The sequence below is a fragment of the Streptomyces sp. 7-21 genome, from assembly GCF_016741785.1.
Taxonomy (GTDB): Bacteria; Actinomycetota; Actinomycetes; order Streptomycetales; family Streptomycetaceae; genus Streptomyces.
Window position 1 is genome coordinate 110874 of the sequence record NZ_JAERRL010000010.1, and the last position, 56769, is coordinate 167642.

A 56769-nucleotide genomic window follows, 5' to 3' on the forward strand; every position below is an offset into this window, starting at 1 on the left:
CGCGGCGTCCGCCTGCCCAGGCAGGGCTGGAAGATCCACGTCAGCGCCACGCTCGACCGCGCGGCCGAGGTCGTGCGCGACGTCTTCAGCGTCTGCGTCGCCCACCGGGCGCCGTTCAAGGTGGTGCCGGGCCCTCGGGAGTACCACCGCCGCAACGGCAAGTACGGGGAACGGGCGGGCAGCGGCAAGCTGGTCACCGTCTACCCGCTGGACAACAACCACCTGCGCGGCCTGGTCCTCGCCCTCGACGAGCGGCTGCACGGCGTGCCCGGGCCCTACGTGCTCAGCGACCTGCGCTGGCAGGACGGCCCGGTCTACGTCCGCTACGGGGCGTTCGTGCCGCGGATGGTGCGGGGCGCCGACGGCCAGGAGGTCGTCGCCATCGAGGACCCCGGCGGCAACCTGGTGCCCGACCCCCGCGGCCCGGTCTTCTCGCCGCCGGACTGGGTGGAGCTGCCCGCGTTCCTCCGTCCCGCGCTTGAGCGCCGGGACGCCGACCGCGTCGACAGCCTGCCGTTCGAAGTGGTCCGGGCGCTGCACTACTCCAACGGCGGCGGCGTGTACGAGGGCCGCCTGCGGGACACCGGCGCCCGGGTCGCCGTCAAGGAGGCCCGGCCGCACGCCGGTCTCGACGGCGCGGGACGCGACGCGGTCACCCGGCTGCGGCGGGAACGGGACCTGCTGGAACGGCTGCGCGGGCTGCCGGGCGTGCCGCGGCTGCTGGGCTACCACGCCCTGGCCGGGCACGAGTTCCTCGTCGAGGAGTTCGTCACCGGCGAGCCGCTGTACTCGGCCTGTGCCCGCCGCAACCCGCTCCTGCGGAGCCGGGCGCCGCAGGAAACGGAGCTGGCCGGGTTCCGCGACTGGGCCATGGGGCTGTGGCAGCGGGTCGCCGGCACGGTACGGGCGATGCACGCCCGCGGCGTCGTCTTCGGCGACCTCCACCTGCACAACATCCTGTACCCCAGCCCGGACGACGAGGCCGCCGGGGACACCTCGGTGTGGCTCATCGACTTCGAGGGCGGGTGGCTGGCCGGCGAGGACGGCCGGCAGCTGGTCGCCAACCCGGGGTTCGCCGCCCCGCGCGGCCGCGAGGGAACCGAGGTCGACGAGTACGCCCTGGCCGCCCTCAAGATCGCGCTGTTCGCACCACTGACGGCGCTCGTCCCGCTGAACCCGGACAAGGCCGACCACCTGGCGGAGATCATCGCGGACCGGTACGGCGTGCCCCTGGCGTGGTTCGACGACGCCCTCACGCGGCTGCGGCCACGCCCGGCCGCGGCCCGCCCGGCGCCCGTCCGCACTACCGGCGACGCCTGGCCGGCGCTGCGGGACTCCCTCGCCGCCGCGATCCGGGCCAGCGCCAGCCCGGACCGCGCCGACCGCGTCTTCCCCGGCGACATCGAGCAGTTCTCCTCCCCCGCCGGCGGTCTCGGCCTGGCGTACGGAGCGGCCGGCGTGCTGTGGGCCCTGAAGACCGCCGGCGCACCGGGCGTGCCCGAGGCCGAACGGTGGCTGCTGGACCGCATCACACACCACCGCTCCGACCTGCCCGACGGCTTCTACACCGGGCGGCACGGCATCGCGTACGCCCTGTGGGACCTGGGGCGGCAAGACGAGGCGGCCGGCCTCCTCGACGGGCCGCCCGGCGCCGCGCCCCCCGGCGACAACCTCAGCCTCTTCGACGGCCTCTCCGGCATCGGCCTGAACTGGCTGCGCTTCGCCGGGGAATGCGGCGACGACCGGTACCTGGCGCACGCCCTGGACACCGCCGCGGCCGTGCGGGACCGCCTGGGAACGGTCGAGGACGTGCCCGAGCGAAGCGGCGGGCCGCACCCGCGGGCCGGGCTGCTGCACGGCTCGTCCGGGCCCGCGCTGTTCCTGACCGCCGTGTACGAGGCGACCGGCGACCCGTCGTGGCTGGACGCGGCCCGGACCGCCCTGCGGCAGGACCTGCGCCGCTGCACGACGGACGAGGACGGCGCGCTGCACGTCAACGAAGGCTTCCGGCTGATGCCGTACCTGGAGCACGGCAGCGCGGGCATCGGGTTCGCGCTCGCACGGTACCTGGCCGCCCGGCCGGACCCGGAGCTGGCGGACTCGCTCGCCGCGGTCGAACGCGGCGCCGCACCCGGCCTGTGCGTGTACCCCGGCCTGTTCACCGGCTACGCGGGACTGCTGCTGTTCCACGCCCGGAAGCGGTCCGGCGACCCGGCCGCCGACCAGCGGCGGCTCGCCGGCCTCGACTGGCACGCCATGGACTGGCAGGGCCACGCCGCCTTCCCCGGCACGCAGTTGCTGCGGCTGTCGATGGACCTGGCCACCGGCGGCGCCGGCGTGCTGCTCGCGCTGGCCGCGACCCGCGCCGCCGGCACCCGGCAGGAACCGCTGCTGTCCCTGCCGTTCCTGCTGCCGCCCGCCCACGCCCGGCGCCCCGCGCCCGGACCCACGCGGCGCGCAGCGCTGGCCACCCCCTGACCGGGCCCTACCGGCCCGCAGGCGGGCCCAGCCGACGGGCGCACCGCACCGCCGCACGCCCGGACCGCCCGTCGTGCCCGCCCACCAGACCTCGGACCGGCCCCGTGCCGGATCCGGGCCACCGTTCCCCGGCGATCTGGAAAGGAGGTGAAACCGGCATGGCCATCCTCGATCTGCAGGGTCTTCAGGCCCCGGAGACCAACGCGGTCGACGTTGCTCAGATCTCCAGCTACGCGAGCACCGGCGGCTGCTGTGTGCCGTCCCCCATCCACAGCGGTCTGTCGATCCTCTGCTACGACAGCTACACCGAGTGACCAGGGGCCGCCGCAGCGGCACCTGCCGGGGGGCCGCTCCAGGTCGACGCTGGAGCGGCCGCCCCGGCCATCTTCCCCCGCAGACCTCCTGGAGGCGAGTACGCATGGCACCGCCCGCACCGGTACGGCTCCGCGGCCTCCTCGCCGCCTACCGAGGGCGCCTGGCGCTGCTGACGCTGCTGATCAGCGCGCAGTCGGCGACCGCGGTCGGGCCGGCGCTGGCGGGACAGCGGCTGATCGACGACGGCGTGCTCGGCGGCGACTCCCGCCTCGTCTGGCTGCTGTCCGGCGCGCTGGTGGCCCTGGGCCTGGCCCAGGCCGGGCTGACCCTGCTCGAACACCGCCTCGCCACCCGGCTGGCCGAGGACATGGTGCTGTGGCTGCGGACCGAGCTGTTCGCCCATCTCCAGCGGCAGTCCGCCGGGTTCTTCACCGCCGCCCGGACCGGCGCCCTCGTCTCCCGCGTGCAGAGCGACCTCGCGGGCGTGCAGCAGCTGATCGCCACGACCCTGCCGGCCGGCGCCGGGGCGGCGGTGCTGCTGGTCGTGGCCGGCGGCGCCATGGTCGTGCTCGAATGGCGGCTGGCGGTGGCCGCCGTCGTCCTCGTCCCGCTGCTGTACGGGCTCACCGCGTATTTCACCGGGACGCTGCGCCGGGCGAACGAGGAGCAGCTCGGCGCCCAGGCCCGGCTCGACGCGCTGGTCGGCGAGCGGCTCAGCCCCGGCGGCGCCGAGGTGATCCGCCACTACGGCCTGGCCGAGCGGGAGGTGGCGGGCTTCAGCCGGCGGGCGTCGCGCATCCGGGACGCCTCGGTGCGCCGGGCGGTGCTGGCCGCGGGGCTGGCGGGCTCCGTCACGCTGCTGATGAGCGTGGTGACCGCCGTCCTCTACCTCGTCGCCGGGCACCTGGTGATCTCCGGGTCGCTCAGCGTGGGCGCCATGGTGGCGATAGTGACGCTGATGGCGCGGCTGTACTCGCCGCTCGCCGCGTTCCCCAGCGTGCGCGCCGACCTGATCGCGGGACGCGTGGCGCTCGGACGGGTCCGGGAGGTGCTGGAGTTCACGCCCCGGGTGACCGACCCGGCCAGGCCGCGTCCGCTGCCGCCCTGCCCGCCCGGCAGCGGACGCGCCGTCACCTTCCGCAACGTGCACTTCCGTTACCCTCCGGCGGCCGAACTCGTGGTGCCCTCGCTCAGCGAGGAAGACCCGGCGACGCCGCAGCGGGCGGGCAGGGCGGCGCTGTCCGGCGTCGACTTCACGGCCGAACCGGGCGCCACCGTCGGGATCGTCGGCCTCTCCGGCGCGGGCAAGTCCACCCTGGTGCGGCTGCTGACCCGCTCCTGGGACGTGACGGCCGGCCAGATCCTGGTGGACGGCGTCGACATCCGCGAGCTGCGGCAGGCGGAGCTGCGGGCGTCGGTCGGGGTCGTCGCCCAGGAGACGTTCCTCTTCCACGACACCGTGCGCGCCAACCTGCTGCTGGCGCGCCCCGATGCCGGCGCCGATGAGCTGGAGGCCGCCTGCCGCCAGGCGTGCCTGTGGCCCGTCATCGAACGCCTCCCCCAGGGGCTGGACACGGTCATCGGCGACCAGGGACTGCGGCTGTCCGGCGGCGAACGGCAGCGCCTGGCGCTGGCCCGCGTGCTGCTGAAGGCGCCCCCCATCGTCGTGCTCGACGAGGCGACGTCGCACTCGGACAGCCTGACGGAACGCGACCTCCTGCGGTCGCTGGAGCCGTTCCTGGCCACCCGGACCTGCTTCGTCATCGCGCACCGGCTGAGCACGGTGCGGGACAGCGACGTGCTGCTGGTGCTGCGGGACGGCCGGATCGCCGAACGCGGCACCCACGACGAGCTGCTGGCCGCCGGCGGCTGGTACGCCCGCCTCCACCGGGCCCAGCACGCGGGCACCGCACCGCAGCCGGCGGCCGGCTGAGCCTCCGCCTGCGGGACCGGGCCCGTCAGCCGCCGGGCGGCCTGCGCGGTGGCGGCGGCCACGAAGTACGGCACGGCCAGCAGGAGCCGGCCGGTTCCGGCGCGCCGCCGCTGGCCGGCGAGCCACTCCTCGGCCCGCTCGCCGGTGACGGCGCCGCTGGCACGGGCCGCCGCGGCGAGCCGGGTCAGCAGCGACAGCGTCCCTGCGCCAGCCGGCACCGCGTGCTGCGTCGCGAGGCCGGGCGGCTGCGGGCGGAGATCGCGGCGGCCCAGGCGGCGCTGGAGCTTGTCGAGGGCGGCCTGGCCTGCCCGCACGAGGACGTCGCCCAGTGCCCGCACTACCAGCGGCTCGTCACCAAAGCCGTCCCCCCGCAGCGGGAGGGCGGCGGTCAGGCGGGCCCGAGGCGGTGCAGGTCGACGTGGGCGTTGAGGTTGGCACGCTGGTTCCCGGCGTCCTCGGGCGCCACGGGGGCGATGTCGTCGACCCGCCACAGCTGCCCGGCGATCTGCACGGTGTCGCCCACCTGCACGTCCCGGTAGAACGCGTCCTCGCTGCCGCTGACGGAGATGTCGGCGCGCGGCGGCTCGTCGCGGATCTCGTTCACCACCACGGTCAGGCCGTTCTCGCCCTGGCGGCGGTCGGGCACGTGCCAGCGCATGCGCCAGCGGCCGTCGACGGTGTGGGGCCAGTCCATGTTCTCGTCGTCTCCCTCGGGGTCGGGCGCCGGCTGCTCCGCGTCGTCCGCGGACGCGAGCACCACACGGTAGGTGCAGATCTGGCTCACCCGGTACTCGTGCCCGGCGAGCGTCACCGTGTCGCCGGGCGAAACCGTCCAGGCGGAGCCGTCGCCCGGCTCGTCGCCGGCGCCCTCGGCGAGCACGGCCTGCCGGCTGTGCCCGTCGGCGGCCGCCTCGTCGTAGGTCACGGCGCCGCCGCCCGGCAGCGTCACCGAGCCGCCGCGCAGCACGTGGGTGCCGGCGGCGTCCTCGTCGCCGTCGCACTCCGGTCCGGGGTCGGGCGGCGGCGCCTCGGAGGCCGGGGTGGAGCTGTCCCCGTTCTCGGCTCCCCCGGTGTTCTCCGTGCTTTCGGAGCTGCCGCAGCCGCTGGCCAGCAGCAGCGCGGCGGCAGCCGCGGCGGTCGCGGAACGGGTCATCCTCATGGCCGGCCTCACTGCGGAATCGTGATCATCTGGGGGTTCTCAAAGTACTCGTTGAACTGCTCCGGGGTGACGACGAGCCCCGAGTCCGGGCCCCAGGGGTTGCCCACGATCACGTTGCCGTTCTCGTCGAAGCCCTTCACGTAGTAGGCGTGGCTGGTCGCGTAGCTGCCGTTCCACGACTCGGGATAGCCGTCCGCCTCCGACGGGGTGGAGATGGTCACGGGGTGGCCGTTCTCCCATGCCTCGCGGGCGGCGTCGTAGTCGCTCATGTAGAACGCGCCGGCGTCCTGCGCGTCGTTGCCGGTGAGGTAGGACGGCGACTTCTCCGTGAAGTCGCCCTCGATCGCCCCGTAGGTCCCGGCCGGCAGGTCGTCGTTGTCCTCGCTGTACACCTGGGCGAACGCCTTCTCGTAGTAGGCGGGCCAGGTCTCGCCCTGGCCGTAAGCGGAGGCGGGGGTGCCGTCCGGCTTCACCGGCAGCTCCGGGGTGACGGTCACCCACTGGACCTCGCCGCTCTGGTCCCAGATCCGCACGCTGACGGTCCCGTTCGGGTTCTGCCGGATGCCCTCCTGGATGAACTCGGGGTCGCGCTGCGCGATCGCCGCCAGGGACGACAGGTACCAGCAGTCACCGAAGCGGCCCTGCATCAGGTCGTCGTTGGAGACCAGCTGGCCGGACCCGTCGGGCGCGAACAGCGGATCGGACGGCACCTCCCAGCCGGCGATCTCGCCGTTCTCGAACGGCACGCTGTTGTCGGCGGAGGTCCGCACCCACGGGAACGCGTCGGTCAGCTTGCTGAGACTGGTGTGGCCCACCCGGGACATCATGTCGCTGAGCAGCGACTGGCGCTGGCCGCGGGGCAGGCCGTCGTTGATCCACAGCACGTCCCGCTTGTCGGTCATCAGGTCGTTCAGGCGGCGCAGGTCCTCGGCCGGGATCCTGATGAGGAGCGCGTCGAGCTCGGCGTCGCTCAGGTCCCGCAGCTGCTCGGCGATCTCCTGGAGGTCGTCCCGGTTGCCGTTGACGCCGAAGTCCTTGCCGTCCAGGGCCTGTATCGCCTCCAGCGCCGCGGTGATGTCCTCGGCGGAGGGCGGCGGCTCGTCGGCGAACAGCAGCGCCCGGTCGACGGAGTAGCCCTGCTCCTCCAGCTCGATGCATCCCTCCAGCTGCTGCCGGCGCCGGTCCATCTCGTCGGCGATGTCGGGCAGTTCGGAGTGCAGGCTGCCGGGCAGGCAGCTGGGGCCGAAAAGGTCGAAGGCCGCTCCGAAGCCCACGAGCGGCAGCAGGCTGGGGTCGGTGGTGACGGGTGTGCCGTCGAGCAGGTCCTGCGCTTCCCTGAGCACCGCACGCAGTTCGCTGTGGAGGCCGGTGGCGGCCTCGCCGCGCCCCCGCAGGTCGCTGGCCAGGATGCGTATCTGCTCCGCGTCGAAGCCGCGGAACGCCATCAGGTGTCTCCCCCGTCCTGCCGGGCGCGCTCCTCCAGGGCGGTCGCCTCGGCGGCCCAGCGGTCCGCGTCGGCCACCAGCGCTTCGGCCATATCGTTCAGCGTGCGCTTGCGCTCGGAGAGGGTGGCGGTGGTGCTGTCGGCGTAGGGGCCCTGCCAGATGGCGGGATCCCGCTGTTCGGCGCGCTCGACCTCGGAGTCGAGGTAGGGCCCGAGCGTCTGGGCGATCCACCGGGCGCGCCGGGCGCAGTCCCGTAGCCCGTCCGCGCGCCGTTGCAGCTCGATCTGGCTGTCCTCGCCCACCGTCTTCCCCGTTCTTCCGGCGAGTCACGTGCTTTGCAGCATGCACGCTAGCAACGCTGTTCGCGGTTGCACCCGGTCCGTCACGCCCGAACCTGCGGGCCGCCCGGGCCGCGCTTCCGCAAAGCGAACACTCGTCGCAACACAGCGAGTTGGGCCGATACGCTCCCGAACCCCGTCATCCTGCGCCAGGATGGTGGCCATGCGTGGGGCGGCACGGACCATGGTGCTGGTGGGCTCGGGAGCCTGCCTGGTCGCGATCGCGGTCGCGGCTCTGGCGGCGGGCCTTGAGGAGGCCAGCTGGGTGGCGGGAGTCGTCGGCGCCGTCACGGGCGTCGCCGGTCTCGTCCACGCGGTGTGGGGCAGCGGCGGCAGCGGGTCATCCCGGCTGCGCGTGACGCGGACGGGGGCCGCGACAGCGCGCAACGGCGGAACGGCGAACACGGGCATCACCGGTGCCAGCGACGCGGCCACGGACGCCACCGTCTCCGAGACGGGAGACGCGCGAGCCGACGGCGATGGCAGCGGCGCGAACACCGGCATCCACCTGACCTAGCCACCCCCCGGGCCTGACCACGACGGGAACACGACGAAGGGGACGGCAGCCAACCGTGGCGCTTGGAAACAAGGACGGCGCACGCGCCTCTTGGACAGGCGAAGCCTCGGTGCAGAACGGCGGAATCGCCAACAGCGGCGTGCTGCACGTGACAAGCTGGTGGTGCAGGTCGCGTCAGCGCCGCGGTCCGAGGTCTCCGAGGCGGAAGCCGCCGCAGCCCTGGACGCCTACACTGGATACCCCGGCCGTGCTCCGTCCCGCGCTCGACGCCCTCAAGCTCAAGCTGGACGGCAAGCCCGCCGCCGCGGACACCGTTCGCCGCAAGCTCCCCGTCTTCACCAACTGCCTTCGGTACGCGGTGGAGCGCGAACGCCTTCCCGCCCTCCCGCTCCACAAGGTGGACTGGAAGCCCCCGCAGACGGACGACGAAGTGGACTTCCGCTTCGTCCCCGGCCCGGCGCTGGCTCGCAAGCTCATCGCTGCCGCTGGCGCCGAGAGCAAGCGCGGACGGCACCTGCACGCCTTCTACGGCTGCATGTACTACGCCGCCATGCGCCCAGCCGAGGTGACCGACCTGCGCCTGTCGGCCTGCACCCTCCCAGAATCCGGCTGGGGCGAACTCGTGCTGTCCGGCACCACTCCCCGGGTCGGCTCCGCCTGGACGGACTCCGGCGAATCCTTCGACTCCCGGGGCCTGAAGAAGCGCGCCCGCAAGGCCACCCGCTCCGTACCCATCCCGCCCGTACTGGTCCGCATGCTCCGCGATCACATCAAGGAGTACGGCACGTCCGAGGATGGCCGTCTCTTTCGTGCCGCTCGTGGCGGCCATCTTGTGTCCGACGATTACGGCGAGATCTGGCAGGCGGCCCGTCTCGCGGTGCTCTCCGAGTCCGAAGCGGCCACGCCGCTCGCTGAGGTTCCGTACTCACTGCGGCACGCGTGCGTCTCGTTCTGGCTCGTGTCGGGCGTTGCTCCTGCCGAAGTAGCCCGCCGCGCGGGCCACAGCATCGCCGTGCTGTACCGCTTCTACGCCAAGGTCATCCACGGCAGCCAGGACAAGACGAACCGGCGGATCGAAGACGCCCTGAACGAAGCGGAGAGCGACGACACGGACGCAGCCTGACCCGCCCGCGAAACGGCTCCGGCCGCTGGCACCCTCACTGGGGTGTCAGCGGCCCTTCTGCGTTTGGCCCACACATGGCCCACAGCGGCCCGATGACCAGCGCATACGCTCCGGATTCTGGTCCACGGCTGGTCCACACAGCCTGATCAACAGGTGGGATGCGAGCGTTCAGGGTGAGACACCACCCTATGCAGAAGGGGCGCCCGTGGTGGGACGCCCCTTCTTGACCAGCTACTTCGCTGACCTGGGCGGAGGCGGTGGGATTTGAACCCACGGTGGCATCGCTGCCACGACGGTTTTCAAGATCGCTGCGGTATTCGTCCAGAAGACGCGCTGGCCTGGACTAACTCCGGCCCAAGCCCGGTGGCAGCCTCTCTTGGCCCACATATGGCCCACGATGACGCCAACATGCCCTTCCAGAACGCCGAACCAGTGAGGGCGCGTAGAACCTCTTCCTCCCGAACTACCGGCAGGACGGTCGCTGAGGTCTGCTCGGCCGGTCAGTCGGCCGCTTAGAACCGCCAGCGGTCAACTGCGGTCACGCTGGTTGCTGTACTCCGCTGCTGTACAGCAATGACTCCGGAGGCCGCTCCTCTGACCGAAGAACCTGCAGGTCATAGGTGCGCCCGACTCAAGCTCGCTGATCCCTGTCCACGGATAGTCCACAGACTCGTGATCATTGCCTTGTAAGCCTTCGGTACCCCCTGGCCGTTGACGTAACGCGCCGCTGACCTGCGGTGGAATCGTGATTTCGCCGTATCTCCCCACGAGTCCCTGCCAGATCCCGTCCGGACTGACACACGTGTTGCACGCGCCGACGCGTAGGGCCAACTGACGCTACCGTCCGGGCTAGAGGTGTCCCTCACCAGTAGCCTCCAACCCGCTTTCCAGCCGGTCCCGGGACCGTACATAGACGCTCGCGGATATTCCCATGGAGGACGGAGCGGGCGGCGCGTACCGCAGGGTACCGCTCTGTTCCTCAGCGAAGTGGACAATAAGCAGGACAAAGTGGTCCGCGAAATGGCTGGTGCGCCAGCCGCCCCCGAGCCGTATGATCCGTATGGGACTCCCAAGACTCACCGCCCAGTAGGATGTTGACCTTTCTGAAGTTGACTTGGGTGGAGGCGCTGGGGCATGAGCAAACTGCACGTGGGATACGTCCGCAAGGCGATCGAGGAGCGGTTCGACGGCCTGATCGACATGTCGGACCAAGCGCGGCTGTCGCAGGAGAGCCGGCACCAGGCGTTCCTCAGTCGAGGATTGGCCGCACTGGCGACGCAGATCGAGCACCCGTGCAGTGACCGCGTCGCTGCGTCGAGGGTCTTTGATGGCCAGGACGACCAGGGCCTGGACGCGATCGCAGTGGAAGTCAGCACCGTTCGCTCACGAATCCGCTTGGTGCAGGCCAAGTGGAGTGACCAGAACAAGGGGGCATTTGGCGAAGCCGAAGTCCACAAGATGTTTCACGGTCTTGAACTAATGCTCGACCGCAACTTCGGCAAGTTCAATCGTCGCTTCCAGCCTTTCGTCCCGGACATCGAGCGTGCCTACGAGACCGGCACCCCGAAGATCACGCTTGTTCTCGCCCTGATGCGCGAAGCGCCGCTCAGCGACGGTGTCCGCGAACTGATCAAGATAAAGCAAGGCGAACAGAACCAGGTCGAGCAGATGGTCGAGGTCAAGATCCTCGACTTGCGCGACTTCCATCGAGCCATCCTGGGCGACGCCGCCGCGCCGAAGATCAACGCTAAGGTCCAACTGGAGTGCTTCGGCCAGGAGTCGACGCCGTACAAGGCCATGTACGGAACGATGACGGTGCCCGATCTCGCGGACCTGTACGAGGAGCACCCGCGCGGCCTCTTCGCGCGGAATATCCGGGACTCCCTCGACGAGAGCGACGTCAACCTCAAGATCAGGCGAACGCTACGGGAGGAACCGGAGCACTTCTGGTACTTCAGCAACGGCATCACCATGCTGTGCGAGACCATCACGCCGCTCGGTCGGGCTCTCCCCGGCAAGGTGGGACACTTTCAGCTCACCGGCGTCAGCGTGGTCAACGGCGCGCAGACGGTGAGCGCCATCCACCGGGCGTTCAAGGAAGACCCGGATGCGGCCCAGGACGGCAGAGTCTTGGTTCGTCTGATCTCCCTGGAGCACTGTCCGCCAGGATTCGGCGATCAGGTCACCACCACGACCAACACCCAAAACCCGATCGAGGAGCGCGACTTCAAGTCCCTCGACCAGGGTCAGTTGAACCTTCGGGACGCTTTCGCCCTGAAGCTGAACCGTATCTACGTCATCAAGCGCGGCGAGGCGATTCCGACCTCTGAGCACGGCTGCTCCATCACCGAGGCTGCCGAGGCACTCGCCGCTACCAGCTCAAACGCCCAGCTCGCCGCAATTGCAAAACGTGACCAGAATCTTCTCGCTGAGCTCTGGGAGGACCACAATTATCAGGAGGTTTTCGGTGCCGAGCCGAACGTCTACCGAGTCTGGCGCTGCGTCGAGCTGCTGCGTGCGGTCCGGACTCAGCTCCATGCCCTGCGTGAGGGCCTGGTCTGGCGCGCAGACGCAGCCGCATTCTACGGCGACCTGCTGGTCACCCATATCGTCTACCGCCGTCTGAGCACCCGCTCCATCGAGGACCCGGGGTTCGACTGGTCGGCGGAGCTCGCCAAGGTCCCCGATCTGGTCCGCGACACCTTGTTCTGGGTGCTGCACGCTATCGACGAGGAGTACGGCACCAGCAGCCATATCATCGCGGCCGTCCGGAACACCGAGCGGATCGAGCGGGTGGTGCGGGCGACCCTGCGTGGCCTGGACTCGGAGAAGCAGGCACCACCGCTCAACGCGGACTACCAGGTTGCCCAGGCAGAGACTCGAGGCCGGAGAATCAGCGCGGTTAGCACCCTGGTCGCGGCCCGCCGTATCCCGAACGGCACCGTCCTGGAGTACCGCCCATACAGCAAGCCTGAGCGCCGCGAGATGGTGGCGTGGCTCGCGGAGGATCCCCGGAGGACGCAGGCAACCTGGAGCAACGAAGGAGGTCGCTACCCACTGCAGTGGCACGTGGACAAGGAATGGTACTCGCCGAGCGGCCTGGCCAGGAAGATGCGCCACGAGGCTGCCGGAGTGGACAGCGCGGTGCAGGGCACCCTCAGGTGGTTCGTGCCGGGCGAGGGTTCGCTGGACGAACTCGCGCTGGCAGTCCGGTTGGCGGAGGGGAACGAGCCAACGGAGGGTTGAGGACACCCGAACTGAGGGAAGCGTCGGAGGCCAGTCCAAGCTGCAATCCTGTTGCTCCCGCCTTCCCGCCGTAACGGGTACGGACGGAGCATCGGCGAACTGGAAGAGTGCAGTATGTCAGTCATACGTCCCGGAAGTAATCACTACCCGGAGCAAGATCAGGTTTGCTTCCTCTGTTCCGAGCCATTCGACGGCAGTGGGGATGTAGTCATGTGGGTCGGAGCTGGTTACTTCATGTATCCCCATGGTCAGCGATGCGCTGGTTCCTTCGTTCTCCGGATCGCACGGGACGCCTGGCAAGTGGAGCATGAGCAGGGGCACGTATCGCAGGATGCGTCTCACTGAGGCCGGCAGAACTGCTGTCCCATGGCAAGAGGCTCGTTCCTAGAACAGGAACGAGCCTCTATGCTGCGTGGACCTGAGAGAGCCTAACCCTTGGTTCCTCGATGCGGACTACGGGCGGGGAAGCAACATCCGCATTATGGATCCGGCCAACGAAGTCCCATCAAGATCCGCCTGAAAGCCTCCCTTGGTTTCTCCTCATTCGATCCCAGTCTCGTCGTCCTCCGCAAACTCGTCTACTGATGCAACCGCAGACGCCATGAAGATGTAGTGCTTGTCTTCCCCCGCCAAATAGCTCAGGAAATCATCCCTTAGTTTTTGAGTCCCGAGGTAGTAGTCGCGGAAGGCTTTCGAATAGCTATCTGCCACTTCTCGACTAGGAGGAACTGGAACACGGATCTCCTCGTATCGCTTGCCGACGTCCTCGCGGTTCGTTTGCATGAAGACGATACGGTCCCACTGGCGTCGAACCGCCTTCAAAGTCATTGCCCAAAGAAGGTAGAAGTTGTCGAATGATGCCTTCTCTGACGCGCGGAGAACAAGAACTTCCTTGGTGAGAACGACGCGCTCTTGCCCTGGCATAATAAGGGCGAATTCGCCAATGTTCTTACTGGTCCTAATGGGGGTAATGAGATCAAAGGCCTTAAGGCCTGATTCTTTCCCCTTCCAGAACCTCTCAGCAACTACATCTGGAACTCGATTTGTCGGGTTGATGTTTACCTGGCCGGCCCGAATATCAGACACCTTAATGTATGGCACGTGTCCTGTGCGAAAGTCCGCCGAGGGGCTTCCGTGTCCATGTGTAGATTCAAGCGTGCCAGAGTGGATTAGTTCACCGATCGTTTGGCTTTTGAAGCCCTCGAACTCTGGAGACTCCATCAAGAGTTCAAAGTCTCGAATTGATCGCTCATCGAAGTAGTTCGGAACAGCTAGAAGCCGACTTCCTAGAGAGCTCGAATCGACCCACCGGCTGGTGTCCGTTGTCTCTAGGTTGTCAACGAGGGCGACGACATCTGCTGTGATCTGGTCGTCAATTTCGGACGTCCGAAGGCCGGTTTCAGGATCCACAATGAATAGATCTTCGCCATCCTTGTTGATCCCTACGGTCGGCGCGTACGAGATGAACACCTTGTCGTCGCGAAACCATGCTGGCTTATGAGGCATCGTAGATCACTTCTTCTCGAAGACGTAGAAATTGGTCTTGGCGCGGCAGAAACCCTGGAATGCTTCCATCGGGATATTGAGAACGCCTCGCAGAATAAAGCGATCCTCTAGCCATTTTGGCAGCCATTTGTAAGTCGGCGAGAAAAAGTAGGTCTCTGGGAGCACAATGCCTAGCCGGCCGCCTTTCATCAGTAGTCGGTGAGCACGCTCAAGGAAGACCAGGCCGATTTCGAGATCAACGTACTCGCCCGCCTTTCGGCTGGCGGCTTCAGCAATGGTGTAATTGTTACGCCGGGAATCGGTTTTGCTGACCTTCAGGTTTTTGCCAAAGGGAGGGTTCGTGATGACTACAGTGAAGGACTCATCACTAAGGGGCTGCTGAAGATGCCGGTAATCCTTGGCCCAGCGGTCTTCCCTTATGGAGTCGCCGATGTGGATATTGACGGAGCCATCGCCAAGGCCGACCATAATGGCGCGGGTCAACTTGACGTTGATGGAGTCCTTATCGACGCCGTATACCTGTCGGTGGGCCCACGTTCGAGCCTGCGCAGCCTTCTCTTCGGGAATTCCCCTCACCAAGGAGAGGAAGGCCTCCGTCAGGAACCCTCCGGTTCCGCACGCCGGATCGATGATCTTATCTTCGAGCCGGATATCCATCATTTTGACGGCTGCGGAAATGACTCGCTGAGGGGTAAAGTATTGACCTTCACCTGCTTTGAGGTTGGCCCGGCGGAAGACTTGGAATGCTGAGGAAATAGCTTCTGCGCCAACGTCCAAAAGATTGAGATTGGAAAGCTCATACACCACTTCGTGAATGGTGTGATCGTCTAGGTCGAGGCTTCCCTCTCGATGCTCAGCGAACACCTCAGGGCGCAGCTTCTTCAGCTTATCGAATTGCTCCTTCATGGAACGGGCAGTAGCTGCCTCGCCCCGTGACGAAAGCTGAAACGCTACAGGCTTAGTCTCGTCGTAGGAAGCGACGGAGTCCGACTCTAGTTTAAGTAGCAGAAGATTACACAGCTCGTTGAGTTGAGATTCTGACCTTGTTGACTTGCTGTCGCGTGCGACAACAACATCAAGCAGACGCTTGAATGATGCCCGCAGTTGTCCAGGTCTAGGGGTCACCAAGTCGCGGTAGGTCAGGGGCTTCTCGGACGGCTGAGAGAAATTTTCTCCCGGGTGAGGAAGTCCCTTGTTTCGCAGCTTTTTGAACGTGCCGTCAGCGAGCTTATATACGCGTACGTCATCTGACCCGTTGGACCAGTAGCCCATACGGGCGCGAGGCTCACGAGCCAGATAGATTTCCAGCTGAGATACGCCTTCAGCGAGAGTGGGCTGTTTGAACTCGCAGATTGCGAGAACATGTTCCCAGTCGCCCACATGCTGGGCGTCATCAAAGATGACCAAGTCGACTGGCCAGCCAGCGAAGGACTTGCCACCCTCCCGTTTCGCAGCGTCATGGGGGGACTGCGGCACTCTCCACTCAGGCTTCCAACGGAGCTGTCCTTGGTCCCACCCCGACTCGATGAGCGCTTTGATCATCGGAAGGCGCACTCGTTGGTGCTCGGGGCCGCTGAGGGTACGGGAGAGGGTAGCTTCGTCAGTCACGGCGCAACTGTAGCGGCTGTGTCGGACAACGGGGCTTGGCGAACCTTATGCCCCACTATGTCCGATTGACGGTTTGCAAGGGCGCTCGTATCTGAGCGTAGAAAACCCTTCGTCGGATGCGCATCCCTATAAGATGAGATGCGCATCACATCACCATACGTACATTGTCTGGGCTGCTCAGTTTCCGGGTTCACCTCGAGCATCAACTTGTACAGGCTTACCGAGCAGGGGCTAGCGGTGTGAATCGAGTGTGCGAAAGGTTGGCGTTTTTACCGTCGTAAGTATGAGGCCCGTTCTCGAACCCGTAGAGAAAGTTGTTACTCAGGCATTAGGCAGGGTCGGCGCCGGTGCTGGTGTCTCGTCCGTGAATCCGTGGTCCGCGGCCCGAGCTGCCCTCTGAGCCAACCAACCTGAGACACGGGGCCCGCCGTTGACCGCGGTTCCCTCAGTGACGGTTCGGACGTGCTCGAAGCCTTGATTCAGGTAGTAGCGCTGGAGGCCGCGGTTGGTGGTCCAGGCGTCCAGTCGGAGCCACTTCGCCCCTGCTCGGTAGGCCCGGTCGCCTGCCCAATCGAGCAGGCGACCGCCGAGGTTCCGGCTGGCGTGGGTGCGGGCCACCGTGAGCTTGGTGACGAACAGGGACGGCTCGCGCAGCTCCTCGTCCGTCCAGAGTCCTTCCTCGGCCTCGGTCGACAAGGTGATGGTCGCCGCGGTCGTCTCTCCGTCGCGCAGCATGAAGACTTCGCCGGCCTCGATGGTCGCCAGCAGGCGGTCCGCCGGGTAGGGGCGCTGCCACTGGTCGGTGCCGAGCTTGCTGAGCCACGCCGCCGCCTCCTGGCGGAACGCCAGGAGCACGGGCAGATCGTCGGGGCGAGCGGGAGTGATGATCACGCGTTCTCGTTTCTGGCGGAGAGTTCGCCGATCTCGTAGTTCATGCGGTTCAGGTCTCCGCGGAAAGTCGTGATCGTGCACCGGATGGGCTTCTCGGCCGAGTAGCCGGTGCGCGTCCACAGCAGGACGGGCACGCCCGGGCCGATGTCCAGCAGGCGGGCTTCCTCCGGAGTGGGCATCCGGGTGGCGATCTCGTCGAAGTAGCCGATCTGCTCGATGCCGTGAGCAGCCAGATAGCGCGTGGTGCCCTCCGCGATGTCCCCCGGCTCTGAGAGCCGGGGCGCCTCCTCAACGAGCCACCCCGGGTAGGCGGAGCGGGGCGCGCGTCCGGTGCGGCGAGCACGGCCGGCGCCCGCCGTAAGGCCACCCGCCGCCCGACCGGTTCGGGCCGGACCGGATCGCTGTCCGGCGGGGCTCTCGGGCGGGTGGCGCAGGTGCGGGCGCTGCGCGAGTCGGCCCGTGCCGCGGCCCCGTCGCGGACCGCTCGCCGGGCGGAGACGACCAGGGCCCGCCGCGCGGTGGCGGACGCCCGCCGCGCGGCGAAGAGCCAGGCCCGTGCCGCGTCCCTGACCGGCAAGGGGCCGATCGGGCGAGCGGCGGCCAAGGGCGTGGGACGGATCGGCGCGGCCCGTGGCGCGGTGACCGAGCGCGCTCGTGCGGCGCGGGACCGCGCGGCGGCCGGGCAGGTCGCGCAGCAGCGGGCAGCCGTGCGGACGGCTGCCGCACGGCAGCGGGCGCGTCAAGCGCTGTGGCGGTCCGCCGCCCGGTACCAGGGCCGTCGGCTGCTGGCCGCGCTGCTGGCCGGAGTTCTGGGACTGGTCGGCATGCTCACCACCCCGCTCGGGCGGAAGCTCGGCTGGGCCTGGCTCCAGTACCCCGGCCGCCGCCTGTACGCCCGCCTGACGCGCACCGCCGCCGAGCAACGCGCCGCCCGCGACGCGGCGATCCGCGAACAGCAGCAGGCAGAGGAGGCCGCCGCCGAGGCCGAGGCGAACGGCGACGGCGAGCAGATCGGGGACACCGCCGAGCGTCCGGCCGGCGCTGTCCCCGTCCCACCCGACACGACGACCAGCAAGGGAGAGAGCATGTCCGGTTTCCGGTTCGAGGAGGCCGCGGCCGAGATGGAGGCAGCGGCGCAGAGCTACGAGCCCGAGAACGCCATGGAGATCCTCGCCATGGTCGAGGGGCTCCCGGCCGCGCTGACGAGCGTGGCGAACGTGATGCGGGTCCTGGCCGAGCGCGCCGATGGCGAGTTTCCGCTGGAGAAGGAGGTCGCGGACGGCTTCAACGACATGTTCGGCGCGCTGATGTCGGCCGTCGCGGTGGCCGAGGACATGGGCCCGCTGTTCCGCCAGGTCCACGCCCAGGACATCGCCCGGCACGAGGACCCGCGCAACGGGCCCGAGGCCGAGAAGGGATGGAACGTCTAACGATGAGCGCGACCACACAGGCCAAGACCACGGGGCCGGTGTGGGACTGGGCGGCCGGTCACGGACCCGTGACCGGCGCCCTGTCCGCCACCACCGGATGCCTCGCCGTCGCCACCACCGGAGCCGCCGCCGGCCTGCCGCCCGGCTGGGCGCTGGCCGTCGGCGCGGCCGGGGCGATCGGCCACACCATCACCGGCCTCCGCGACCGCCTGTCGGCCCGCACCATCGGCATGCGGGCCGCCTCCTGGCTGCTCGGCGCAGGGTGGACCACTTGGGCCATGGCCACCACTCCGCTGTCCTGGACCGCGCTCGGGTCGCTGGCCACGCTCGGGGTCGGCATCGGCGCCGCGGCCCGTGCCACCCTGCTGCACGAGGAGGCGCGGGAGCTGGAGGCACTCGCGCAGGCTGAACGGCAGGTGGCCGCCGAGCTCTCCGCCGAACGACGGGCCATCGCCGCCGAATGGGTGGACCGGATCCAGCGGGTGTGCGGGATCACCGTGCGGGTGCGGGCGGTGGAGATGTGGCCCACCGGCACCGGGTTCACCCTGGACGCCGAACTGCCGCCCGGCGGGACCACCTACGACCGCATCGCACGGGAGGCGCCCAAGCTGGCTGCGGACGCCCGGCTGCCGCACGGCTGCACCGCCGCCGCCTCCCCGGGCATCGACCAGGGCCGTGTCCTGGTCGACGTGACCACGGTCAACGTGCTCGCCCAGGAGGTCACCTACCCCACCGACTACGGGCCGCTGTCGGTGCACACAGGCATCCCGTGGGGGTTGCGGACCAACGCGGACGAGATTCGCGTCTACCTGCGCGAGCAGTGCGCACTGGTCGTCGGCCCCACCGGGTCGGGCAAGACCAACATGGTCCACACCATCCTGGCCGGGTTCGCCCGCGCCACCGACGTGCTCACTTGGGTCATCGACCTCAACGCCGGATCGGCCGGCCTGCCCTGGGTCCGCCCCGCCCTCGACCGTGACGGGCGGCCGGTCGACGGCCTGCGGCCGGGGGTGGACTGGCTGGCCGCCTCCCCCGAGGAAGCGGCGCGGATGCTGGATGCGGCTGTGCGGATCGCCAAGCACCGCAAGACCGTCTACCAGGACCTGATGGCCCAGGCGAACACCGATCTGCTGCCCATCAGCGACCGCATCCCGCAGATCATCATCGTGATCGACGAAGGTGCGGAGATCCTGGCCGCCACCGACCGCACCTCGCGCACGCTCGCGGCCAAGATCCTGGAAGTGATCCGCATCGCCCGCGCCATGGGCATCCGCACCGTGCTGACCGCACTGGGCGCCACCGGCGCGGTGCTGGGCAACCTGATGATCCGCCGGGAGGCCAAGGTCCGCGTCGCGCTCACCGGCGGGGAGACCGAGGGCATGGACCTGGCCAAACAGTTCCCCGGCTCCCGCGGGCTGCGTGTGGACCAGGCCCCCTACAAGGGCGCCGGATTCCTGGGCACTCCCGAATCCCCGGCCGCGCTGTTCAAGTCCTGGCGGATCCTGCCCAACCAGATCCGCGACATCGTGGCCGCCACCTCCGACCGCCACCCCACCCTGGACGGTCCGTCGACCACGGCCGCCGGGCCGGACTACGCCCGGCGCTGGGACCCGGACCGCACCGCCTGGATGCGGGACGCGGACGGTGGCGGAGCGGTGCAGGCAGCGCCCCCGGCCCGGGGCGGCGGGCTGGACCTGTCCGCTTTCCGGAGCGAGCAGCCGCCCGCCGCGGAGCCGGACGCGGACGAACTCGCCCGGCGCTTCCGTGAGCAGATCGACGCCCAGTTCGCCACCGCCCCCGAACCGGGCACGGAGCCGGACCGGCCGACCCCGGGCGGGCTGAACCTGTCGGCCCTGCGGAACGAGGACAACCCGACCCGCGAAGCGGCGCTGACGCTGCTGCTCGCCGCCGGCCCCGAAGGCACCGGGGCCTCGGCCATCGCCCGCGCACTCGCCGCCGAGCACGGCACCACCCGGCAGACGGTCGTCGGCTGGCTCAAGGCCTGGACCGAGGACGGAACCGCGGTGCGGGTCGGCACCGGCACCAAGGCCCGCTACGTCCATCGCCGTCACGCCCCCGACGCACCTCCCGAGGCGTAGCCCCTTGTCGCTTGTCGCCCTGTCCTCAAGCAGGGCTCCGGAGGGTCCCATACGGACCGGAAACCGGCTCTGACCTGCAAGGCGACAAGCGACAAGACGAGCGACAAGCCGGACGACAAGCGACACGACAAGCAAGGACCGGGCAGCACCCCACCCGCGGGTGCTGCCCGTCGTCATCGAAGGGACCCCGTTGTGCACCCCCAGACCCCGTACGAGATCACCACCCTGCCTCCGCAGCCCACCGCCCGGCACGGCGGGATGCTGCCGCACGAGATCCCGCCCGGCGTCCAGCTCGTCACCCTGCCGAACGGTGTGCGCGCCCTCGCCTACACCCAGACCACCCCGGCCCCGACTGTGTCGGCGCCCGCAACAACCCCGATCCCGACATGGGCCAAGACCACCGCCCTCCTCGCACCGACCATCGGCGGCGGCATTGCTGCCGCCGGTGTCGGACTCTCCTACGCCGCACCGGGATTGATCGCCATGAGCCACGCTCTGTGGGCCGCTGTCGCCCTCGTCGCCGCCGGCGCCGTCGCTCTGCCCGTGCTGCTGGGCACCGCCCGCCGCAAGACGGCAGCACCGACACAGATCACGCAGAACATCACCGCCACCGGCCTGTTCGGCAAGGCCACCGGCACCATCAACCACCGCTGACCACAGAACGACGACGGCCCCCCATTCCGCCAAGAACCGGGGCCGCCGTCCATCCAGCCCTTCCGTAGAGAACTGGAGATCTCCAGCATGACCCAACCTGCCCCCAACCAACCAGCCCACGCGCTGCTGGCCGCGGCGCTGGCCGCCGCCGGGCGCGGCTGGCACGTCTTCCCGCTCCGCCCCGGCACCAAGGTCCCGGCCGGGCACGCCGAGGCCCGCTGCCCGCGCACCGGACGCTGCTCGGGCGGGCACCTCAAGCCCGAGCAGCGCGCCACAGTCGACCCCGGCCGCATCCGCCAGGCGTGGGAGCAGCGCCCGTACGGCATCGGGATCGCCACCGGCCCGTCCGGGCTGGTCGTGGTCGACCTCGACCAGCCCAAGCCCGAAGAGCCGGAAGGAACACCTGACGGCGTGGCGTCTTTCCAGGCGCTCTGCGAGCGCGCCGGGCAGCCCGTCCCCCACACGCTCACGGTGCGGACCGCGAGCGGTGGGCGGCACCTGTACTTCACCGCCCCGCCCGGGATGCGGCTGCCCAGCACCAAGGGCAGGCTCGCGCGCAAGATCGACAGCCGGGCCTGGGGCGGCTATGTCGTCGCTCCCGGCAGCACCGTCGACGGCCGCCGGTACGAGGTGATGGACGACGCTCCGGTGGCGCCGCTGCCGACCTGGCTGCGGGACGCCCTGCGCCCTGCGCCGCGGCCCACCCAGGCGGTGCCGGTGGCGGCCACGACCCGGGCCACCCGATACGCCGAGGCGGCGCTGCGCAACGAGACCACCGCCGTCGCCACCACCGGCGAGGGCGGGCGGAACGCCGCGCTGCTGCGCGCCGCCCGCGCCCTGGGGCGGTTCATCGCCTGGGGCGACCTGCCCCGGTCGGTGGTGGAGGAGGCTCTTCAGGGAGCGGGGGAGGCAGCCGGTCTGCCGCCGGCCGAGTGCCGCGCCACCGTGCGCTCCGGACTGGACTGGTCCATCGCCCACAACCCGCAGCGGAGGACGGCATGACCCCCGCTGCTGCTGCCCGCCTGAAGAGCCTCCCCGCCCCCGGTCGGCCGTCCGCCGCCGATCCGGCTCCGCCCCCGGCGGCCAGAGGCGCCCGAGGAAGCGTCGGCCGCAGGCCGTCCACTTCTGGCCCTGAGCCGCACCGGGGCGACGGCCGGTACCCGATCGCATGGCTGCACCTCACCGCGCCCGGCCACGGCGCGGTGCCCACCGCCCACTCCTGGTGCGCGTGCGGCCACGACCGCAGCGCCGTCGGCCACCGCCAGGTGCTCGCCCTGATCGAGGCCCACGCCGCCCACCGCGAGAACTGCCCCCTGCGCCACCGCACCGAAAGCAGGACCGCCGCATGACCAACCCCCAGCCCACCCTCGACGGCGCCGAGCTGCTGGACGCCGTCGAGCGCTTCCACCGGCGCTTCAACGTCTTCCCCACTGAGGCCGCCTACGTCGCCGTGGCCCTGTGGGACGCCCACGCGCACTTGCTGGACGCCTTCGACTCCACCCCGCGCCTGGCCTTCCTCTCCCCGGAACCGGGGTCGGGCAAGTCCCGGGCATTGGAGATCGTGGAAACCCTCGTGCCGCAGCCGATGGTGGCCGTCAACGCCTCCGCCGCCGCCCTGTTCCGGGCCGTGTCCGGCATGGACGGGCGGCCGACGATCCTCTTCGACGAGATCGACACCGTCTTCGGCCCCAAGGCGGGGGAGAACGAGGAGCTGCGCGGGTTCCTCAACGCCGGGCACCGCCGCTCCGGCGTCACCTACCGCTGCGTGGGCGACGGCGCCAACCAGAGCGTGCAGGCGTTCCCGTCCTACTGCGCGGTGGCCGTGGCCGGCCTCGGCTCGCTGCCGGACACGATCCTGACCCGCTCGGTCATCATCCGCATGCGCCGCCGCGCCCCCAACGAGAAGGTGGAACCGTTCCGGCAGCGCATCCACGAGAAGGAAGGCCACGCGCTGCGCGACCGGCTTGCCGCCTGGGCCAGCGCCGTCCGCCCGGCCATGGAAGGGAAGTGGCCGGTCATGCCCGAGGGCGTCACCGACCGGCCGGCGGATGTGTGGGAGCCGCTGCTCGCCGTCGCCGACGCCGCCGGGGGCACCTGGCCGCAGCGGGCTCGCACGGCCTGCGTGGAGCTGGTCAACGCCGCCCAGGACGGTGACAAGGCGTCGCTCGGCATCCGGCTGCTCACCGACCTGCGCGACCACGTCTTCCAGGGCGCCGACCGGATGCCCACCGCCGTCATCCTCGAATGCCTGCTGGCCATGGACGACGCTCCCTGGGGCGATCTGGACGACAAACCGCTCACCCCTCGCACCCTGGCCAAGATGCTGAGCCAGTACGTCACTCCGGCCAACAAGCCCATCAAGCCGCGCGGCATCCGCACCGCATCGGGCACACCCAAGGGCTACTACGCGGAGGACCTGGCGGACGCCTGGGAGCGGTACTGTCCCCCGCCCCCGCAGAAGTCCGCAACATCCGCCACATCCGCCACACCGCAGGTCAGCACGGGCGAATCCGTGGCGGATCCCGCCTCTGACATCCGCCACACGTCTGCGGAACCCGCCACGGTGCCGCTCAGGGCCGTCGGCTGACCAGCCCCGCCCCAGGTACCGCCACGCCTCCGAGCGTGGCGGTACCCATCCGCAACACAATCTCGATCCGCCACAAATCCGAGCCGCTGACCTGCTGTGTTGCGGTGTGGCGGATGTTGCGGATCCCAGAGAAGGCCGCCACAGACCACCTTCGAAGGAGCCACCCACCCATGGCACGCACCGAGATGCTCAAGCTGCGCGACGTCCTGGAGGAGCTCGGCATGAGCCGCGCCGCCTTCTACCGCATGCGGGCCCGCGGTCAGGGACCGAAGCTGCTGAAACTGCCCAACGGCCAGCTCCGTGTCCGCCGTCGCGACCTCGACGCCTGGCTGAGCCACTGCGAAGAGAACGCCGCCTGACCCCGCCCTGCTGAACCACCACCACTTCGAGAGGGCCCGCCGCACGGCGGGCCCTCTCCGTATGGGGAGACATGCTCACGTACGACGTAGTCATCTGGTCGATCCGGACGCGGAAGGGCCGGCCGAAGCCCTTCGAGTTGCGGTGGCGGGTCGGCTCCCGCTCGCACTCGAAGAGCTTCAAGCTCAAGGCCCAGGCGGACGGACGCCGTTCGGAACTCATGACGGCTCTCCGCAACCGCGAGCAGTTCGACGAGGACACCGGGCTGCCCGCGAACGAGCTGAGCGCGCTCAACTCGCCCACCTGGTACGAGCACGCCAAGGCATACGCGCTCATGAAGTGGCCCAAGGCCGCGGCCAAGCACCGGGCGAGCATCGCCGACGCCCTCGCCACCGTCACCCCGGCGTTCGTCTCGACGGCGCGAGGGGCGCCGAAGCCGGACGTGCTCCGCAGGTCGCTCTACTCCTGGGCGTTCCGCGCGGCACCGGGGAGTGATGGCTCCCTCGCCTCCCTCGTGGACGCGAAGGAGCTCCCGGCGGACGTGCGGGCCGCCCTCGCTTGGGTCGAGAAGCACTCGCTCAAGGTGACCGAGGCGGCCCGGCCGGAGCGGATGCGAGCGGCCCTGGACGCCCTCTCGCGGAAGCTGGACGGGACACCGGCCGCCGACAACACCGTCAACCGCAAGCGCATGGTGCTCAGCAACGCCCTGCGCTACGCGATGGAGAGAGGCATTCTCTCCACCAACCCGCTCGCCCGGGTCGACTGGACTCCCCCGGCCCGTGACGACGAAGTCGACTTCCGCTACGTGCCCAACCCCCGGCAGGCGGCGGCGCTCATCGACGCGGTACGGGAGCAGGGGGACAGGGGCGCCCACCTCGCCCCGTTCTTCGGCTGCCTGTACTACGCGGCCATGCGGCCGTCCGAGATCGCCGCACTGCGGGCCGCGGACTGTCGGCTGCCCGAGGAAGGCTGGGGAGAGCTGATCCTCGCGGGCAGCCGGCCGGAGGTCGGCTCGGGGTGGACCGACGACGGCGAGTCCTACGAGCAGCGCGGCCTCAAGCGCCGGGCACGCCGGGTCACCCGGCCCGTGCCGATCCCGCCCGTCCTCACGGCGATGCTGCGCGAGCACATCGAGGCGTACGGCACGGCGGAGGACGGCCGGCTCTTCCGTGCGGCCAAGGGCGGTCGCGTCCGGTCCACCGAGTACTGCGAACTCTGGGACGCCGCCCGTGAGAAGGCGCTGTCGGAGGCCGAGGCCGCGACCCCGCTCGCGGACGTCCCCTACTCCCTCCGGCACGCCGGAGTCTCGCTGTGGATCAACTCCGGTGTGGACCCGGTCGAGGTGGCCCGGCGCGCGGGCCACAGCCTCACCGTCCTGTTCCGCTTCTACGCCAAGATCCTGCGCGGTCAGCAGTCGCTCGCCAACCAGCTCATCGAGAAGGGACTGAGCGGCGGCGCGTGACCGGGATCCTGGCCCACGGATGGCCCACACGCGCTGGTCAACGGCGGGATACGGGCGCTGCGGGGTGAGACAGGGCGAACGCAGAAGGGGTGCCCCCTGAGGGGGGAACCCCTTCTGACCTGCTGGTTCGTTCACCTCGGCGGAGGCTGTGGGATTTGAACCCACGGTGGTGTCGCCACCACGACGGTTTTCAAGAGGGTGCGCGCTGATCCGCTTCAACGCCCTCTGAGCTGCCCGTTTCCTACTTCCGGCTGGTTCTGGAGTCGCTCGTGGTCCACCGTGGGTCCACTGGCCTCCGTGAGGCGCGAAAACGTGTGCACCCCGGTCCCACCGTGGGCAGGCAGGCCGGGGTGCGGGTTCGGGATCGGATCGCTCAGTGGTCGGCCTTCAAAGCGTCGATGAACGCGGCAAACGCTTCGGGGGCGATCACGAGCGCTGGGCCGTTCGGGTCCTTCGAGTCATGGACCGCGATGGCGCCATAGGAAGTGTTCGTCAGGTCGGCGACCTCCATGCAGTTGCCGCCACCGTTGCTGTAGGAGGACTTGAACCAGTTGGCGCCCTTGATCTCGGGGGCCATGATGCGGGTTCGAGTGGTCATTCCGTGATCTCTCGCGATAGTTGGTGCAGGAACTCAGGGGTGTCCCGGGGCGGCAGCGCGGATGCCACCATGGCGTCGAACATCCGCGAGAAGCGGTTCACCTCGCGTGGCTTGTCCGTCACAGCCACGGTGAACCATGCGGTGTCGACCTGAACCGTGGTGGGCAGCTTGTCGCCCAGGTACATGATGCTGACGTCGTGGATCGCTACGTATCCACGTACGGTCCGGGGAAGAACCTGTATGGTCACGTGCGCCAGGGCGGCGAGTTTGATCAGTTCCTCGTACTGCTCGCGCATCACATCGGGGTCACCGATGACGTAGCGGAGCGCGGGTTCGTACAGCACCGCCCACAGCTTCGTCGGGTCCTCGTCTTGTGTGAGGGCCTCCTTCCGTTTCATGCGCAACTGCACGCTGTGCTGAATGAACTCCGTGGTCGTCTCGTCGATCGGTTTGTGGGTCTCGTGCACGGCGCGTGCATAGGCTTCGGTCTGGAGCAGACCCGGCACGAGAACGGGATGGAAAGCGCGGATCTCCAGGGCCGCCGATTCAACGCCGAGGAAGCGCGGCATCCCCGACAGCATGTTCGTGGTCGTGTCGGTCCACCACTCCCGGCTTGACGCATCGCGCTGGAGCGCCAAGAGCCGATCGACGTCTTCCTCATCGGTGACGCCGTAGCACTCCAGAAGATCACGAAGGTGTCCGGCCTGCCGGAAGGACCGCCATCCGGTCTCCACGCGCTGAAGCGTGCTCTCGTCGAACTTCATCCCGCGCGCGGCTTCCTCAATGGTCAGCCCTGCTCCCTTGCGGAGCTGCCGAAGCTCATGCCCCAGTCCGATACGCCGTGCGGTCGGTTTGTACTCACCGTGGCACAGCATCAGCACGCCGTGGAAGCCATGCGCATGCTGTGGCATGTGCCATTTCTTCTGGCGGGGCTGATTCTGTGCAGATTCTCTTGCGGCCTAACTGTGCCACGGGCCACGGTGGTTGAGCATCACAGCCGCCCGGGGGTGACTCGGCTCGTATCAGCTCCCCAACAGGCCCCGGGCGGCTCTCTTCGACCGGCAGCGGGTTACCGGTGAACACCCCCTCCACCGCTTGTGCGGTGTCCCCGTAGCCCTGGTGGCCCGCTGCCCTCCACTCCTGGAGAAGGCAATGACCACTATGAGCGCTAAGAAGGCCCCGCTGCCCGGCTGGCTCCATGAGGGCGCGACTGCGCTTGATCCCGATGGCAAAACGGGCGTCGTGCAGTTCCTCGGCCATATGACGGTAGGCGCTGAGCCGATTTTGCACGCCTGGCTGCGGCCTTCTGGTGGCGGCACCGAATGGGTCGTCGAAGCCCGCGCTCTCAAGAAGGCCGAGCCGCAGTGAGCTGCCGTCTGCCCGCCATGATGGCGGTACCAGCCGCCCGTGACCTGGCCTACGACGCGCACCAACGCAGGGCCGTGCTGCCGATCGTGCTGCACCATGCTGAAGGTGGCCAGTCCGATACGGTCTTGGTGCTTACCGGTGGCGAGATGCAGCGCGTATACGCCCAGTTGGACAGGGCGATTGACCAGCGCGCCCGCTACCAGCACGTTCCCGGGAGGGTCGGCCGTGAGCACTCGTGAGATGTACGCGTACGCGGAGTGGAGGCTCAGTGCGGACGACCGGGAGGGCGTCCCGGTGGCGGTCTTCCAGATGATGTGCATGAGCTGTCATGCCGTGTCGAGCGCAGCCGACAACGACGGTACGCCGCAGCAGACTTGGGCGCTGGACCATACCGGCCGCAATCCGGGACATCGGGGGTTCAAGCTGATCACTGAGACTTACTGGCGGGTGGAGCCCGGACGGGGCAACCCCTACCGGGAGGTCGAAGTGTGAGGCGCTTCGCGGCCTACGTCTGCCGGTTCGCGAGCCCCGCGCTGATCATCACTGTCAGCTCCTCGTGTGGCTTCATGATCGGTGTGGCGCTCGCACGCCCATAAGGCTCCGCCCTGATCGCGGGAGCCCTCACAAGACCTCGTTACCCGGCGAGGTGAGGGCTCGCTTGGTTCCCCCACCCTGTGATCAGAGCGGACAGGAAGGCCCCCGTCCCGGCTGTTGGACCCTGAACAGGTCACGTGCCGGAGCGGGGGCCTCGGCCATGCCCGCTGTGTCACCGCGTCCTAGTCATCGAGGTACAGCAGTGCCGTGATCGTCTTCTTGCACACGTCGCAGTGCATCGGGGCCTCGATGCTGGCCAAGTCGCACTCGATGGACGTGATGCGGTCCACGACTCCGGTGGCTACTTCGCCGTTCCAGGCTTCATGCCACCGCTCTGTGTTCTCCTGGAGCCGCGAGACGTAGCCTCGCGTCATCTCGTAGAACGCCCGGACACCGTGCTCCTTCATGTAGCCCCAGTTGAACTCAAGGCTCTTGAGCACGACCGGGAACGGGTGGAGCGCCTGGGTACGGCCCCAAGTCTCCAGCACATCCGCGATGTTGAGCCTGCTGGCCCGCTCGTCCAGGACCTCCCACATGCCAGATGCGTCGTAGTCGCTGAGAACCTGGTCCAGGATGCCCGCACAGCGGCGAAGGTTGGCCTTCTTCGCCTCGAAAACCCGGGTCACCTCTGCGCACGTCTCGTCTGCGGGCTCCTTGCGGGCCTTGGTGATGGCACGGGTCAGCTCCGTGCTCAGCGCCGCCTCGTCACAGAGGGAGTCGCCGAAGCTGAGCCAGGGGTCCGGGAACCCCCGCTCAGCAGTGATCTCAAAGATTCGATCGCCTTGCGTTCCCATCCGCTCCTCCTTGGAACGAGTCGGCAGCGGAACGGGTCCGCCGCGCGTCAACTGGATGGTGCGCACCGCCGCGCGAGTTCTGCGGCGGCCTGATCGAACGGGACCTGGATCTGTTCGCCGCTGTCCATGTCCCGCAGCGTGACCGTTCCGGCTTCGCGCTCGTTCGCGCCGTAGATCACGCAGAAACGGGCTCCCTGGTCGCTGGCCCATTTCATCTGCTTGGCGAACTTCCCACTAGACCCGAGGTAAACACCTGTACGAACTCCGGCACGGCGGATCTCGGCCGCGAGCCGGAAGCTGTCGGTGGCCTGCTCCTCACCCATGACCGTGACAGCCACGTCGATCTGTGAGTAGGCGGCTTCGTCCTCCTGCGAGAGCAGGGGCAGGATGCGTTCGATGCCCAGGGAGCCGCCGCAGGCGGGCGCGTCCTTGCCCCCGAGCCGGGCAATGAGCCCGTCGTACCGGCCGCCGGAAGCGATCGACCCGGGCATGCCGGGGGCGACCACCTCGAAGATGATCCCGGTGTAGTAGTCGAGCCCCCGTACGAGGTTTGGCGTGAACGCGATGCGCTCGGCGGGAATCGTGTCCTTGGTGAGTTCCAACAGCCGGTCCACCTCGGCCAGTCCGGCCTGCCCGACTTCGCTGGACTTCAGCTCGCCCCTGACGCGCTCGACGGTATCGGGCGCGGTGAGGTCATCAACCAAGCCCTGTGCCACCTCGTGTGACAGGCCACGGGCGTCGACCAGCTCGGTTACGACGGCTTCCGGCGCGAGCTTGTCAAGCTTGTCAAGCGTGATCAGCGCACCCGGGCCAAGGTCCTCGGGTACGTCGTATGCCTCCAGCAGACCGAACAGCGCGTGGCGGGAGTTCACCAGGAAACGGAAATCCGGTACGCCCAGTGCTTCGAGAGCATCGTGCAGCGCAAGAACGATCTCGGCATCGGAGAGCGGTGAGGACGAGCCGACAATGTCCAGGTCGCACTGGACAAACTCACGGAACCGTCCCTTGCCGGGCCGGTCGGCCCGCCATACCGGTGCGATGGCGTACCGCTTGTACGGCGACGGAAGCTGGCTGCCGTACGCCGCTACCGCACGGGCCATGGGAACCGTGAGGTCGTAGCGCAACGCAAGGTCAGCCTCGCCGGTGGCCTCATGCTCCCCACGCCGCAGGATCTTGAAGATCAGCTTGTCACCCTCGTCGCCGTACTTCCCGGTGAGCACGTCCAGGCGCTCGAAGGCCGGGGTCTGGAGCGGCTGGAAGCCGTAGCGGGCGAACACGGTGCGGATCGTCGCGAAAGCGCGCTCGCGCTGCTCGAACTCGGCGGCGAGGAAATCGCGGGTCCCGGATGCGGGGTCGAACTGCTTCAAGGAGGCCATGCGGCAATAATCCCGGAAGCCGATGGCTCTGGGCAAAACACGGCGCGAGGTGTCTCGTCCCGCTCCACGCTGGCGCGCGTGACAGAGCAGCCGGCTGGAGCGGGTTTGGCCGGTGTCCTGTTCGGGTTGGGGTCGGGCATGGTCAGGGGGCCGTACGCTGGCCCGGCAACTCGGGCAGGCTTTGCCGCCTGCCCTTGTTTGGCACGAGTGGCCCCCTGGCCTTGCCCGACGCGGGCCCCGGGCCGAACAGGTGGGTAAAGCCGTGGAAGCCGGTTGCCCCAGCCACGGGGCCCCCGGCCACCGCGAACGGGGAAGTCGGCTGGCGGGCCTGCTGGTGCGGCGCCCTTGGCGTGCTGGTCCTGGTCGTGGCCGTCTGGGCGGTGTGCTGGCCCGCTGGGTGCCGTGCTGGCTGGCTGCGGGCTGTCCGGCTGTCTCTGCTCGACTGGGCGTTCGCTTTGCTGGCTTTGCGGCGCGAGCGGCGGGGCCGTCGCGCAGCGGGGCGGTAGACAGGAGCGGCGCGGCGGTACGGTCGCCGCGCCGCGCGGGCCGCGTCAGCGGGCCGCCTTGATCCAGTAGAGAAAGTCTTAACAGCCCAGCTTGCCGGGCCGCTTCGGCTCCGTCGCTGGCCTGCTCTTCCGACACGGCCGGTGTCGTCCTGCACCGGCGCGGCCAGAACACTCCGCCCTTCGGCGGCTCGGCCATGCCGCATGAGGCCGTTTTGGGATGTTACGCAATGGCCTGTTCTTGGCATCGGCGAAATCTGTCCACAGGCGGATTGCGGTGGAGTGGTCTCCGGCCCGCAGGGTCAGCACATTCTCGGAGTTATCCACAGGGGGAGGAGACTCGATCCGAATGCGTGACCCAAGTCACATGATCTGGCGGTCACTTCGCGTGGGGTCCTCGCACTGTCTTGGGGGTGAAGAAGAGGAGAGGAAGGTCCCTGATGGTGGGCGCACTGGTATCCGTGATCGGCCTGCGCAACTGGTTGGCCGTGGCTGTCACATCGGGCCGGTTGCTCGGACTTGGTCCTAGCAGTGGGCCGGATTGGGCCTGGATGGAGCGGTGGGAGGTGGTTACCGGAACTTTTTTGGGGCGGGGTGTCACACCAGTCCCGGATTCGACACCTGTAGCAGGTGAAAGGGCGGCGGAACATAGCACGGGATCGCCGGTTACCCAAACCGGTGATTATCCGGATGCTTGTGCGGCCAGTCCGGGACGCGTGGCGGCGAATGACGAGATGGAGGCGTGCAGTGCATGAGGCGGGATGCGTGGGGAGATCGCTTCACCGCAGTACGGGAAGTCCGCGAGGGATCTCCCGTCGCGCGGGATCGGACGATGCGGGCGTCTGCATGGGCGTGCACGGTGGCGCTCACGGCCGTGAGGGTCGCTTACCACGCCACTTACCACTGCGCTTGCCACCAGCACCGTGACCGAACTGAGGCCGGGAGAGCTGGATTTGGTAAGCGCCATGGTGAGCGCGTCAAGGACTACTGGAGCAGCGACGACATGAGGCGCCAACGCGGGGAGGCTGAGCAGTGAGCGAGGAGTCAGAGGTCATGGCGGAGATCACAGCCATGCTCATCCGAATACGGGGTGACATCCGGGAGGTGCGGGAGGATCTGGCGGAGCTGAGGCAGTCGGCCTCTACTCCTCTGCCTGACGCTTCGCCGCCTTCAGCTCCGCGACTTCCCGCTTGATGTCCTGGAGGTCAACGCTCATGGCTCTCAGCTGCTCACGGAGGGCGCGTAGCTCGTCTGCGGACACTGCACTACCGGGGGCGGGGGCGGGCTCGCTAGCACTCGCCCCCTTGCCACGCTTGCCCACGGTCCCGTCCGACACGTAACTGCCGCGCCCCTGAACCGTGTAGATCAACCCCTCTTCGCGCAGAACACGAAGGGCGCTCCGGGCGGTCATGTTGGCGATACCGAATCGCTCTTGCAGCTCCCGGTACGAGGGGACCTGTTCTCCAGGTTTGATCTTGCCGCTCTCGATCTCACGCCGGATGAGGTCGGCTGCCTGCTGGTACGGCGGGCGTGGATCACTGGTCGACAAGCTCATGCCCTCAGCGTAGCCCGTGTTAGCACACCTATCCCACCCATCAAACCCAACAACACCGCTAACTCGTGTTGACAGGGCTAGCTGGGCGAGGTACTACTTGATCCCCAAATCCGGCTGATCTCCCCAGCCGGGGCAACAGAGAGAAAGGAATCACCATGGCCAAGCCATTTGTCCGAGTAGATGTCAGCGCGTCCGCGTAAATGGTCGCCACGGTTCCGGTCCCGAAGATCCGCAACCAGGAGACCGGTGAACTGGCCGCCGACCGGGTTTCGGGCGAGACCTAACATCGTGAACCTGGTCGAGTCCCTCGATGGCCGCGCCCAGGTCATCAAGGTCACCATCCCGGAGTCCGGCGTCCCCGAGGGTCTGGCGCCAGGCTCGGCGGTAAAGCCGCTCGGGATGATCGCGAGCCCGTGGGCGAACAGCTTCGGAGACCAGGTCAACTCCGGCCTGTCCTACCGCGCCGAAGGGCTGGAGGTCGCCAAGTGATCCTCACCCAAGCATCAGCCCGCACCGCACCGGCTTACCGGTCCCTGTTCGACGTCATAGAAGGAGTCAAGCCGTGACGGTGCTGGAAGTCGGGGAGGCGATCTCTCAGAACGGCCCCAAGGTCGCGATCATGGTGGGTGCGGTGGCCGCCGTGCTGCTGTTGGCCATGGCGTCCGTGTGGCTGGTGCGGTACGTGCGCGGTTCCCGTGAGCTGCGTGCCAGCATGCGTCAGGCGTTCTGGATCAACGCGCGGTGGAGGCGGCTCGCGTCGATGGCGGGGCTGTCCGTCACCGACCGGACACCGACGCTGATGGCCTCGCTGTCCACGGAGAAGGACCGGACGCCGAAACCGCGCGTACTGACCCCCAAGATTCGAACCACCCCTGATGAGTTCGGGGTGAACGTCACCGTCAAGACGCTTCCGAAGGTCGGCCTGGAAGAGTTCCAGAAGGCGTCGGCGCATCTCGCGAACGCGTGGGGGTGCGAACGGCTCTCGGTTCGGCAGAAGTCCCCGGGCACGCTGACGCTGCGGGCGGTACGGCGCGATCCGCTGATAGCTCACACCTTCCACGCCCCAAGTGGCGAGATCCCCGCTGAGCTGTCCGTCTGGGACATCGGTCTGGACGAGTACGCGGAACCGGTGCGCGTGCCTCTGGCGAATGTGCCCGGTGTAGCTGTCGCGGGACTGCCCGGGTACGGGAATACCTCGCTCATCAACCGCATGATCTGTGATCTGGCGCCCAGTGACGCGGTGCAGTTCGCCGTGGTTGACGGCAAGGTCAGCGGGCCTCATGAGGGCGACTACGCGGACATGCAGGACCGGTTGTTCGCCTTCGTCGGGGATGACCTGGAAGCGGCCAACGAGCTGTTCAAACGGCTGGTCACCCTGCGGCGCGACCGCTCGGACGCGGTATGCCAGCCCGGTCGCGTTGCAGGACCGGAGTTACGTGGGCGTCGCGGTCATGTCCGAACAGGGCAGGGAGGGCTTCATCCGAGTGCGCACCCCGTACGTGGAACCGGAGCATGCCGCGCGTATCGCGACCGATACCGCTCACCTCACCCGTGACCCGGCTGAACTGCTGGCCAACCTGCGCAGGACGCGCCTGGTCAAGCGATTCCGGGCCGCGTGACTCCCGCCTCATGTTCCTCGGACCGGACATACGGAAGGAAGGAGGTGATCCTTGATGGTCGGTGACCGGCTGACGCAGCGCACCGTGACAGCCGTGATGGCGGTCATCGCCGGGCTGGCGTTCGTCTTCTCCTTCGGCAACGTGTGGGCGCTCGCGCTCCGGCTCGGCGTTCCCCGTCCGATCGCTCCGCTGATCGCGCCGATGGTGGATCTGTCGGTTCTTGGCCTCCTGGTCGGGCTGCGGCACCTGTCACTGCGCGGCGTCCCCGCCCGCGAACTCCGTTCTGCCGTGCGGCTGATGCACCTGTCCGGGCTGCTCACCCTCGGCCTGAACATCGCGGAACCGCTTCTCGCCGGGCACTACGGCAGGGCCGCCCTAGACGCGGTCGCCCCCGTGCTGCTGCTCGGCTGGGGCGCTGTCGGTCCCGGTCTCCTCCGGCACCTGCACACACCGGCCCCACCGACCGCTGAACCCACACCGGCTCCCGTACCGGCCACGGCTCCGGTCCCTGCGCCTGAGCCGTCCGCGCCGGAGCATTCCGCGCCCGCTTCGCCTCCGGAACCGCTCCTTGCGGCGGCCCGCCGCATCGCCACCGCTCACCAGTCGGAGCACGGCGAGCCGATCACACCGGAGCGGCTGACTGCCCGCCTGGACGTTGCGCCCGCGTTGGCCGAGACGCTGCACGCGCGTCTGACGGCCTGAGCCGCCTTCTCCTGTAACACCCCTTTGCCGCCCTGGCCTGGCCTTGCCCTGCCCTCGTGCGGCATACCCCGGTCCGGAACGCCGATCGCCTGGCAGCTACCGCGTTCCGGCCGGGGTGCCCCTCCCGAACCCGGAAGGAGTCTCCACAGTGACACCCCCGCCTACCTCTTGTCCCGAGTCCAGCCCTGGTGTCCGGGATCTGCTGCGCCTTGCCCGCCTGGGTGGTATAGAGCGCGTCCCCGCCCAGGTGGAACAGGTCCACGGTTGCACCCGCCCCATCCAACTCACCGGCCACAGCGCCACCCTGGATGCCGAACCGGCGAGCCGCTGCACGTCTTCACCACCCTCGACGAGCCGACCGGCCGCCTCCTGGTCCCCTGTGGCAACCGCCGCGCGAACTGCTGCCCGCCCTGCTCCCGCCTGTACGCCGCCGACACCTTTCACCTCGTCCGCGCCGGACTCACCGGCGGCAAGGGCGCCCCGGAGACAGTCCGCTCCCACCCACGCGTCTTCGCTACCCTCACCGCACCCTCCTTCGGCCCCGTCCACGGGAATCACACCGGCCGTAATCAGCGCTGCCGCTGCGGAAACCACCACCGTGAGGATGACCCGGCGCTCAGCACGCCCGTGCATCCGGAGACGTACGACTACACAGGCGCGGTGCTGTGGAACGCGCATGCCTCCGCCCTGTGGGCACGGTTCACCATCTACGTGCGCCGGGAACTCGCCGCCCTCCTGCGCCTGACGCACAAGGAACTGCGCGCCCGGCTACGCGTCTCCTTCGCGAAGGTCGCCGAGTACCAGAAGCGCGGTCTGGTGCACTTCCACGCCGTGATCCGCCTCGACGGCCCGGACGGCCCCGACACCCACCCGCCCCGCGAGGCGACTGCTGACTTGCTCACCCTTGCCCTGCGTCGCGCTCACGTTCGCGTCTCGCTCACTCTGGAAACCGACTCCTTGGGCACACACGAACTGGGCTGGGGCGAACAGCTCGACATCCGCGAGATCGGGGCCTTCCCAGAAGGCTCCGCCCTCACTGACGAAGCCGTAGCTGGCTACATCGCCAAGTACGCCACCAAGGGCGCTGAAGACTCCGGCACCCTCGACCGCCCCCTGACCTGTAACTCCTGCCGGGGCACCGGAGACCGGCACGGCACCGCGTGCGCCCACTGCGACGGCACCGGCCACCACCACGACCCGGCCTCACTCCCCCTCGCGCACCATGCCCGTCAGATGGTCCGCACCGCTTGGGCCCTCGGCTCCTTGACCGAACTGGCTCACCTCAAGCTCCGCAAATGGGCTCACATGCTCGGCTTCCGGGGCCACTTCTCCACCAAGTCCCGCAGCTACTCCACCACCCTCGGCGCTCTCCGCGACACCCGCCGAGCCTGGCGCACCGCCCAGACCCGCGCCCGTCTCGGCCTGGCCGACCGCGACGAAACCAGCCTCATCCTCGACTCGAACTGGATCTTCCACGGCACCGGCTACACGCCCGGCGAACATCTCCTCGCCGGAACTGTCCGCGCACAGCAAGCCCTCGCCCTTCAGCTCAAGCACGAAGGTGAGACGGGCCGATGACAACCGCGCTGATACGGGGCAACACCCTCACCCTTCCCGAGGTCCTGGCCGAACTGCGCATGTCGCGGGCCGCGTTCTACCGCCTGCGGGCACGTGGCAAGGCACCCAAGTGCCTCAAGCTCCCGAACGGACAGATCCGGGTCCGCCGCGCCGACCTCGACACCTGGTTCGCGAGCTGTGAACAGGTGATCGCGTGCTGACCTATGACGTGCAGATCTGGAGCATCCGCAAGCGCTCGAGCCGGGCACGCGCCTACCAACTGCGCTGGCGCGTCGGCGCCCAGCCACACTCCAAGAGCTACACCCTCAAGGCACAAGCCGACGGACGGCGGGCCGGACTGCTCACCGCTCTGCGCAACCGCGAGCAGTTCGACACCACGACAGGGCTGCCCGCATCCGAACTGCACGCCCAGCGCTCCCCGACCTGGTACGCGCACGCCGGTGAGTACGCACGCATGAAATGGCCCGACGCGTCGGCCAAGCACCGCGCGGGCATCGCTGACGCCCTCGCTACGGTGACACCCCGCCTGGTCACCGACTCGCGCGGCGCCCCGCCTCTCCGGGTCCTGCGACGCGCGCTGTACTCCTGGGCGTTCAGCTTCCGTACCGCCAAGGACGGCACCCTCGTGCCCCGTACGGAGTCCGAGGAGCCGCCCGCCGATGTCGCCGCCGCGCTCGACTGGATCGGCCGGAAGTCCGTCAAGGTCAACGAACTGGATACCCCGGCCGTGCTCCGTCCCGCGCTCGACGCCCTCAAGCTCAAGCTGGACGGCAAGCCCGCCGCCGCGGACACCGTTCGCCGCAAGCTCCCCGTCTTCACCAACTGCCTTCGGTACGCGGTGGAGCGCGAACGCCTTCCCGCCCTCCCGCTCCACAAGGTGGACTGGAAGCCCCCGCAGACGGACGACGAAGTGGACTTCCGCTTCGTCCCCGGCCCGGCGCTGGCTCGCAAGCTCATCGCTGCCGCTGGCGCCGAGAGCAAGCGCGGACGGCACCTGCACGCCTTCTACGGCTGCATGTACTACGCCGCCATGCGCCCAGCCGAGGTGACCGACCTGCGCCTGTCGGCCTGCACCCTCCCAGAATCCGGCTGGGGCGAACTCGTGCTGTCCGGCACCACTCCCCGGGTCGGCTCCGCCTGGACGGACTCCGGCGAATCCTTCGACTCCCGGGGCCTGAAGAAGCGCGCCCGCAAGGCCACCCGCTCCGTACCCATCCCGCCCGTACTGGTCCGCATGCTCCGCGATCACATCAAGGAGTACGGCACGTCCGAGGATGGCCGTCTCTTTCGTGCCGCTCGTGGCGGCCATCTTGTGTCCGACGATTACGGCGAGATCTGGCAGGCGGCCCGTCTCGCGGTGCTCTCCGAGTCCGAAGCGGCCACGCCGCTCGCTGAGGTTCCGTACTCACTGCGGCACGCGTGCGTCTCGTTCTGGCTCGTGTCGGGCGTTGCTCCTGCCGAAGTAGCCCGCCGCGCGGGCCACAGCATCGCCGTGCTGTACCGCTTCTACGCCAAGGTCATCCACGGCAGCCAGGACAAGACGAACCGGCGGATCGAAGACGCCCTGAACGAAGCGGAGAGCGACGACACGGACGCAGCCTGACCCGCCCGCGAAACGGCTCCGGCCGCTGGCACCCTCACTGGGGTGTCAGCGGCCCTTCTGCGTTTGGCCCACACATGGCCCACAGCGGCCCGATGACCAGCGCATACGCTCCGGATTCTGGTCCACGGCTGGTCCACACAGCCTGATCAACAGGTGGGATGCGAGCGTTCAGGGTGAGACACCACCCTATGCAGAAGGGGCGCCCGTGGTGGGACGCCCCTTCTTGACCAGCTACTTCGCTGACCTGGGCGGAGGCGGTGGGATTTGAACCCACGGTGGCATCGCTGCCACGACGGTTTTCAAGACCGTTCCCTTCGGCCGCTCGGGCACGCCTCCCCGGGGCCGCACGCGGTGCGGCCCGCGAACGTCAGCTTAACGGCTGGGGTGCGGCCCGCCGCCCTCGCGTCCGGCAAGGAGTCCGGGAAGAAGAAGGCGCCGCCGCCTTAGTTCCCCCGTGCACCAAGGCGGCGGCGCGGCGCGGCGCCGGCGGCTTACGATTCCGAGTCGCCGACCCGCTCGCCGAGGACGACCTGGGTGGTGTGCTCCTGGCCGCCGCGCTCGTAGGTGACCTCGATGGTCTCGCCCGGCTCGTGCGACCAGATTTCGCTGATCAGGGTGGGGCCGCTGTCGATCAGCCGCCCGTCGAACTCGGTGATCACGTCGCCCGGCCGCAGTCCTGCCTCGTCGGCCGGCCCGCCCGGGCTGACCGGGTCGGAGCCGTCGGGGAGGGAGTCGACGATCTGCGCGCCGCCGGAGACCTGGCTCGTGTCCACGTGGGCCCCGATGATCGGGTAGACGGGCTCGCCGGTCTCGATCAGGTCCTGGGCCACGCGCTCGGCCTGGTTGATCGGGATGGCGAAGCCGAGGCCGATACTGCCGCCCGGTTCGCCCAGGCCGCTGGAGCCCGGCTTGATCGCCGAGTTGATGCCGATGACCTCGCCGTCGGCGTTGAGCAGGGGCCCGCCGGAGTTGCCCGGGTTGATCGAGGCATCGGTCTGGAGGGCGTTCATGTACGACGAGGAGGCGCCGGTGGCGTCGCTGGCGGACACCGGACGGTCCTTCGCGCTGATGATGCCGGTCGTCACCGTGCCGGACAGGCCGAACGGCGCGCCGATCGCGATCGTGGCGTCACCGACGGCGACCTCGTCGGAGTCTCCCATCGGCAGCGGCTCCAGCTCGCGGTCGCCGATGTCCGTCAGCTGCAGCACGGCCACGTCGTAGCCCTCGGCGTTGCCCACGACCTCGGCCTCGAACGTCTCGCCGTCGGAGAAGGTCACGTTGACCGTGCCGCCGCCCGCGACCACGTGGTTGTTGGTCATGATCCGGCCCTGCTCGTCGTAGACGAAGCCCGTGCCGGTGCTGCCCTCGCCGTTGCGGCTGCCCGTCTCGATCGTCACCACGGAGGGCAGGGCCGCTTCCGCTATTCCGGCGACCGACTCGGGCGGGCGGGCCTCGTTCCCGCTGGCGCCGCTGTCGGCGGAGGCGGGCGCGGACGAGTCACCGTCGTCGGCCACCAGGTAGCCCACGCCGCCGCCGATGCCGCCGGCGATCAGCGTGGCGACGATGACGCCGGCCAGCAGGCCGTTGCGCCGCTTCGGATGCGGCGGCGGGGCGGGCGGCACCGCCCACGCGCCGGTGGCGGCCCCTGGGGAGGCTGGCGGGGCCGGCGGGACCGGGGGCGGGACGGCGCCGGCCGCCGTCTGCGGCGCCGCCGCGGGCGGGGCGGAAGCCGTGGGGGGCGCGGGAGAAGCAGGGGGCGTGGGGGGCGTGGGAGGCGCGGCGGGCGGCGTGCTCGGCGGCGCGGCGGGAGCGGTGGGGGGGACGGGCGGGGTCGCGGGCGCGGCAGGAGCGGGGCCAGGCGCGGCGGCGGACTCGGACCGCTCGTCGCGGCCCGGTTCCGGAGCGTCGGGCTGCGGCTCCTCCTGCCTGCCGGAGCCCTCGTTCTCGGTGCTCACAGCTTCTTCTCCTCGGGTTCGCGACAGTGTGTGCGACAGACGTGCGAGCAGCTTGGTACGGGCAGTTTTTCCCATCGTCCGTCAGGCGGGCATAAAGCCTCCGCCCGCCACCCGGGGAGGGCTCCCCGCCGGCTCGCGGCCGCCGCACGGTCCAGGGTGGCACCATGAAGCGGATGGGCGCGCGGTGAACCAGGCGGCGCGAGGGGTGGTGAAAGAGGTGAGGAGCACGTGAGCGTACGCCGCCGGGCTCCCGGAGAGATCCAGGTCGTGGCGCACCGGGGCTCGTCCGAGGACGCGCCGGAGCACACCCTCGCCGCCTACCGCAAGGCGATCGCCGACGGTGCCGACGCGCTGGAGTGCGACGTGCGGATGACGGCGGACGGCCACCTGGTCTGCGTGCACGACCGCCGCGTCAACCGCACCTCGAACGGCCGGGGCGCCGTCGCCTCCATGGAACTCGCCGACCTCGCCGAGCTGGACTTCGGCTCGTGGCGGGGCTCCGCCGGCCGCGACGAGACGCCCGACAGCGCCCCGGACGCCGCCGACCCCGAGCGCACGGCCGTGCTGACCCTGGAACGGCTGCTGCGCCTGGTCGCCGACGCCGGGCGGCCGGTCGGCCTGGCCATCGAGACCAAGCACCCGAGTCGGTGGGCCGGGCGCGTGGAGGAGCGCCTGCTGGAGCTGCTGCGCGCGTACGAGCTGCCCGGCCCGGTGCGGGTCATGAGCTTCTCGGCGCGCTCCCTGCAACGGATCCGGCTGGCGGCGCCTGAGCTGCCGACGGTCTACCTGATGCGGTTCGTGCTGCCGCGCCACCGCTCCGGCCGCCTGCCGGCGGCGGCGACGGTCGCCGGCCCGAGCGTGCGGGTGCTGCGCCGCGACCCCGGGTACGTGGAGCGGGCGCACCGGGCGGGGCACGAGGTGCACGTGTGGACGGTGGACGAGCCGGAGGACGTCGACCTGTGCGCACGGCTGGGCGTGGACGCCATCATCACGAACCGTCCGCTCACGGTGCGTGAGCGGCTGGGGCGCGCCGGAGGCTGAGTCCTTACCCGGCGTGCGGTGGTGCGTTCGTGGCGTATCGGATCATTACGACTGCGTCAACAGATCTCTCACGTCCGGTTTCCTGCGGCGAGCGCGAGGGCATCGAACCCTTGGCGTGGGGCGCGCAATGTGTGGCGAAGGAGGCTCGGGGGTGGCGTTGGTGGTCACACAGCAGGTACCGACATCGTCGTCTATGTCGGTGCCCCATGGCCCGGTAGGGGTGGGTGCCGCGCGGCGGCGGCTGCGCGCTGAGCTGCGCGCGTGCGGCGCCGATGACGCGGTCATCGATGATGCCGTGCTGGTGCTTTCTGAGCTGCTGAGCAACGCGTATAGACACGCCAGGCCGCTGGACGGCGGCGAGCTGGTGCGCGCGGGCTGGAGCCGGGACAGCGACGGCGCGGTGACGATTTCGGTCACGGACGGCGGGGGGCCGACGCGGCCGCTTCCGGCGTCACCGTCGGTGACGGCCAAGGGCGGGCGGGGTCTGACGATCATCCGGGCGCTGGCGCGTGACTGGGGGGTCAGCGAGACGGCGCCGTCAGGGGCTTCGCCGGACGGTTCCGAGGAGCCGGGGTCCGTCACCGTCTGGGCGGTTCTGGCGGCCGACACCCCATAGGGGCGTACGGGCTGACTGCGGTGGGCGACGCCCGGCGGCGGCCGGCGTGCGCTAGGGTCCGCCAAGCAGACCAAGTTGTCCGCGCACGCCCGCAGGAGATCCGTTCGTCATGGCCAAGAAACGCCGTCCCCGCCCGACTCAGCCCCGTGCCGTCTCCGACGCCGAGATTCCGGTCGTCGGTGCCCGTGAGCCCTGCCCCTGCGGTTCGGGCCGCCGTTACAAGGCGTGTCACGGGCGGGCCGCGGCCCAGGCGGCGACCGAGCTGGTGCGCCGTCCCTTCGAGGGCCTGCCGGGAGAGTGTGACTGGGTCGCGCTCCGGGAGCTGGTGCCCGCGGCGACGGCGCCGCTCACGCTGCGCGACGGGCTGCCGGAAGGCGTGCCGTCGGTGACGCTGGCCACGGTGCTGCCGATGGCGTGGCCCGCGCTGCGGCGCGAGGACGGCGCCGTGCTGATCGGGGTGCAGAACGACACGGCCACCGGCGACCTGAGCCGGGACCTGGCGGACGTGCTGACGCGCGCGCTGACCGCCGAGCCGGGCAGCCCGGTCTCCGCCGGCCGCACGCCGCCGGACGGGCCGCGCCTTCAGGACCTGCTGGACCTGGACGCGCCGTTCGAACCGGAGCTGCACCAGGGCTTCGAGTTCTGGCTCGACGACCCCGAGCAGCAGGCCGCGGGTGAGGTGGCCGCCTCGCTGGAGCGGGCCAACGAGGCCGCGCTGCCCACGGCCAGGCTCACCGGCGTGGAGGCCGCGTACTGGTGCGAGACGCCGGAGAAGAACCACCTGCGCTGGGTGATGCCGCACCCGGAGGAGCGGCTGCTGGACGCGCTGGCCCGGCTGCACGCCAGGGGCGCCTCGTCGCTGGGCGAGCAGACGCGGCTGGTCGGCTCGTTCCGTGCGCACGGGCTGCTGGTTCCGGTGTGGGACCTGCCCAGCGGGATGAGCGCGCAGGACTGCGAGGAGCCCGCCGCGGAGTTCGCCAAGCGGCTCGCCGAAGCGCTGGAGACGGACGCGCCGCTCACGCAGGAGGAGCGGCGGGCGCGCAACGGGCTCACCAACCGGCAGGTCACGCTGAACTGAACGAGCCGGCTGGAACCGTCCGGCTCGGGTATCCGCTCACCTGAAAATACGCGCGGATGCGGGGAACTGACGGGTGGACAGAAATGGCCCGGCCGCCCACGCAAACGCGTGATTCCAGTCACAACGGGGCCCGTGAGGGCCCCGTTTGGCCCTGTCAGGGCCGGGTGGGATTTGCGAATCCCCGATGAGTTGTTACCTTCGTCAGTGAGCCCGGTCGCTGGTGCATCCCCCGTCGCCAGCGATCGGGTCTTCTCATGTCCGGCGGCCGGGCGCGCGGTCAGTAGGCCAGGCGGCTGCCCTGTTCCGGCACCGTGGCGCCGGCCTCGACGAGCACGTCGAGCAGGCGCACGGCGGGCGGCAGCACGACGCGCCCCCGGTGCGGCCGCGGCGGGCTCACCCAGCGCAGGCGCCTGCCGCCCACGGCCGAGGGCGGCAGCGGCAGGTAGCCGCCGGGGCCGTGGAAGCGCAGCGAGCCGGGCACCCCTCCCCGGTCGCTGAGCAGTTCGCCCAGCTCCGCCAGTTCGTACGGCTCGACCAGCAGCGCGTACCTGGTGGGCGTGGCCAGCACGGGGCCGGGCGCGGCCCCGAGGCGGTCCAGCTCCGCCAGCGCCCAGGCGCCGGCGGCGGCGGGCACGCTCAGCGCGCACGGCGCGCGGCCGCCGGTCGCCAGGACGATGGGGGTGTGCGGGCGCCCGCGCCACCACCACTCGACCATCCGTTCGTCCCTCGTGGCGGCGAGCAGCGGGGGATCGCTGGGGTGCGCGCCCGGGACGACACAGTCGTCCCCGCGCGGGCACCGGCACCGTCCGCCGGGAGCGGTGCCGATTCCCGGAACCACCGGCCACCCCCACCGCCGCGTGATCTCGAGGGCGGCGTCCAGCAGCCCCCGGTCATCGCCGTCACCGTCACCGTTCGTGCGTCGCTTGCCGAGAATCTCGCGCATCCGCGCTCGTTCCCTTCCCTCGCGCCTGCGTGCCGGCTCACGATCGCCGGGCGGTACACACCACGTCGAACTAGCTCACCGTATGCGGCGGGACGAGCAGCGCTGCCTGACGCGCGGCGGGTCGCGGCCGCCCTGTGCGGCGTGAAAGGGTCCCGTCGGCCACGCCTCGAGTGGTCGCCTGACCCAGCGATCCGTTCGGTCTCGGTCCGTTCCGGTATGTGCTCGGATACGTACCCAGCAAGCCGTCAAGCCCACCTGGCAGGCTCCGCCACACGGAGCCTCAGTCGATCGCGTCCCGCCGCAACCGAGGCAGTTTTCAGCCATCGTCCGGCCTGGTTCTGCCAAGTTACGTCAATCGCCGCCGCTCCGGCCTGTCGCCCCCCGGGCCGGGCCACCGGTGGTGTACCCGTTGGGTGCCCGCGGAATTCTCCAGCACGACGCGCCTGACACGGGGGTTTGCGATGCTGTTGCCGGAAACGCACCACGGCGGAATCTCTCGGCCATGAGCGCGACGCCCCTGCCCAGGCCACTGAGCAAACTGGCCGGAATCGGCCCCGCGCGTGCCACCGTCCCGCACAATTCACGCCTCCCCGACGACCCGGGTGACCCCGGCACCGGTGGCACCAAGCGCCGCCGCCGCGGCGCCTCGCCCCGCGGCGACCAGGAGCGCCTGGCCGCCTGGATCTCCGACCTCACCACACTCCACGGCCTCACCGAACGCCTCGGCCACACCACGGCGCTCGGTGACGCGCTCCACGAGACGCTGCGCGCGGGCGCCAGCCTGCTGGGAGCCCGGCGCGGGCTGCTGACCCTGCGCCCCGCCGAGGGGATCGGCAGCCACCGCGTGACCGGCCTGGGCCTGAGCCCGTCCGATCTCGGCCATCTTGAGACCGGCCCGCCGTTCGCGGTCACCCCCGCCGGCACCGGCCCCGACGGCACGCCCCTGGAGGCGGTGCACCCCGACATCGCCGCCGACACCGGCCTCGGGCCCCGCCGCCGCGAGGTCGCCGCGCTCCTCGGCTGCGCCGCCAGCTACGCCCTGCCACTGGCCACCGAGCGGGACGCCCCGCCGCTGGGCACGGCCGCCTGGCTCTTCGACGAGCCCGGCGCCCCCGAGCCGAGACAGCGCCGCCTCCTCTCCCTCTACCTGCGCTACGCCGCCCAGCACATCGCCAATCGGCTGGAACTCGCCGGCGCCCGCTCCGCCCTGCGCGCCGTGCACGACGCGCTGCTCCCCGGCGCGCCCGCACCGCTCCCCGGCGTCGCCCTCGCCGCCCGCCGCCCCGGCCACGGCGGCGGCTTCTACGACACGCTGGCGCTGCCGGACGGCTCGCTGACGCTGGCGATCGGCGCCGCCGTCTCCCCGGGCCCGGGCGCGCTCGCCGCCGCGGGCGCGCTGCGCGCGGGGATGCGGGCGTACGCCGTGATGGAGGGCGAGGACCCGGTCGCCGTGCTGTCCGACCTGGAACTGCTGCTGCGGCTGACCGACCCGGGCCGCCCGGCGACGGCGCTGTTCTGCTACGCCGAGCCGCCGGGCCCGCAGGGCACGCGGCGCGTCACCGTCGCCTCGGCCGGCCACCCGCCGCCGCTGCTGCTCGGTCCGGCGCGCACCGAGTTCGCCGACACCGCGCTGTCCGCGCCGCTGGGCATGCTGGCCTGCTGGGAGGCCCCGAGCACCCAGGTGGACGTCGCGAAGGGAGAAACGGTACTCCTCTACGGTGACGCGCTGCTGCGCCGCACCGGCCGGGCGCGCGACGCCGCGTTCGACCTGCTCAGGTCCGCCGCCGCGGCCGCCGCCCCCGCCGTCCGCGACGATCCGGCCGCCCTGCTCGCCCACCTCACCGAGGCGCTCGCCCCGCCGGGGTCCCCGGCCGCCGCGGACTCCGATGAGGCCGTGCTGCTGGCCGTCCGCTTCTGACCCGCCGCCCGGCCCGCTTTCCCGGCCTCGCGCCCCCGACGCGCGCCGTGGTGACCGTGCGCGCCCGGTCACCCGTACCCCGTTGTCATCGAGCACACATACGATGGGAAAGGTCCCGCCTTGGGACCGGTCCAGCAGCGAGCGAGGAGGCGCGACGTGGCAGCCGAGCAGCACGACGGGCGCAAGCCGGAGCAGGCCGGGCAGGCCGAGGAGCGCAAGAACGCGGTGGCCCCCCGGATCTCCGACGAGCTCGCCGCGAACATGAAGCAGGGCTGGGCCGACACCGAGCGCCGCGACCTGAAGCCCATCCCGCAGGCCGCCCACACCGCGCGCCGCCGCGCCGCCCTCTCGGCCCGCTTCCCCGGCGAGCGGCTCGTCATCCCCGCCGGGAAGCTGAAGACGCGGTCCAACGACACCGACTACCCGTTCCGCGCCAGCAGCGAGTACGTCTACCTCACCGGCAACCAGACGCAGGACGGCGTGCTCGTGATGGAGCCGCGCGCCGACGGCGGCCACGACGCCGTCCTCTACCTGCTGCCCCGCTCCAACCGGGAGAACGGCGAGTTCTGGCTGAGCGGCCAGGGCGAGCTGTGGGTCGGCCGCCGCGACAGCCTCACCGAGGCCGAGCGGCTGTACGGGATGCCCGTGAAGGACGTGCGCACGGCCGCCGACACGCTGCGTGAGGCCACCGGCCCGGTGCGCGTGCTGCGCGGGCACGACCCGGGCATCGAGGAGGCGCTGACCGACAAGGTCACCCGCGAGCGCGACGAGGAGTTCCGCGTCTTCCTCTCCGAGATGCGGCTGGTCAAGGACGACTTCGAGATCGCCGAGCTGACCCGCGCCTGCGAGAGCACCGTGCGCGGCTTCGAGGACGTCGTGCGCGTGCTCGACAAGGCCCAGGCCACCTCCGAGCGCTACATCGAGGGCACCTTCTTCCTGCGCGCCCGGGTCGAGGGGAACGACGTGGGCTACGGCACGATCGCCGCCTCAGGCCCGCACGCCACGACCCTCCACTGGGTGCGCAACGACGGCCCCGTCCGCGCCGGTGACCTGCTGCTGCTCGACGCCGGCGTGGAGACCACCGAGCTGTACACGGCGGACGTCACCCGCACGCTCCCCGTCAGCGGCCGGTTCACCGACCTCCAGCGCCGCATCTACGACGCGGTCTACGAGGCCCAGGAGGCGGGCATCGCCGCCGTGCGGCCGGGCGCGAAGTTCCGCGACTTCCACCAGGCCGCGCAGCGCGTGCTCGCCACGTACCTCGTGGAGTGGGGCCTGGTCGAGGGCCCCGTGGAGCGGGTGCTCGACCTCGGCCTCCAGCGCCGCTGGACCCTGCACAACACGGGCCACATGCTCGGCATCGACGTGCACGACTGCGCCGCCGCGCGCCGCGAGTCCTACGCCGAGGGCACGCTGGAGCCCGGGATGTGCCTGACCGTCGAGCCCGGCCTGTACTTCCAGCCGGACGACCTGACCGTGCCCGAGGAGTACCGCGGCATCGGCGTGCGCATCGAGGACGACATCCTGGTCACCGAGGACGGCAACCGGAACCTGTCGGCCGCCCTGCCGCGCCGCTCGGAGGACGTCGAAGCGTGGATGGCCGAGCTCATGCGCGGGGCCTGAGCGGCCCCGCCGCCCGGGGCGGCCGTCACGCGGCGTTTACGCCCGATTTCGGGGGTGTCAGACGGGCATTTTCGGGTACAGCCTGGGAACACGATCCTGTGCTCATGCGTTACAGGAGTGATTTTCCTGAAGGGAGACCTGGTGTCCGCCCAATCGTCGGACTCCCCCGGGCATAGTCCCGGACCACCTCGCCCGCATCTAGCAGCACGCGGCACCCGGCGAGGTGGTGTGAGTTGAGTGCCGCACTAGGACTGCTGGCCGTCCTGGTCCTGACGGCCGGCACGGGCTACTTCGTGGCCCAGGAGTTCGCCTTCGTCGCCGCCGACCGCCTGACGCTGACGCGGCAGGCCGCGGAGGGCGACAAACGGGCCGCCCGCGCGCTGACGGTGCAGGAGCGGCTGTCGTTCATGCTGTCGGGCGCACAGCTCGGCATCACCGTGACCGGCCTGGTCGTCGGTTTCCTGGCCGAACCCTCGCTCGCGCGCCTGCTGGACCCGGCGCTCGACGCGGTGGGACTGCCCGCCGCCGCCGCGCACGGCGTGGCGCTCGCGGCCGCCTTCATCCTCGCCACCGGCATCCAGATGGTGCTCGGTGAGCTCGGCCCGAAGAACCTGGCCCTGGCCATTCCGGAGACCCTCGCGAAGGCGCTGGCGTCCTCGACCCTCGCCTACCTGAAGATCGCCGGCCCGCTGATCCGCGTCTTCGACACCTCCGCCAACCGGCTGCTGCGCAAGGCCGGTATCCAGCCCGTCGAGGAGCTGCACCACGGCGCCACGCTCGAAGAGCTGGGGCACCTGATCGACGAGTCGCAGAAGCACGGGCAGCTGCCCCGCGCCACGGCGGCGCTGCTCGACCACGCCCTGGAGTTCTCCGAGCGGACGCTGGCCGAGGTGATGGTGCCGCGCGTGGACGTCAAGACGGTCCGCGCCACCACGCCCGCCGGCGACGTCGTCAGCCTCATCGGCGAGCACGGCCACTCCCACTACCTGGTGATCGGCGACCGTGTCGACGACATCGCCGGGGTCGTAGGCGTGCGCGAGCTGCTGGCCGTGCCCCCCGACCGGCTGTCGCGGCTGACCGCCGGCGCCCTGGCGCGCCAGGCGCTGCTGCTGCCCGACACGCTGCCGCTGCCCGGCGCGGTCGAGCAGCTCGGCGCGGCGGGCGAGGAGTTCGCCGTGGTGCTCGACGAGTACGGCGGCCTCGCCGGCATCGTCACGCTGGAGGACATCGCCGAGGAGCTCGTCGGCGAGATCGCGGACGAGACCGACCAGGTGGTCGAGCCGGCCGTGCCGGACGGCTCCGGCTGGCTGGTGGACGCCTCGCGCCGCGTGGACGAGGCGTCAGACGCGACGGGCATCCCGCTGCCCGAGGAGGAGGACTTCGAGACGGTGGCCGGCCTGGTCATCGACCGCTGCGGCCGCTTCCCGGCCGCCGGTGAGCGGGTGCGCGTGGCGCTGGCGGACGGCGGCCAGGCGCTGATCGAGGTCCTGACGCTCGACCGGCGCGTGCCCGCCACGATCCGGCTGGAACGGGTGAGCGCCCCGGCCGCCGCGGCACTGCCCGCCGCTGGCCGGCCCCGGGAGCGGGAGGAGCAGCCGTCATGAGCCTGACGACGGCCCTGTTCGTGACGTTCGCGCTGCTCATCGGCAGCGGGCTGTTCGTGGCCGCCGAGTTCGCGCTCGTCGCCGCCAAGCGGCACCGCATGGAGCAGGCGGTGGCCGACGGCCAGCGCGGCGCCAAGGCGGCGCTGGCGGGGATGCACGAGCTGTCGCTGATGCTGGCCGGGTCGCAGCTGGGCATCACCGCCTGCACGCTGGGCCTGGGCAGCATCTCGGAGCCGGCCGTGGCCCACCAGATCGATCCGCTGCTCCGGGCGGTGGGGCTGCCGACCGGTCTGTCGCACGGCGTGGCGTTCCTGCTGGCGCTCACGGTCGTCGTCTTCCTCCACATGGTGGTCGGCGAGATGGCGCCGAAGTCGTGGGCCATCGCCCACCCGGAGCGCTCGGCGATGCTGCTCGCGCCGCCCTTCCGCGCCCTGGTGCGGGTGGTGCGCCCGCTGATCTGGGTGCTGAACAAGATGGCCAACGGCATGGTGCGGCTGTGCCGGGTCACGCCGCGCGAGGAGCTGACCTCGGTCCACGACCGGGAGCAGCTGGCGCACCTGGTGGCCGAGTCGCAGCGGCTGGGTCTGATCAGCGAGGCCGACTCGGGTCTGATCACGCGGTCGCTGACCGAGCCGCAGTCCCCGGTGGGCGCCATCCAGGTGCCGGCGGGCGAGATTGCCCAGGTGCCGGCCGACGCCGACGTGCACGCCATCCTCGCGGCGGCCTCGGCCAGCGGCCACACGCGGCTGCTGGTGCGCGACGGCCAGCGGGTGGTGGGGTCGGTCCACGTGCGCGACGCGATCGTGGCGCGCGCCCAGGGCCGGGCGGCGACGGCGCGCGAGCTGTCGCGCCCGGTGCCGGAGCTCACGGCGGACGACACGGTCGCGCAGGCGGTGGAGCAGCTGCGGCAGCGCCGCGCCTCGCTGGCCGTGGTGCGCGGCGCGGACGGCCAGATCACGGGCCTGATCAGTCTGGACGACCTGCTGGGGCGCCTGATGGCGCCGGCGGCAGTCCAGCCGTCGCAGCCGGCCCAGCCGGCCCAGCAGTCGGCGCAGCCGGCGTGACGGACTGACGGGCTGAGGGCGCCGAGTCCCCGGGCGGGGCACGGCGCCCGTTGCGCGCTTCAGGCCGCGGGGGCGGGGTCCTTCGGGCGGATCGCGTCGATGATGCGGGAGAACGCGTCTCCACCGCCGCCGTCGGCCCGGGCCCGGTCCATCCAGGCGGTGACGGCGTCGATCACGCTGGTGTCCAGGCCGCGCTCGCGGCTGACATGGGCGATGTGCGCGACGGAGGCGGCCTCCATGTCGAGGTTGCCGGCGTCGCCGGGGTGCTTGCCGCTGTCAATGCCGTGCGCCATCTCGTCGATGATGGCGGGCAGGATCGCGCCGATCTCCTTGGCGTAGGGCGTGAACGCGGCGGCGCTGACGCCGTCGGCGCCGACCAGGGCGAAGGCGTGGATCAGCCCGGCCATGGCGCTGTAGAAGAAGTCGAGCATCCCGATGTCGTAGAGCGCCGCCGCGCCCGGGTCCGTGCCCAGGAACGGGGTCTTGCCGCCGAGCGCGCGCAGCGTGGCCTCGTGGGCGGTGAACGCCTCGCGCGAGCCGCTGAACAGCAGCAGCGCCGCCGGGCTCCCGATGACGGGCACCGGCACCATGACGGCGCCGTCGAGGTAGCCGATGCCGTGCCGGGCCGCCCAGGCCGCGGCCTCGCGGGCGCGGCCTGGGGTGTCGGAGGTGACGTTGACCAGGGTCTTGCCCGCCAGCTGGCCGGCGAGCGGGTCGAGGATCTCCTGGCTGGCGTCGTAGTCGACCACGCAGACCAGGACCAGGTCGCTGGCGGCCACGGCCTCGGCCGCGGTGGCGGCGGGGCGGGCACCCAGCTCTGCGAGCGGGGCGGCCTTGGCGGCGGTGCGGTTCCACACCGTCACGCGGTGCCCGGCCGCCAGCAGGGCCCGGGCCAGCGCGCTGCCCATGGCGCCCAGACCAAGAACGGTGACGGTGGCGTGCTGTTCCATGCGTGAACTCCTCAGCGGAATTGGTTCGTTTCAACCTCCCGCAACGCTGTACTCTCCACAAGTACGTACAAAAAAGTCAGGTACTGACCTGAAAGTCAGTACCGGTCAGCGGGGAGGGGCCGGATGCCAAGGCGCCCGTACACGTGCGGAATTGACGCCGCGATCGACGTCGTCGGCGGCAAGTGGAAGGTGCTCATCCTGTGGGCGCTCCACGAGGAGACGCGGCGCTTCGGCGAGCTGCGGCGGCTGATCCCGGGCGTGAGCGAGAAGGTGCTGATCCAGCAGCTGCGGGAGCTGGAGGCCGACCAGATCGTGCATCGCGAGGTGTACCGGGAGGTGCCGCCGCGCGTCGAGTACTCGCTGACGGACTTCGGGGTCTCGCTCAACGAGGCTCTCGCCCCGCTCGGCGCCTGGGGCGACCGCCACCGGGCGCGTATCGAGGCCGTGCGCGGCCTGGCCTGACGGCGCACCGCGCCCGGGGGTCAGGCGGCCGGGGCGCGGCGGGCGATCTCGGCGGTGACGTGGTCGGCGCAGGGGCGCAGGCGGGGCCGCAGGTCGTCCCAGCGGTCGGGCTCCTCGCCGAGGCAGACGGCGCGGGCCCGTGCCAGCGGCGGACGGTGCTCCGGCGGGAGCCGGCCGAGCGCCCACGCCGCCGCCTCGTCCTTGTCCTTCCGGCGGATCACCCCGGTCGCCAGCGTCGTCCAGATCCGCGAGCGTCAGCAGGACGTTCCACGGCGTTCCCGGCAGCGCCGTCCGCGTCCCCGCCCCGGATGTCCTGCCTCACGGCGGCCAGCGCAGGGACGCCGCCGGGCGCCCGGCCAGCGGTTTTCCCCGGCGGCGCGGCGCGCAGGGTTGACCGGAGCATGGTTCCCCCGGCCCTTCCGGCGGGTTAGCCTTCCGGCAGAGGGGACGCTCCTGGCGGCCCCGTGAGGAGGATCGGTGTTATGGGCCGGATCGGCGTCAATGAACTGCTGCTCGTCGCGGTCATCGTCCTGCTCGTCTTCGGGGCGAAGCGGCTGCCGGACACCGCCCGTGCGCTCGGCAAGTCGCTGCGCATCCTCAAGAGCGAGACGCGCGCGATGAGGGACGAGAGCCAGGCCCCGCGGACCGAGCAGGCCCCGCAGACGGCGCAGCAGACCGCGCAGCAGACCGAGGCTCCCAAGACCATCCAGGCCGCGCCCGGCGACGTGGCCAGCGCCCGCCCGGCCGCCGGGCCGCAGCCCGCCGGCAGCCAGCAGCCGCAGGGCTGACTAGGCCGCTCAGGAGGCGCGCAGCAGCGCCCCGTCGCGGCATTTGAGCGCCCGGTCGAACGTCACGACGGCGCCGCGCCCGCCCGGCTCCGTGACGAAGCGGACCGTGTCGGACAGCGCCTCGATCAGCCGCAGGCCGCGCCCGCCGGTCTCGAGTTCGCACGCGCTGTCCTCCTGCGGCCGCGGCAGCACGGCGCCAGGCTCGGGAAAGCCGGGGCCGCTGTCGGCGACCTCGATGCGGCAGACGTCGTCGTCGATCAGCGCCGTCACGCGGTAGACGCCGAGCGGGCCGCTGCCGTGCCGCACCGCGTTGGAACACGCCTCGGTCAGCGCCAGCGACAGGTCGTGCGCGATGTCGGCGTCCACCCCCGCGGACTCCATCGCTCCGACCAGCAGCCGCCGCGCGAGCGGGACGCTGGCCGCTTCCCGCCGCAGTTGGAGTGACCACCAGATGCTCATGCTCCAGCCTCCTGGCCGCGGCTCGACATATGCCTAGGTATTGCCAACCCATGCGTGGCGTAAGCGTGTGTTTGACCGAACAACCCCCGATTGGCGGATGCGCCCGTTCCCGGAAGTCGATATAGCGATCGACCGCGCCGGGTGAATCCGGGCACACCCGTACGACCCAGGCGGGCCCCGGGCGCGGCCGCCCGCTCGGCCAGTGAGATGATGACGCCGCCATGCGTGCCGGAGCCGACCTGCGACTGCTGCGCGCGGCGGTCTTCGCCGCCGCCTGCGCCACGCTGGCCGCCGCCGGCCACCTGACGGCCTCTGGCCCCGGCGTCCCGCCGTGGGCGCTGGCGGCGGGCTGGGCCGCGGCCTTCGCCGTCGCGGTGCCGCTTGCGGGCCGCGAACGGCGCTCCGCACCGGCCATGGCCGCCCTGCTCGCGGCCGGACAGCTCGCCCTGCACTGCCTGTACTGCCTCGGCCAGCACACCGCGTCCGCGTCCGGTGCGGGCGGCCGGGGCGGCGTGGTGGCGCAGGCCGCCGGGCTGCTGTGCAACGGGCACGCCCTCCAGCTCACGCCCGGCGAGGCCCGCCGCATCGTGACGGCCGCCGGGCTCGACCCCGTCGGCGGCGGCCCGCAGCCGCCCGCCGGGCCGGGCCCGGCCGGGGCGCTCGCCGACTCGGCCGCCGCCCTGCTCACCGGGCCGATGCTGCTCGGCCACCTGCTGGCCGCCACCGCCGCCGGCTGGCTGCTGCGGCGGGGTGAGGCCGCGCTGTGGCGCCTGGTCCGGCTCTCCCGCCGCCTGGCGCCCGCCGACTCGCCGCTGCGTGCGCTGCGCCTGGCGCTCCGCCTGGCGCTGGCCGTCGCCGCCCGCCTGCTGCCGGCCGTCCGGCCGCCGCGCCCGCGCACCGGTCACCTGCCGCCGCGCCCGCTCAGCGGCGCCGACCTGCCCGGCGCCGCCACCCGGCGCGGGCCGCCGGCCGTGCTCCCCGCCGCCGTCCACGGCGGCGCGGCCCGCCAGTTCCTGCTCGCGGCCTGACGCGCCCGGTACGTACGGGCGCGAGCGCGCCGTGCCCGTACGCCTTCACCATGGAGTGACCTCACCATGCACCGCTTCCGTCCGGCGGCACTGGCCGCCGTCCCCGTGCTGTCCGCCGCGGCCGTCCTCGCAACCGCCGCCACCGCGCACGCCCACATCAGCATCGATCCGGCCGAGGCCGAACCGGGCTCCTACCGCACCGTGCACGTGAAGGTGCCCAACGAGCGCGACGACGCCTCGACCGTCGAGGTCGAGCTCCACCTCGACCCGGAGCACCCGCTGGCCTCCGTCATGCCGCAGCCGGTGCCCGGCTGGGAGGTGGAGGTCGAGACCACCGAGCTGGACGAGCCCGTCGAGTTCCACGGCAGCCGGCTCACCGAGGTGCCGAGCGTCATCACCTGGCGCGGCGGCGAGATCGGGCCGGGCATGTTCCAGCAGTTCCCGCTCTCGGTCGGCCCGCTGCCCGAGGACGCCGACCGGCTGGTCTTCGACGCGCTCCAGACCTACGACAGCGGCGAAATCGTCCGCTGGATCGAGGAGCCCGTCGAGGGAGAGCCCGAGCCGGAGCACCCCTCGCCCGTCCTCACGCTCGTCCCGGCCGCCGGCGGCGAGCCCGCGGCCAGCGAAGCCGCGGCGGGCGTAAGCGACGGGGACGAGACCGCAGCCGAGACCGCGGACGAGGACGGCGACAGCCCCGTCCCGTTCCTGCTCAGCGGCCTGGGCGTCCTCCTCGGCTGCGCGGGCCTGGTCACCGGCCTGTACGCCAGCCGCCGCGCCGCCGCCCCGGCGGCGCCCACCGACACCGCCGCCAGCGACTCCTGACATGCCCCGCCAGGACAGCAACCACCAGGACCACCAGGACTTCACCATGACGCACCACCGCGCCCGCACCACCGCCACCGCGCTCGCCCTCGCCGCCTCCCTCGCGCTGGGACTGGGCGCCTGCGGCGGCTCGTCCAGCGACGACAGCAGCGGCGAGACCGGCTGGGGAGAGATCGAGGGCGGCCAGGCCGCCGACGAGGGCACCGTCCTCGAGCAGCCCTTCGACAAGCCGGACGTGACCCTCACCGACACCAGCGGCGAGCCGTACAACCTCCGCGAGGAGACCGACGGCCACGTCACCCTGGTGTACTTCGGCTACACCCACTGCCCCGACATCTGCCCGCTCACCATGAGCAACATCGCCCTGGCCGCGGACACCCTCACCGAGGAGCAGCGCCAGGACCTGCGGGTCGTGTTCATCACCACAGACCCCGAGCGCGACACCCCCGAGTCGCTCGGCGACTGGCTGCGCGCCCAGAGCCCCGACTTCACCGGACTCACCGGCGACTTCGAGACCATCCAGCAGACGGCCCGCGCCATCGGCGTGGGCCTGGAGGAGCCGTACGTGGCGGAGGACGGCGGCGTCGTCTCCACCCACGGCACCCAGGTGCTGGCCTTCCTGCCGAGCGACGACCGGGCGCACGTCGTCTACACCGAGGGCGTTACCGCCGAGACCTTCGAGCGCGACCTGCCGAAGCTGCTCAACGGGGAGCTGCCGTGACCGGGCGGGGCCGCGCCCGGGCGGCCACGGCCAGACGCGCCGCGCTCACCGTGCTCACCGCGTTCACCGTGCTCGCCGGCGCGCTCACCGCCTGCGGCGGCGGAGACGGCGGCTCCCCGCCGGAGCTGACCGTCAGCGGCGCGTTCGTGCCCGAGCCGGTCGAGGGCGCCGATATGGCCGCCGGCTTCCTCACCATCGAGAACACCGGCGGCACCGACGACACCCTGACCGGCGTCAGCAGCGGCGCCGCCGGATCCGTCGAGATGCACGTGTCGGCCGACGGCACGATGCGCCGCGTCGACTCGTTCCCGGTCCCGGCCGGCGGCGAGCTGCGGCTCCAGCGGGGCGGCGACCACCTGATGCTGCTGGGCCTGACCCGGCCCCTGGCCGAAGGCGACACTCTCTCGATGGAACTCGAGTTCGCCACCTCCGACCCGATCACCATCGAGGTGCCGGTCGAGGCCGCGACGTACACCGGCGACGACGGCGGGCACGGCGGGCACGGGGAGCAGGACACGCCATGACCGCCGCCCCCCGCCGCCTGCTGGGCGCCCTGCTGCTGGCCCTGGCGGCCGTGGCGCTGACGGCCACGCCCGCCACCGCACACGCCTCGCTGACCGCCAGCACCCCGGGCGACGGGGAGGTGGTGGCGGCCCAGCCGGAACGGGTGACCCTGACGTTCACCGAGGAGGTCGCGCTCTCCGGCGACTCGCTGCGCGTGCTCGGCCCCGACGGCGAGCCCGTGCACACCGGCGAGCCGGCCGACCTCGGCGACGGCACCACCGTCACCTGGGGCATCGCCCTGCGCCCCGGGCTGCCCGACGGCACCTACACCGTGGTCTGGCACGTCGTCTCGGCGGACAGCCACCCCGTCTCGGGCGCCTTCACGTTCTCCGTCGGCGCCCCCTCGGCCACCTCCGTCGACATCGGCAGCCTCGGCGCCAGCGGGCAGGACGGGCTGACCGGGGCGCTGTACGACGCCGCGCGCTACGCCGCCTACGGCGGTTTCGCGCTGCTGGCGGGCGCCGCGGCGTTCACGCTGTGCTGCTGGCCGGGCGCCGCCGCCCGCCGCCCGGCCCGGCGGGTGCTGCGGGCCGGCTGGCTGGCGGCCACCGCCGCCACGGCCGCCCAGCTGCTGCTGCGCGGCCCCTACACCGGCTCCGGCCGCCTCGCCGACGCCTTCGACCCCGGCGGCCTGGCCGACGTGGCGGGCACGAGGACCGGCACCGCGCTGCTGGCGCGGCTGCTGCTGCTCGCCGCTGCCGCCGGGTTCCTCGCCGTGCTGACCGGCCGCTACGCCCGGGCGCACGCCGCCGGGGCCGGCCGGGCCCCGGCCGGCCTGACCTGGGGGCTGGCGCTCGGCGGCGGCCTGGTCGCGGCCGGGACCGCCGCCACGTGGGCGCTGTCCGAGCACGCCTCGACCGGCCCGCAGACCACGGTCGCCGTCCCCGCCGACATCGTGCACCTGCTCGCCGTCGCCGCCTGGCTCGGCGGCCTGGTCACGCTGCTGGCGCTGCTGCGCGCCGAGCCGGACGGGCCGCCGGTGCCGCGCGCCGCCGTGCGGCGGTTCGGGCGGCTGGCGCTGGCCGCCGTGGCGGCGCTGGCGGCGACCGGGCTGTACCAGTCGGGGCGGCAGGTGGGCACGCCGGACGCGCTCGTTGCCACCAGCTACGGCAGGCTGCTGCTGCTCAAGGCGGCCCTGGTCGCGGCGGTGCTGTGCGTGGCCTGGTACTCGCGCCGCCACGCCGGCCGCCTCGCCGGGACGCCCGCCCAGCCGGAAGCCGGCCAGCCCGAGCCGGAGCCGGAGCCGGAGCCCGCACTGGTGCCGGCGCCGGGCACCAGCCCGGAACGCGCCCGGCAGCTGGCCCGCCAGCGCGCCGCGATGCGCGCGGCCCGCCGCCGCACCCGGCGCGACGCCGACCCGGCCCGCGCCGGGCTGCGCCGCTCGGTCGCCGCCGAGGTGGCCGTGGCGGCCGTCGTCCTCGCCGTCACCACGGCGCTGACGGCGACCCCGCCCGCGCGGACCGAGAACGCCCAGGCGGCCGGGGCCGCCGCGGCGCCGCAGGAGCCCGGCTCCGGCAGCGTCCGGTACGACACGGGCGGCGGCCCGGCCGGCCAGGGCACCGCCCGGCTGCACCTGGCGCCCGGCCGGACCGGCGAGAACACGCTGCGCGTCACCCTGGAGGACCGGCGCGGCCGGCCCGCCGCGGCCGAGGAGCTGCGCGCGGCGTTTACCCTGCCCGCCGAGTCCATCGGCCC

At 70.9% G+C, this 56769-nt stretch carries 51 protein-coding genes, 1 tRNA gene and 2 pseudogenes (2 of these 54 running past the window's edge); 36 read left to right on the forward strand and 18 right to left on the reverse strand.

Annotated elements, in window-relative coordinates; translation table 11 throughout:
- From lanKC to JK356_RS14755, 3 genes are all read left to right on the forward strand, one after another.
- Nucleotides 1-2478, forward strand: partial view of a class III lanthionine synthetase LanKC gene (gene lanKC / locus JK356_RS14745; RefSeq protein WP_201868314.1) — the 3' portion only. The gene continues 162 nt to the left of window position 1, outside the view; the window shows 2478 of its 2640 coding nt (coding positions 163-2640); the start codon falls outside the window, past its left edge; the stop codon is at nt 2476-2478.
- Between the two features lie 158 nt (nt 2479-2636).
- Nucleotides 2637-2792, forward strand: coding sequence for a SapB/AmfS family lanthipeptide (locus JK356_RS14750; protein WP_201868316.1), 156 nt, complete (start codon nt 2637-2639; stop codon nt 2790-2792).
- A 104-nt stretch (nt 2793-2896) separates the two neighbouring features.
- On the forward strand, nt 2897-4726 hold the full coding sequence (locus tag JK356_RS14755; RefSeq protein WP_201868318.1) for an ABC transporter ATP-binding protein: 1830 nt from the start codon (nt 2897-2899) through the stop codon (nt 4724-4726).
- Nucleotides 4727-5114: 388 nt separating this feature from the next.
- On the opposite strand, the gene JK356_RS14760 is transcribed toward JK356_RS14755, so the two are convergent.
- Genes JK356_RS14760 through JK356_RS14770 form a run of 3 tightly spaced genes read right to left on the reverse strand, consistent with a single transcriptional unit; the run spans nt 5115 to nt 7632 of the window.
- Nucleotides 5115-5885 (reverse strand): DUF6406 domain-containing protein, encoded by a 771-nt coding sequence (locus JK356_RS14760; protein ID WP_201868320.1) that lies wholly within the window; start codon nt 5883-5885, stop codon nt 5115-5117.
- Nucleotides 5886-5893: 8 nt separating this feature from the next.
- On the reverse strand, nt 5894-7330 hold the full coding sequence (locus JK356_RS14765) for a C2 family cysteine protease (RefSeq protein WP_201868322.1): 1437 nt from the start codon (nt 7328-7330) through the stop codon (nt 5894-5896).
- Nucleotides 7330-7632, reverse strand: coding sequence for a hypothetical protein (locus JK356_RS14770; protein WP_201868323.1), 303 nt, complete (start codon nt 7630-7632; stop codon nt 7330-7332). The genes JK356_RS14765 and JK356_RS14770 overlap by 1 nt, the downstream gene beginning before the upstream one ends.
- A gap of 199 nt (nt 7633-7831) precedes the next feature.
- Here JK356_RS14770 and JK356_RS14775 point away from each other — a divergent pair, with 199 nt between their 5' ends.
- The 3 genes from JK356_RS14775 (at nt 7832) to JK356_RS14785 (ending at nt 12554) form a co-directional block, all read left to right on the forward strand.
- The gene (locus JK356_RS14775) at nt 7832-8185 is read left to right on the forward strand and encodes a hypothetical protein (protein ID WP_201868325.1); all 354 of its coding nucleotides are present in this window, start codon (nt 7832-7834) and stop codon (nt 8183-8185) included.
- 247 nt (nt 8186-8432) lie between these two features.
- Nucleotides 8433-9308, forward strand: a complete 876-nt coding sequence (locus JK356_RS14780) for a hypothetical protein (RefSeq protein WP_201868327.1) — start codon at nt 8433-8435, stop codon at nt 9306-9308.
- Nucleotides 9309-10442: 1134 nt separating this feature from the next.
- Entirely contained in the window at nt 10443-12554 is a 2112-nt protein-coding gene (locus JK356_RS14785) for an AIPR family protein (RefSeq protein WP_236671329.1), read from the forward strand.
- A 540-nt stretch (nt 12555-13094) separates the two neighbouring features.
- Here JK356_RS14785 and JK356_RS14790 read toward each other — a convergent pair.
- The 4 genes and pseudogenes from JK356_RS14790 to JK356_RS14805 all read right to left on the reverse strand — a co-directional run.
- The gene (locus JK356_RS14790; RefSeq protein WP_201868329.1) at nt 13095-14060 is read right to left on the reverse strand and encodes a hypothetical protein; all 966 of its coding nucleotides are present in this window, start codon (nt 14058-14060) and stop codon (nt 13095-13097) included.
- 6 nt (nt 14061-14066) lie between these two features.
- Complete coding sequence (locus JK356_RS22375; RefSeq protein WP_201868331.1) at nt 14067-15668, reverse strand: class I SAM-dependent DNA methyltransferase; 1602 nt, start codon at nt 15666-15668, stop codon at nt 14067-14069.
- A 321-nt stretch (nt 15669-15989) separates the two neighbouring features.
- On the reverse strand, nt 15990-16559 hold the full coding sequence (locus JK356_RS14800) for a GNAT family N-acetyltransferase (protein ID WP_201868333.1): 570 nt from the start codon (nt 16557-16559) through the stop codon (nt 15990-15992).
- Nucleotides 16556-16867 (reverse strand): annotated as a pseudogene (locus JK356_RS14805) (UTRA domain-containing protein); the annotation flags it as partial. The gene JK356_RS14800 and the pseudogene JK356_RS14805, both read right to left, overlap by 4 nt.
- A gap of 117 nt (nt 16868-16984) precedes the next feature.
- Here JK356_RS14805 and JK356_RS14810 point away from each other — a divergent pair.
- The 8 genes from JK356_RS14810 (at nt 16985) to JK356_RS14845 (ending at nt 25148) form a co-directional block, all read left to right on the forward strand.
- Nucleotides 16985-17989, forward strand: coding sequence for a hypothetical protein (locus JK356_RS14810; protein WP_307815589.1), 1005 nt, complete (start codon nt 16985-16987; stop codon nt 17987-17989).
- 2 nt (nt 17990-17991) lie between these two features.
- The gene (locus JK356_RS14815; RefSeq protein WP_201868335.1) at nt 17992-20088 is read left to right on the forward strand and encodes a hypothetical protein; all 2097 of its coding nucleotides are present in this window, start codon (nt 17992-17994) and stop codon (nt 20086-20088) included.
- A 192-nt stretch (nt 20089-20280) separates the two neighbouring features.
- Nucleotides 20281-20742 (forward strand): hypothetical protein, encoded by a 462-nt coding sequence (locus JK356_RS14820; RefSeq protein ID WP_201868337.1) that lies wholly within the window; start codon nt 20281-20283, stop codon nt 20740-20742.
- A gap of 87 nt (nt 20743-20829) precedes the next feature.
- On the forward strand, nt 20830-21744 hold the full coding sequence (locus JK356_RS14825) for a bifunctional DNA primase/polymerase (RefSeq protein WP_201868339.1): 915 nt from the start codon (nt 20830-20832) through the stop codon (nt 21742-21744).
- Nucleotides 21741-22091, forward strand: coding sequence for a DUF3373 domain-containing protein (locus JK356_RS21920; RefSeq protein WP_236671330.1), 351 nt, complete (start codon nt 21741-21743; stop codon nt 22089-22091). The genes JK356_RS14825 and JK356_RS21920 overlap by 4 nt, the downstream gene beginning before the upstream one ends.
- Nucleotides 22088-23329 carry a DUF3631 domain-containing protein gene (locus JK356_RS14835; RefSeq protein WP_201868341.1) on the forward strand — a complete coding sequence of 414 codons (1242 nt, stop codon included), beginning with the start codon at nt 22088-22090 and terminating at the stop codon, nt 23327-23329. The genes JK356_RS21920 and JK356_RS14835 overlap by 4 nt, the downstream gene beginning before the upstream one ends.
- A gap of 170 nt (nt 23330-23499) precedes the next feature.
- Complete coding sequence (locus tag JK356_RS14840) at nt 23500-23688, forward strand: AlpA family transcriptional regulator (RefSeq protein ID WP_201868343.1); 189 nt, start codon at nt 23500-23502, stop codon at nt 23686-23688.
- A 71-nt stretch (nt 23689-23759) separates the two neighbouring features.
- Nucleotides 23760-25148 (forward strand): site-specific integrase, encoded by a 1389-nt coding sequence (locus tag JK356_RS14845; RefSeq protein WP_201868344.1) that lies wholly within the window; start codon nt 23760-23762, stop codon nt 25146-25148.
- A 373-nt stretch (nt 25149-25521) separates the two neighbouring features.
- Here JK356_RS14845 and JK356_RS14850 read toward each other — a convergent pair whose 3' ends face one another.
- The gene (locus JK356_RS14850) at nt 25522-25746 is read right to left on the reverse strand and encodes a DUF397 domain-containing protein (protein WP_201868346.1); all 225 of its coding nucleotides are present in this window, start codon (nt 25744-25746) and stop codon (nt 25522-25524) included.
- A complete protein-coding gene (locus JK356_RS14855) occupies nt 25743-26657 on the reverse strand; it encodes a helix-turn-helix transcriptional regulator (protein WP_236671331.1) in 915 nt (304 codons plus the stop codon). Before JK356_RS14855 ends, JK356_RS14850 begins: the two co-directional genes overlap by 4 nt.
- Nucleotides 26658-26907: 250 nt before the next feature.
- Between JK356_RS14855 and JK356_RS14860 the strand changes: the two genes are divergently transcribed.
- Together JK356_RS14860 and JK356_RS14865 are read left to right on the forward strand one after the other, a co-directional pair.
- On the forward strand, nt 26908-27114 hold the full coding sequence (locus tag JK356_RS14860; protein ID WP_201868349.1) for a hypothetical protein: 207 nt from the start codon (nt 26908-26910) through the stop codon (nt 27112-27114).
- A 225-nt stretch (nt 27115-27339) separates the two neighbouring features.
- The gene (locus tag JK356_RS14865; protein ID WP_201868351.1) at nt 27340-27606 is read left to right on the forward strand and encodes a hypothetical protein; all 267 of its coding nucleotides are present in this window, start codon (nt 27340-27342) and stop codon (nt 27604-27606) included.
- A 284-nt stretch (nt 27607-27890) separates the two neighbouring features.
- On the opposite strand, the gene JK356_RS14870 is transcribed toward JK356_RS14865, so the two are convergent.
- The 3 genes from JK356_RS14870 to JK356_RS14880 form a co-directional block, all read right to left on the reverse strand.
- Nucleotides 27891-28502, reverse strand: a complete 612-nt coding sequence (locus tag JK356_RS14870; protein WP_201868353.1) for a hypothetical protein — start codon at nt 28500-28502, stop codon at nt 27891-27893.
- Nucleotides 28503-28549: 47 nt separating this feature from the next.
- The gene (hisS, locus tag JK356_RS14875) at nt 28550-29878 is read right to left on the reverse strand and encodes a histidine--tRNA ligase (RefSeq protein WP_201868355.1); all 1329 of its coding nucleotides are present in this window, start codon (nt 29876-29878) and stop codon (nt 28550-28552) included.
- 1644 nt (nt 29879-31522) lie between these two features.
- Nucleotides 31523-31936 carry a GntR family transcriptional regulator gene (locus JK356_RS14880; RefSeq protein WP_201868356.1) on the reverse strand — a complete coding sequence of 138 codons (414 nt, stop codon included), beginning with the start codon at nt 31934-31936 and terminating at the stop codon, nt 31523-31525.
- Between the two features lie 288 nt (nt 31937-32224).
- On the opposite strand from JK356_RS14880, the gene JK356_RS14885 reads away from it, so the two are divergent.
- The 6 genes and pseudogenes from JK356_RS14885 (at nt 32225) to JK356_RS14910 (ending at nt 37438) form a co-directional block, all read left to right on the forward strand.
- The gene (locus JK356_RS14885; protein WP_201868357.1) at nt 32225-32425 is read left to right on the forward strand and encodes a hypothetical protein; all 201 of its coding nucleotides are present in this window, start codon (nt 32225-32227) and stop codon (nt 32423-32425) included.
- A gap of 73 nt (nt 32426-32498) precedes the next feature.
- Entirely contained in the window at nt 32499-33491 is a 993-nt protein-coding gene (locus JK356_RS14890) for a DNA-binding protein (RefSeq protein ID WP_236671332.1), read from the forward strand.
- Nucleotides 33492-33609: 118 nt separating this feature from the next.
- A complete protein-coding gene (locus tag JK356_RS14895) occupies nt 33610-34257 on the forward strand; it encodes a DUF2637 domain-containing protein (RefSeq protein WP_201868459.1) in 648 nt (215 codons plus the stop codon).
- Nucleotides 34258-34405: 148 nt separating this feature from the next.
- Nucleotides 34406-35835, forward strand: a pseudogene (locus tag JK356_RS14900) (replication initiator).
- Nucleotides 35832-36035: an AlpA family transcriptional regulator gene (locus JK356_RS14905; protein WP_201868358.1), complete on the forward strand. Its 204-nt coding sequence runs from the start codon at nt 35832-35834 to the stop codon at nt 36033-36035. Before JK356_RS14900 ends, JK356_RS14905 begins: the two are co-directional and overlap by 4 nt.
- A complete protein-coding gene (locus JK356_RS14910) occupies nt 36029-37438 on the forward strand; it encodes a site-specific integrase (protein ID WP_201868359.1) in 1410 nt (469 codons plus the stop codon). The genes JK356_RS14905 and JK356_RS14910 overlap by 7 nt, the downstream gene beginning before the upstream one ends.
- Before the next feature lie 249 nt (nt 37439-37687).
- On the opposite strand, the gene JK356_RS14915 is transcribed toward JK356_RS14910, so the two are convergent.
- Together JK356_RS14915 and JK356_RS14920 are read right to left on the reverse strand one after the other, a co-directional pair.
- A tRNA-Ser gene (locus JK356_RS14915) sits at nt 37688-37774 on the reverse strand.
- 155 nt (nt 37775-37929) lie between these two features.
- Entirely contained in the window at nt 37930-39393 is a 1464-nt protein-coding gene (locus JK356_RS14920; protein ID WP_307815592.1) for a trypsin-like peptidase domain-containing protein, read from the reverse strand.
- Nucleotides 39394-39621: 228 nt separating this feature from the next.
- Between JK356_RS14920 and JK356_RS14925 the strand changes: the two genes are divergently transcribed.
- From JK356_RS14925 to JK356_RS14935, 3 genes are all read left to right on the forward strand, one after another.
- Nucleotides 39622-40434, forward strand: coding sequence for a glycerophosphodiester phosphodiesterase (locus tag JK356_RS14925; RefSeq protein WP_201868362.1), 813 nt, complete (start codon nt 39622-39624; stop codon nt 40432-40434).
- A 151-nt stretch (nt 40435-40585) separates the two neighbouring features.
- Nucleotides 40586-41050, forward strand: a complete 465-nt coding sequence (locus JK356_RS14930) for an ATP-binding protein (protein WP_201868363.1) — start codon at nt 40586-40588, stop codon at nt 41048-41050.
- 109 nt (nt 41051-41159) lie between these two features.
- A complete protein-coding gene (locus JK356_RS14935) occupies nt 41160-42128 on the forward strand; it encodes a DUF5926 family protein (RefSeq protein ID WP_201868364.1) in 969 nt (322 codons plus the stop codon).
- A 277-nt stretch (nt 42129-42405) separates the two neighbouring features.
- Here the strand turns inward: JK356_RS14935 and JK356_RS14940 are convergent, their stop codons facing one another.
- Entirely contained in the window at nt 42406-43071 is a 666-nt protein-coding gene (locus JK356_RS14940) for a bifunctional DNA primase/polymerase (RefSeq protein ID WP_201868365.1), read from the reverse strand.
- A gap of 502 nt (nt 43072-43573) precedes the next feature.
- Between JK356_RS14940 and JK356_RS14945 the strand changes: the two genes are divergently transcribed.
- The 4 genes from JK356_RS14945 (at nt 43574) to JK356_RS14960 (ending at nt 49280) form a co-directional block, all read left to right on the forward strand.
- Complete coding sequence (locus JK356_RS14945; protein ID WP_201868366.1) at nt 43574-44989, forward strand: PP2C family protein-serine/threonine phosphatase; 1416 nt, start codon at nt 43574-43576, stop codon at nt 44987-44989.
- 225 nt (nt 44990-45214) lie between these two features.
- A complete protein-coding gene (locus JK356_RS14950; RefSeq protein ID WP_374100658.1) occupies nt 45215-46612 on the forward strand; it encodes an aminopeptidase P family protein in 1398 nt (465 codons plus the stop codon).
- Between the two features lie 233 nt (nt 46613-46845).
- On the forward strand, nt 46846-48216 hold the full coding sequence (locus JK356_RS14955) for a hemolysin family protein (RefSeq protein WP_201868367.1): 1371 nt from the start codon (nt 46846-46848) through the stop codon (nt 48214-48216).
- Complete coding sequence (locus JK356_RS14960) at nt 48213-49280, forward strand: hemolysin family protein (protein ID WP_201868369.1); 1068 nt, start codon at nt 48213-48215, stop codon at nt 49278-49280. Before JK356_RS14955 ends, JK356_RS14960 begins: the two co-directional genes overlap by 4 nt.
- A 59-nt stretch (nt 49281-49339) precedes the next feature.
- On the opposite strand, the gene JK356_RS14965 is transcribed toward JK356_RS14960, so the two are convergent.
- Nucleotides 49340-50230 (reverse strand): NAD(P)-dependent oxidoreductase, encoded by an 891-nt coding sequence (locus JK356_RS14965; RefSeq protein ID WP_201868371.1) that lies wholly within the window; start codon nt 50228-50230, stop codon nt 49340-49342.
- Between the two features lie 123 nt (nt 50231-50353).
- On the opposite strand from JK356_RS14965, the gene JK356_RS14970 reads away from it, so the two are divergent.
- Nucleotides 50354-50692, forward strand: coding sequence for a helix-turn-helix domain-containing protein (locus JK356_RS14970; protein ID WP_201868372.1), 339 nt, complete (start codon nt 50354-50356; stop codon nt 50690-50692).
- Between the two features lie 20 nt (nt 50693-50712).
- Here the strand turns inward: JK356_RS14970 and JK356_RS14975 are convergent, their stop codons facing one another.
- Nucleotides 50713-50913 (reverse strand): aminoglycoside adenylyltransferase domain-containing protein, encoded by a 201-nt coding sequence (locus JK356_RS14975; RefSeq protein ID WP_307815595.1) that lies wholly within the window; start codon nt 50911-50913, stop codon nt 50713-50715.
- Between the two features lie 261 nt (nt 50914-51174).
- Between JK356_RS14975 and tatA the strand changes: the two genes are divergently transcribed.
- Complete coding sequence (gene tatA / locus JK356_RS14980) at nt 51175-51480, forward strand: Sec-independent protein translocase subunit TatA (protein WP_201868374.1); 306 nt, start codon at nt 51175-51177, stop codon at nt 51478-51480.
- 9 nt (nt 51481-51489) lie between these two features.
- Here the strand turns inward: tatA and JK356_RS14985 are convergent, their stop codons facing one another.
- Nucleotides 51490-51939 (reverse strand): ATP-binding protein, encoded by a 450-nt coding sequence (locus JK356_RS14985; RefSeq protein ID WP_201868377.1) that lies wholly within the window; start codon nt 51937-51939, stop codon nt 51490-51492.
- Nucleotides 51940-52160: 221 nt separating this feature from the next.
- Here JK356_RS14985 and JK356_RS14990 point away from each other — a divergent pair, with 221 nt between their 5' ends.
- The 5 genes from JK356_RS14990 to JK356_RS15010 form a co-directional block, all read left to right on the forward strand.
- A complete protein-coding gene (locus JK356_RS14990; RefSeq protein ID WP_201868379.1) occupies nt 52161-52967 on the forward strand; it encodes a hypothetical protein in 807 nt (268 codons plus the stop codon).
- Between the two features lie 66 nt (nt 52968-53033).
- A complete protein-coding gene (locus JK356_RS14995; RefSeq protein ID WP_201868382.1) occupies nt 53034-53789 on the forward strand; it encodes a YcnI family protein in 756 nt (251 codons plus the stop codon).
- A 46-nt stretch (nt 53790-53835) separates the two neighbouring features.
- Nucleotides 53836-54510, forward strand: coding sequence for an SCO family protein (locus JK356_RS15000; RefSeq protein WP_201868462.1), 675 nt, complete (start codon nt 53836-53838; stop codon nt 54508-54510).
- Entirely contained in the window at nt 54507-55034 is a 528-nt protein-coding gene (locus JK356_RS15005; protein ID WP_307815596.1) for a copper chaperone PCu(A)C, read from the forward strand. The genes JK356_RS15000 and JK356_RS15005 overlap by 4 nt, the downstream gene beginning before the upstream one ends.
- Nucleotides 55031-56769: the 5' portion of a copper resistance protein CopC gene (locus JK356_RS15010; protein WP_201868384.1), read on the forward strand. It continues 154 nt past the right edge of the window; 1739 of the gene's 1893 nt are visible here — the first part of the coding sequence; the start codon lies at nt 55031-55033; its stop codon lies beyond the right edge, outside the window. Before JK356_RS15005 ends, JK356_RS15010 begins: the two co-directional genes overlap by 4 nt.

Coding starts and splice junctions, on each gene's coding strand:
- JK356_RS14995 (WP_201868382.1), top strand. CDS start 53,034: ATGCACCGCTTCCGTCCGGCGGCACTGGCCGCCGTCCCCGTGCTGTCC.
- hisS (WP_201868355.1), bottom strand. CDS start 29,878: ATGGCCTCCTTGAAGCAGTTCGACCCCGCATCCGGGACCCGCGATTTC.
- JK356_RS14845 (WP_201868344.1), top strand. CDS start 23,760: ATGCTCACGTACGACGTAGTCATCTGGTCGATCCGGACGCGGAAGGGC.
- JK356_RS14935 (WP_201868364.1), top strand. CDS start 41,160: ATGGCCAAGAAACGCCGTCCCCGCCCGACTCAGCCCCGTGCCGTCTCC.
- JK356_RS14990 (WP_201868379.1), top strand. CDS start 52,161: ATGCGTGCCGGAGCCGACCTGCGACTGCTGCGCGCGGCGGTCTTCGCC.
- JK356_RS14840 (WP_201868343.1), top strand. CDS start 23,500: ATGGCACGCACCGAGATGCTCAAGCTGCGCGACGTCCTGGAGGAGCTC.
- JK356_RS14755 (WP_201868318.1), top strand. CDS start 2,897: ATGGCACCGCCCGCACCGGTACGGCTCCGCGGCCTCCTCGCCGCCTAC.
- JK356_RS14815 (WP_201868335.1), top strand. CDS start 17,992: ATGAGCGCGACCACACAGGCCAAGACCACGGGGCCGGTGTGGGACTGG.
- JK356_RS14960 (WP_201868369.1), top strand. CDS start 48,213: ATGAGCCTGACGACGGCCCTGTTCGTGACGTTCGCGCTGCTCATCGGC.
- JK356_RS14945 (WP_201868366.1), top strand. CDS start 43,574: ATGAGCGCGACGCCCCTGCCCAGGCCACTGAGCAAACTGGCCGGAATC.
- JK356_RS14970 (WP_201868372.1), top strand. CDS start 50,354: ATGCCAAGGCGCCCGTACACGTGCGGAATTGACGCCGCGATCGACGTC.
- JK356_RS21920 (WP_236671330.1), top strand. CDS start 21,741: ATGACCCCCGCTGCTGCTGCCCGCCTGAAGAGCCTCCCCGCCCCCGGT.
- JK356_RS14825 (WP_201868339.1), top strand. CDS start 20,830: ATGACCCAACCTGCCCCCAACCAACCAGCCCACGCGCTGCTGGCCGCG.
- JK356_RS14905 (WP_201868358.1), top strand. CDS start 35,832: ATGACAACCGCGCTGATACGGGGCAACACCCTCACCCTTCCCGAGGTC.
- JK356_RS14835 (WP_201868341.1), top strand. CDS start 22,088: ATGACCAACCCCCAGCCCACCCTCGACGGCGCCGAGCTGCTGGACGCC.
- JK356_RS14765 (WP_201868322.1), bottom strand. CDS start 7,330: ATGGCGTTCCGCGGCTTCGACGCGGAGCAGATACGCATCCTGGCCAGC.
- JK356_RS14965 (WP_201868371.1), bottom strand. CDS start 50,230: ATGGAACAGCACGCCACCGTCACCGTTCTTGGTCTGGGCGCCATGGGC.
- JK356_RS14880 (WP_201868356.1), bottom strand. CDS start 31,936: ATGAGCTTGTCGACCAGTGATCCACGCCCGCCGTACCAGCAGGCAGCC.
- JK356_RS14895 (WP_201868459.1), top strand. CDS start 33,610: ATGGTCGGTGACCGGCTGACGCAGCGCACCGTGACAGCCGTGATGGCG.
- JK356_RS14790 (WP_201868329.1), bottom strand. CDS start 14,060: ATGCCTCATAAGCCAGCATGGTTTCGCGACGACAAGGTGTTCATCTCG.
- JK356_RS14785 (WP_236671329.1), top strand. CDS start 10,443: ATGAGCAAACTGCACGTGGGATACGTCCGCAAGGCGATCGAGGAGCGG.
- JK356_RS14760 (WP_201868320.1), bottom strand. CDS start 5,885: ATGAGGATGACCCGTTCCGCGACCGCCGCGGCTGCCGCCGCGCTGCTG.
- JK356_RS14860 (WP_201868349.1), top strand. CDS start 26,908: ATGAGCGCTAAGAAGGCCCCGCTGCCCGGCTGGCTCCATGAGGGCGCG.
- JK356_RS15000 (WP_201868462.1), top strand. CDS start 53,836: ATGACGCACCACCGCGCCCGCACCACCGCCACCGCGCTCGCCCTCGCC.
- JK356_RS14985 (WP_201868377.1), bottom strand. CDS start 51,939: ATGAGCATCTGGTGGTCACTCCAACTGCGGCGGGAAGCGGCCAGCGTC.
- JK356_RS14775 (WP_201868325.1), top strand. CDS start 7,832: ATGCGTGGGGCGGCACGGACCATGGTGCTGGTGGGCTCGGGAGCCTGC.
- JK356_RS14870 (WP_201868353.1), bottom strand. CDS start 28,502: ATGGGAACGCAAGGCGATCGAATCTTTGAGATCACTGCTGAGCGGGGG.
- JK356_RS14940 (WP_201868365.1), bottom strand. CDS start 43,071: ATGCGCGAGATTCTCGGCAAGCGACGCACGAACGGTGACGGTGACGGC.
- JK356_RS14850 (WP_201868346.1), bottom strand. CDS start 25,746: ATGACCACTCGAACCCGCATCATGGCCCCCGAGATCAAGGGCGCCAAC.
- tatA (WP_201868374.1), top strand. CDS start 51,175: ATGGGCCGGATCGGCGTCAATGAACTGCTGCTCGTCGCGGTCATCGTC.
- JK356_RS14750 (WP_201868316.1), top strand. CDS start 2,637: ATGGCCATCCTCGATCTGCAGGGTCTTCAGGCCCCGGAGACCAACGCG.
- JK356_RS14855 (WP_236671331.1), bottom strand. CDS start 26,657: ATGCCACAGCATGCGCATGGCTTCCACGGCGTGCTGATGCTGTGCCAC.